Origin of the sequence: Rothia sp. HMSC069C10 (assembly GCF_001812205.1) — a bacterium.
Taxonomy (GTDB): domain Bacteria; phylum Actinomycetota; class Actinomycetes; order Actinomycetales; family Micrococcaceae; genus Rothia; species Rothia mucilaginosa.
This window is the reverse complement of sequence record NZ_KV808305.1, coordinates 27152-73513: the sequence shown is the minus strand read 5'-3', so window position 1 is coordinate 73513 and position 46362 is coordinate 27152. Positions and strand designations below refer to the sequence as shown.

Sequence of the window (46362 nt, the reverse complement as noted above, 5' to 3'; positions counted from 1 at the left end):
CCGCTTTTGTCTATAAAATCTCTGGTCCAGGGCTGCCCGCTATTGCAGCCGACTATCGTAGCACGACGGTCGCAACCATCTGCGCCGGACCAGCCAGAACAACATGCTCCAGGTCATCCGGGCCCAGCACGAAAGTCACCGCGAGGGTACCGCCGGGCACATGCACCAGCCACTCATCCGGTGCTTCCTCGCCGCCCCAGAAACGGGTCGCAGCAGCAGCCGCACACGCGCCGGTACCGCAGGACAGAGTCTCGCCCACGCCACGTTCGTGCACGCGCATACGGATAGCACCCACCTGCGCGCCGCTCTCAACGTCCAGGTCGACCGGCACCACAAACTCAACGTTCGTACCGTTGACCGGGGCGGGGTTCACCTGAGGCAGGCTGTGCAGGTCCAGGCCGTCCAGCTTACCGTCGGAGCCGAGCATCACCACGGTATGCGGGTTACCCATCGAAATGGACAGGCCAGCACGCGGAGTCTTCAGGCCGCGAGCAGACACCAGGCAGTCCTCGCCACCCTCGCGGGCAGCGTCACCGTGAATGAAGCTCCACGGACCCATGTCAATCGCGTAGCCTTCTTCGGTGCGTGCGACGGTCTTCACGCCGGCGCGGGTACCGATCTTGACGGTCTCGCCCACCTCAAGCTCAATCAGGCCCTCAGTGCGCAGGTACTCCACGAACGCACGCACGCCGTTGCCGCACATCTCTGCGATAGAGCCGTCACCATTGCGGTAGTCCATGAACCAGACAGCGTCCGGGTGCTCCTCGAGCAGCTTCTGGCCCGCGCGGGAGGCGGTGCTGCGGGCAGCACGAATGAAGCCGTCCGCGCCGATGCCGAAGTGGCGGTCGCAGGCACGGGCTACCAGCTCGGGGGTGAGGGCAATTTCTGCGTTCTCGTCCGTCAGAAAAATGAAGTCGTTACCGGTGCCGTGACCCTTGGTGAGGGTCAGGCCTGCCAGCTCGCCCCAGATGGAAGGGTTCTCGCTCATATGCTGTCCTTAAGGTTGGTGACCTGTCCGTTTATGATTTTACCGCGCCGACCGACTCGACGAGGTATCTGTTCGGCTGCGGCTCGTTATTGTGGCTTATCGGGTGCTTTCGCGGATGATGGCTTCCGCTTCGTCGGCAAGGGTGGGTGAGAGCGCGTCCAGCCAGTGCACGCGCGGGTCCGCGCGGAACCAGGTCAGCTGGCGGCGTGCAAACTGGCGGGTGGCAATCGTCGTATCCTCAATCGCCTGCTCCACGCTGTAATCCTCATCTTCAAGGGCGCGGGCAAACTGCGCGTAACCAATCGCGCGGGAGGCGGTCTTCCCCTCCTGCAGTCCCTGCTCGTTCAGGGTGCGCACCTCGTCCAGCAGGCCGCGCTCATGCATCAGCTCCACGCGGCGGTGCAGACGCTCGTGCAACAGGGTACGATCCATATCCAGGCCAATCTGCACGCTCTCAGTCACGTACTCGCGCACCGGCATGAACGCCGAGAACGGGCGGCCCGTCACCTCGAACACCTCCAGCGCACGAATGATGCGGCGCTCATCCTTCACGCGCGCAGCCGACTCCGGGTCGACCTCCGCCAGGCGGGCGTGCAGAACACCAATACCCTCGGTACGCGCTTGCTCCTCCAGGCGCTCACGCACCCGCGCATCCGTGCCGGGAAACTCCAACCTATCCAGGGCGGCACGCATATACAGACCGGAACCACCCACCAGAATCGGGTAGCGGCCACGGCCACGGATCTGCTCAATCAGCTCACGGCTACGCCCCTGAAACTCCGCCACGGACGCCTCATCCCGCACGTCCATAATGTCCAGCAGGTGATGCGGAACGCCGCGCATCTCCTCCGCGGTGACCTTCGCGGTACCAATATCCATACCCCGGTAGAACTGCATAGAATCAGCGTTAATGCACTCACCGTTCAGGCGCAGAGCCAGCTCAATGGCGAGCGCGCTCTTACCGGTGCCGGTCGGGCCCACAATAGCGATAACGGGCAGAGTTTCGGAGATAGTCATGCGCCCCATTCTACCGGTTCCCTCACCCCCACTTGCGGTGGTGGCAAGAGCCCGAGGAACAGGGCGCATGATTCGTTATAGGTTTTAGGGGCGCAGACCGATGGTCGGCATGCCCAGGCCCACCGGCGCACCGGGCACCTGGGTGGTGCCGGTACCGCAAGAGTCAGCTTGGGAACGGTCCCACGCGTCACCGGCGCGGGTGCGGCGCAGCTGGTACTGCTCGGCGGTCGGGTCAGAAATCAGGTGGAAGGAACCAGCCTCGGTAATAGGCACGGTGACCATATCGCCGGGGCGGGGAATCTCGCAGCCCTCGGGCACCGAGAAATGCACGAGGCGCTGGTCCGGGCCACGACCGGAGAGGCGGTGAGTCTGCTCAGCCTTACGACCTGCCTCCGCAACGACCATCAGCTCAACGGTCTTACCGAGCTGCTTGCGGTTCTCCTCACCGGCGATACGGTCCTGTAGGGCAATCAGACGCTCGTAGCGTTCCTGCACGACCTCCTTCGGAATCTGGTTCTCCATGGTCGCCGCCGGGGTGCCGGGGCGGATCGAGTACTGGAAGGTGAACGCGGAGGAGAAACGAGCCTGCTCCACAACCTTCAGAGTGTCCTGGAAGTCCTCTTCAGTCTCGCCGGGGAAGCCCACAATGATGTCGGTGGTAATCACGGCGTTCGGGATGCGCTCGCGCACCTTGTCCAGAATGTTCAGGAACTTCTTGGAACGGTAGGAGCGGCGCATGTCCTTGAGCACCTTGTCGGAGCCGGACTGCAGCGGCATGTGCAGCACGGGCATGACGTTCGGGGTCTCCGCCATCGCGTCAATCACGTCGTCGGTGAACATTGCCGGGTGCGGGGAGGTGAAGCGTACACGCTCCAGGCCCTCAATCTCACCGCAGGCACGCAGCAGCTTGGAGAACGCCTGGCGGTCGCCGAACTCCACACCGTAGGAGTTCACGTTCTGGCCGAGCAGGGTCACCTCAATAGCGCCATCATCGACCAGCGCCTGAACCTCAGCGAGAATGTCGCCGGGGCGGCGGTCCTTCTCCTTACCGCGCAGAGACGGCACGATGCAGAAGGTGCAGGTGTTGTTACAGCCAACCGAGATGGACACCCAGCCGGAGTACACGTGGTCGCGCTTAGTCGGCAGGGTGGAGGGGAAAACTTCGAGGGATTCGAGCAGTTCTGCCTGCGCCTCGTGGTTGTGGCGGGCACGCTCCAGCAGGGTGGGGAGGGCACCAATGTTGTGGGTACCGAACACGACGTCCACCCAGGGTGCCTTCTCAATGATGGCGTCCTGGTCCTTCTGCGCCAGGCAGCCGCCCACAGCGATCTGCATGCCCTTGTGGGCGCGCTTGACCGGTGCCAGCTGACCGAGGTTGCCGTACAGGCGGTTGGAAGCGTTTTCGCGGACCGCGCAGGTGTTGAAAACCACCAGGTCGGGCTGGGTGCCTTCCTCAGCGCGAACGTAGCCGTTAGCCTCCAGCAGGCCGGACATTCGTTCGGAGTCGTGCACGTTCATCTGGCAGCCGAAAGTGCGCACTTCGTAGGTGCGGGGGCTGGTTTCGGGGGTCTGGGCGGAATCGCTGAGGGTCGAAGTCATGCCCTATAGGGTATCCGATAGGGGATAATGGCTCTATGCAGGTTTCCCTTAGTAGTAACTTTCCGGCTCTGTCACCGAACGATTCTTCCGCCCCCGCCCCTGACGGGGAGCTTCTAAACACCCTCATCGAGGAGGCGATTGCCGCCTACTCCCCCGTGCCGCCTCAGGCGAGCGCCGATTCTGCCTCGATGCGTCAGAACCTGATGCAGCTGCTCTGCTGGGCGCATTCCCTGGAGCAGGTGGCTGGGCGCACGGTTGAGCGCGTGCAGATTCTGGGTACCGGTATGCGTTCCGTTGTGGTGCGTGTGGCGTATGAGCCTGCGGCCGAGTCTGCCCAGTCTTTCGAGTCTGCACAGTCTTTGCCGACCTCGATTATTGTGAAGCGTTACCGCCGTAAGGATTCGACGGTGAACGCGGGCGGTTTCGGGTACCTGCGTGAGCGCTACGGTTTGGAAGCGCTGAACCAGCAGGTTCCGGGTCTGTTCCCGCAGCTTTACGGTGCGGATGCTGAACTGCGCGTGCTGGCACTGGAGGATGTGAGCGACGGAACCGTGGAGGGCGAGCAGTATTCGGTCGCCCACGCCCTGCTGGAGGGCACCGAGGAGCAGGCGCTGGATGCGCTGAACTACTACATTGAGGCGTACCGTTCCCTTGCCGCCAGCGGCATTATGGGTGAGGCGGTCGAGGATTACCGCCTGAACCTGGCGCGTGCCGACCGCAAGGCGCAGTTCCCGGGTGCTATCGCCTCGCCGGGACTGGCTGAGCGCGGCTTGAAGAAGCTGTACGGTGTGGCTGATGAGGCGCGCGCACCCGAGCAGGGTGCTGACTCTAGCCCCGTCTCTGCCTCCGCTGAGCATGAGGATGCGCCCGTTCTTCCCGCCGCAGTTGAGGAGCTGTCCTTCCGCTTCCGCCGTGTTCTGCAGCCCTTCTTCACCAAGCGCCCGCCCGTGCCCGAGCAGTTCAAGCTCAACCGTGGACGTGTCTATATGCTCTCGTCGGGCGATTTTTCGCCGCAGAACGTGCTGATTGGTTCAGCGGACGGCGCGCAGGTGCGCATGGTCGATGCGGAAGGCACCTGCCTGCACCACCGCGGCTTCCCCTTCGTTGAGGCGATGCTGGGCTTCCCCTCCTCGCCGGAGTACCCGCGCTACCGAGTGGACCGCAAGAAGGCGCTACCGGCGCTGTACTCTGCACTCTTTGAGGACGCCCCGCTGGATGAGCACCTGGCGGAGGATTTGGCGGTGTGCACGGCGGTGACCGTGTGCGCCCTGTTGGAGCTGTACTTTTCTTCGGCACGTTCCGATCTGTTGCCTCGTATTCGCCGTGAGGGTGCGCAGCTGATGCGCTTGCTGTTGGAGATCGCCGGTTCTCAGGATGCAACCCTCGCCGAGTTCGCGAACCGTCTGGGGGCCGTTGAATAAGCAGCAGAGTAAACAGCGGATATAGCCTTCGACAAGGCTTTTTATAAGGATCAAAAACGTAAAGGGTGAGCCCGCCACAGAGTGTGTCTGTAGCGGGCTCACCCTTTATAGTGCCTATTTTCTCGGTCACCCCGGCATGGGTCTATCCGTGCGTGCGGAATGTATTACTTCGCTCTCTACCAGAGCTCGTCCTCTGCACCGTAGGCGGCGAGTTCCTCACGAATCACCGACATCGACACCGAGGAGGAGTACCCGCGGCGAGCCAGCATCCCCAGCAGTCGGCGAGTCACCCTATCCTTTTCAGCGCGGTCGCTCAGATCCATGCCGGGGCGCAGCTTCTTACGCACCAGATCGGCGGCGTCCTCACGTTCCTGCTCGTCGGTGCGCTGAGCCAGGGCATTCTCCGCCTCTTCACCGCGCACCCCGCGTTCAGCGAGCTCACGGCGCAGCGCGGCGCGGGAGAGCTTCTTGGTGCGGCTCTTCTGCGCCACAAAGCTTTGGGCGTATTCGGCGTCGTCAATGAGTTTTGCCGCCTCGAACTTATCGAGCAGCGGCTCAATGAGCTCCGCATCGAATCCTTCTGCCTGCAGCTTCTTACGCAGCTGACCTCGGGTTTTTGCCGAATACGCCAGCTGGTTGTACACGATGGTTTTAGCGCGCGTGTAGGGGTCGGTTTCTTCCGCGGCCCGGGCGGCACGCACCTTCTGCTTCCAGGAAGGCACGTTGCTTTCCGACGGTAAGGAAACCTGTCTCATCTGAGAGCCGCCCGGTTGGGAACCGCGTGCTCGAGAATCATCCTTTGGGGATCCAGCCGAAGCGGCACGGCGCTTTCCGGTACCGACACCCTGCGCCTCCTCCTCGGCAATACCGCGGATGAGTGCTTCTTCGGCGGGGGTGAGTTCTTCGTTCAAGCTACTTCCCTCCCTAAATAGGTTGCTCCCCGAGCCGCGGCCCGCAGGACTCTTGCGGGTTTCCTCGTCGTCACTTCGAGCCCCAAAGGCGGGCGCGTAGGGCGAACGGCTCCGCATTTTCTCTTGCTGCACCGCGCTCATGCGGCGGAACCCACGCTTGTAGTCGGTGTTCTTGGAGGCACGCGAAGATTTGCGTTTCTTCTGCTTATCCCGCTGAGCGGCTTGCCTCTCGATCTCTTCCTTCTCTTCGGCAGTGAGCCCCGATCCGATGGAGGCGGCACCCGCTCGACTCATGCGCCCCGCCGCCATAGGGCGCGGCTCGGCACCGCCGGGGGTGAAGGCACGAGCGGGCGCTTCGTCAATGGAGACGGCGGGCAGGTTCGGGTCAACGAGCAGGCTGCGGCGCGGGGATTCACTACCTTCCTCAGAACTGCCATCTTCAAAGTTGGCGGGCACAGCCTGCAGGGGCAGCTCGGGTACGCGGAACTCCCCGGCGTAGTCGCCGCCGTTATCGCGGGCGATGCTTTCTTCAACAAAGCCGTGCGCGGCGGGGTGCCAGTCCGGGAACTCCTCAGCGGCTACCGAATCCGCGGTCCTGTTCCGCACCCACTTTTTGGGTGCAGCCTTTTCGGTCTGCCGCGCTTTCTGCGCAGGCTTTTGGGGAGAGGCTTTTGCGGGCGCGGGCTTCTCCGCTTCTGCGGGTGCCGCTTCGTCTGAGGGCACCCACCCCGCGTACTCTGCTTCAGGGTAGGGAGGCTCGTCCAGATACGGGGGCTCTTCCGAATACGGTGGTTCGTCCTCGTACGGGGGCTCTTCAAGACTCGGAGGCATCTCCGGGTACGACGGTTCTACCGCCTGCGGCACAGCGGGCACGGGCTCCAGAACAGCAGAGGTAGACTGCGGCACCTCCCAGTTGAGGGTGGGCTCCGCCAGGGCGGCGGGCGCCTCAAAATTGAGCGCCTCGAAGCCGCCAACTTCAACCGGCGGGGCAGCGGGCTCAAACGAACCAGGAGTTTCAAAGGAAATAGACGCTGAGAATACAGCGTCACCAAGAGCCGAGGAACCGAAGTGCGGTTCGGTCGCATCCAGCGCCGCAAAACCGGCGTCGCCGTCACGCGCGCTGTTTTGCGCATGCTCTTCATGACCGTGCTGTTCCGTTATGCGCTGCTCCGTCATGTTCAGTTCCTCCTCTCCCCTGTGTTGGCTCGCTTGATGACCCGTGCGCCGGGCTATACGGCGCTCCCCCATTGTAACGAGGCGTTGTCCCGGCACCCGCTGGTACTTCATGTAACGCGCTTTCCGTTAACGACAGATTGCCGTGCACCGTGCGGAATGCACAGCACACGGCAATCAGTCGTGGCGTTAGCAAGAAGCTACGCGGGCCGGATTAGAACTCCTCAGCCAGCTCGTCCAGCGGGTCGTTGCCCTCGGACTCAGCGGCTGCCTGCTCGTCAGCTTCTTCCTCAATGATGCCCAGCTTCACCAGAACCTTGTACTGCAGTTCCTCGGTGAGCTCGGGGTTGTCCTTGAGCAGCTTACGAACGTTCTCGCGGCCCTGGCCCAGCTGCTCACCGTCGTAGGTGAACCATGCGCCGGACTTCTTGACGATGTCGTTCTCCACCGCCAGGTCAAGGATGCCGCCCTCAACGGAGATGCCCTCACCGTAGAGGATGTCGAACTCAGCCTGCTTGAAGGGCGGAGCCATCTTGTTCTTCACGACCTTGGCGCGGGTGCGGTTACCGATCGGGTTAGCGCCGTCCTTGAGGGTCTCAATGCGGCGGATGTCGATACGGACCGAAGCGTAGAACTTCAGCGCCTTACCACCGGTGGTGGTTTCGGGGGAGCCGAAGAAGACACCAATCTTCTCACGCAGCTGGTTGATGAAGATTGCGGTGGTGCCGGTTGCGGAGAGGCGACCGGTAATCTTACGCAGAGCCTGGCTCATGAGGCGAGCCTGCAGACCCACGTGGGAGTCACCCATGTCGCCTTCAATTTCGGCGCGGGGTACCAGCGCGGCAACGGAGTCGACGACCACGATATCAACGGCGCCGGAACCAACCAGCATGTCCATGATTTCCAGTGCCTGCTCACCGGTGTCGGGCTGAGAGACCAGCAGCTGGTCGATGTCCACGCCCAGCTTTGCCGCGTAGATCGGGTCCAGTGCGTGCTCGGCGTCGATGAACGCTGCCACGCCGCCTGCCTTCTGAACGTTCGCTACCGCGTGCAGTGCGACGGTAGTCTTACCGGAGGACTCGGGACCGTAAATCTCGATGACGCGACCGCGGGGCAGACCGCCAATGCCCAGAGCTGCATCCAGAGCGATAGCGCCGGTGGAGATAACCTCGGTCTTGGTGGTTTCCTTATCACCCAGGCGCATGACTGCACCCTTGCCGTAGTTCTTGTCGATCTGTGCCATCACGGCTTCAAGTGCCTTGGCGCGGCCCTCTTCGGGAACGCGAGCTACGCTCTGAGACTTGGTGTTCTTAGCCACGGTAGTACCTCGTTCTTTGTGTTGTCAGTGGTTGACGGGAGTAATGTTTCTTCGGAATCGGTGGGACTCGTAATCGAGACCTTGAAGGTTTTGGCCTACCGGTTCCTTCTGAGACTACTCTAGGGTCACAGCCTGACAGGATAAGGCCATTTTTTAAAATCTGTGGAAAACTTTGAAGATTTTTCCGAAAAATTCCTGATGTGGAAAAGTCTAGCACGAGTCGAACAAAATTACGACCCAGTTTCGAATGAATCGGATAGGGTTTCGGCATATATTTTCGAAAAACCCCGGAATCCCGGCTAATTATTCGAAAATACCGCCCGCACGAGCGCTCATACTCGAACAAACGGCAGGGCTCGAACAAACCCGACGCACGCGCCAGAAAACTCCAGCCCCGCTACTTAACGCAGCGGATCCTTATCCGGACCCAAACGGCGCTCCTGCGGAATCTCCTGCTCCTCGCAGATCGCAAGCCACACATCCTTCGGGTTAACCCCCTGGTCCAGCGCCTCCGCAGCGGTCACATGCCCCAGAGAGCCCAGCACCAAGTCCCGCGCCAGCACCGGCGCATACCCGGCACCGAACTCATACTCCATGCATGCCCAAAATTCGCTCAGCTTCACAAGCACTCCTTACGCTTCACCGCTAGTTCGCTTCATAATTCGTCACATCACCCCAGAACTAGTCCAGAGTAAACCCAAGAATAAGCGATGCCGCACATCCACCTTACGGGGATGCACGGCATCGCTTCACGTTTAGCGCGGCATGTGCCGCCTCGCATTACTTCGAGAGAACGTAGTAATCGCTCTTGTACTGCTCAGACATCTCAGCCGGAACAGTATCCGGAATCTGAACGCCCTCGAGAACCGCCATACGGTCGGCAACCTCACGCAGCATCTGGGACATCGGAATATCCAGAGCCTGGCAAATCCACGCCAGCAATTCGGAGGAAGCTTCCTTCTGACCGCGCTCAACTTCGCTCAGGTAACCGAGGGAAACACGGGCACGCTGGGAAACCTCACGCAGGGTGCGGCCCTGACGCTGACGAACATCGCGAAGAACCTCACCGATTGCCTGTCGCAGGGGAACAACCTTAGCTTCCTCAACGACCGGGGCGACCTGTCGGGGGGTCTCCTCGATTTCCTTCCACTTAGTAATGCCATTAATCGATACGCGCTGCTTAGCCATGAGCTTCTATATCACTTTCCTGAGTAGGTATTCCCGACCTGCGGGACTGTACAGAGTTAAGCCTAACTGATTTTTGGAGCGTGAGCTAGGGGCCCCGCCATTTTCGTCCTCTTCTTATGGCTTGTATCTATTCAAACAGGCGAACCTATGCCTTTATTCCTGCGGAGCTGAAAGAACCCTGTGAATATATTTGAACCGTATTTTTTTAGGTAGGCGCCGCACAGACGACGACACAGCCGTTCCAGGCACCGCACAGCCCAGCCCTAGCACGCTACGCCAGCTCGTCCTTCAGAACCCCACCGGCACCACCGCGCACCGCACGTGCCAGCAAAGCAATCGCATCCGCGCTCGCCGCCGCACGAATCTGCGCGCGATCCCCTGAATAGTGGCGCTCAAACACCTCAGAACCACCCGGGGAACACACACCGATATAGACCGTGCCCACCGGCTGACCATCCGCAGGATCAGGACCGGCAACACCCGTGGTCGACACCGCATAATCGGCACCGCACACACGCGCCGCACCGACCGCCATCTGCACCGCCACCGCAGGATGCACCGCACCCTCACGCGCCAGCAGCTGAGCGTCCACGCCCAGCACCTGAGCCTTCACTTCGTAGGCGTAGGAAATCACGCCGCCACGGTAATACGCGGATGCGCCCGGCACCGTACAAATCGTGCCGCCAACATCCCCGCCGGTCAGCGACTCAGCCGTCGCCACCTGCACCGGGCCTTCCTGGGAGGCACGCAACCGCACCGCATCGCGCAGCAGCAGCGCCGCCGCCTCCGGGGTGCCGGAGAAAACCTCAGCGGAGGAAAGCCCAGCGGACAGAGCATCTTCAAGTACGAGGGGAACCATCATTCTCTCCTTTCAGCGGCGCACCGCCGCCCGAACCTTACGCGGTACACACCGCACCGCAGGTACAGCGAAGGGGAGCAGCACACGCCACTCCCCTCGCCTCTAGTTACCGCCGCCCTGGGAGGCCTGAGCCTGCAACCAGTTACGACGCAAAATATACGCATCACGCACATACACCAGACCGGTCCACACGGTAATCGCGGTGACCGCGCCCATCAGAACCCAACCCGGAATCAGCCAACCGATACCCAGCTGCCCCAGCGGCAGAAGCATCAGCACCAGCGCCACCGTCTGCAGCACGGTCTTAATCTTGCCGCCCTTACTAGCGGCCATCACACCGTACTTAATAACGAACAGACGCATGATCGTAATGCCCCACTCGCGCAACAGAATCACAATCGTGACCCACCACCACAGCTCACCCAGCGCCGACAGCACAATGAACGCCGCGCCAGTGAGGAACTTATCGGCAATCGGGTCAGCAATCTTACCGAAGCTCGTAATCAAGTTACGCGAGCGCGCCAGGTAGCCGTCCGCCCAGTCCGTGAGCATGGCAAGAATGAAAATAATCCACGCGAGCCAGCGGTGCGTCGGATCAGCGGCACCAAAGGTACCGCCCGCGACTAGGGCAACGATGAAGAAAGGAACCGCAATAATACGCAGAACCGTCAACACATTCGGCACGTTCCAGTTCGAAGGCTTCGCTGTGCTGACCGCACCGGCGGGTGCGGAATTGCGAGCTTCACTCATATCGGCTCCTTACGGGTAGATGGCTTTCGACGGTGAGAGACCGCATACGCACCGACACCTAATCGTATCGGGGGTACGCAAACACCCCGTACCGTCCATTATACGTGTGCCGTAGCAGACATCACGGGGACGATACGGGGTGTATGTCGCGAGTTCACCCAGCCGAGTGGACTCAGCCGAATGGATAGGGCACTGAAGGGCTAACGGCCGGTCAGCTGCCAGGCGTCCTCCGAGCCATCATCATCGGGCTCATCGAAATAGTCGGTGACCGCCTCGCCCGGGTCCACCGCGTTCGCGTACGGGTCGGCAGCCGGAGGCTCCTCACCGCGAATACGCGCCAGGGTCGCCTGCAGGTCATCCGGGCGGATGAGCACCTCACGTGCCTTCGAGCCCTCCGAGGGGCCCACCACGCCCTGCGACTCCAGCAGGTCCATGATGCGGCCAGCCTTCGCGAAGCCCATGCGCAGCTTACGTTGCAACATCGAGGTCGAACCGAACTGGGTCGTAATCACAATCTCCGCCGCCTGTAGCAGATCATCGAGGTCATCGCCGATTTCCTCATCAATCTGCTTCTTCGCGGCAGAGACCATCACGTCCTCACGGTAGATGGTCGGCGCCTGCTTCTTCACGTGCTCAACCACGGCGTGAATCTCAGATTCAGACACCCACGCACCCTGAACACGCATCGGCTTCGAGGCACCCATCGGCAGGAAGAGCGCGTCACCCTGACCGATCAGCTTCTCAGCGCCGGGCTGATCCAGCACCACGCGAGAGTCAGTGACCGAGGAGGTCGCAAACGCCATACGAGACGGAACGTTCGCCTTAATCAGACCGGTCACCACATCCACCGACGGACGCTGGGTCGCCAGCACCAGGTGAATACCCGCCGCACGCGCCAGCTGCGTAATACGAACAATCGCCTCTTCCACGTCACGCGGAGCGACCATCATCAGGTCGGCGAGCTCGTCAACAATCACCAGCAGGTACGGGTACTCGTGCACCGTGCGCTTGCTACCGGGATCGGGCTGAACCTTACCCTCACGCACCGCTTTGTTGAAATCGTCCACGTGCTTGTAGCCGTAGTGGGCGAGGTCGTCGTAACGGGCGTCCATCTCACGAACTACCCACTGAAGAGCCTCAGCAGCCTTCTTCGGGTTCGTAATGATGGGCGTAATCAGGTGCGGAATACCCTCATAGGCGGTCAGCTCCACACGCTTCGGGTCAACCATCACCAGGCGCACCTGGTCGGGAGTTGCACGCATCAGAATCGAGGTGATCATCGAGTTCACGAACGAAGACTTACCGGCACCGGTCGCACCAGCGACCAGCATATGCGGCATCTTCGCGAGGTTCGCCAGCACGAAGCCGCCTTCAACGTCCTTACCCACACCCATGACCATCGGGTGCTGGTTCGCGTGAGCCTGCGGGGAACGCAGCACATCACCCAGGGCAACGGTCTCACGGTCCGTATTCGGAATCTCAATACCGATTGCGGACTTACCCGGAATCGGGGACAGAATACGAACATCCGGGCTCGCCACAGCGTACGCAATGTTCTTGCTCAGCGCCGTCACACGCTCCACCTTCGTGGCGGGACCCAGCTCAATCTCGTAACGGGTCACGGTCGGGCCACGCGAGAAGCCGGTGACCTGCGCATCCACCTTGAACTGCTCCAGCACGTTCGTCAGAGCCTCAACCACGTGCTCGTTAACTTCGGAGGATTCCTTAGCGGGCGGGCCGGAAACCAGCATTTCCTCCGAGGGCAGCACGTACGCGCCGCGGGAGGACTGCACAATCTGCTCACCGCGTGCCTGCTCGGTGGTCGCCACCTGAGTATTGTTCTGCAGCGGGCGGGATGCGCCAGCCTCGGGCGCTCGCGAAGCCGCGGGAGCCGCGTTCTTCGAGTGCGCGCCGGGCGAGTGCATGCGGGTCGGAATCGGAGGCTGAGCGGCAGGAGCCTGGGAAGCGGAAGCCGGGACGGCGGGCTGGTTCACTACCTGGTGAGGCTTGGTCTGCGGTGCAGCTTCCTCAGCGGCGCCGAAGCCGTCGTACGCCTCAACGTCAAAGAGGGGCTCTTCACCCGGGATACGGTTCACGCGACCGTTCGCCACGGCAGCGCGCTGCACCTGGTCCAGGCGGGCTGCAGGCGCATCCGACGCCTCAACGTCGAAGAGGTCAGGGCTGCTCGAATAAGCGCTGTTCTGCGCAGAAGCACCCTGGGCGGACGCACCCTGCGCAGCCGGTGCCTGGTTGAGGCGACCGGGCAGACGGGACAGGCGGTTCGGCTTAGCCGCCGGGCGCGTCTGCTGAGCGGATCCCTGCGCAGAATCCTGTGCAGAGTCCTCCGACTGTACCGGCATCTGCGTGGTCTCCGGGTGAGTCTCATCCACCACGGCGCTCACGAATGCTTCATCACCGGCGTACTCGTCCAGGGAAGAATCGGTCGACACAACGGGAGCAATGCCCAACCAGCCGCGCAGACGAGCGAACAGGCCGCCAGACTTCTGAGGCGTGCGTGCCGGCTTCTCATCGTCACCGTACAGGTAGCTGCGGTCATGCTCCTCAGCGTTCAGGTCCACGGTCTGAGTCGCATCCGAAGGGCTGTCCTTAACGGAGGTTCGAGTCGTGCCGTTCGGCTTCTCACCCAGAGCCAGACCGACCAGGTGCAAAGTACGCGGCACCACCTGACGAATCGGGGTATTCGTCAGAACCATCAGACCGGCAATACCCAGTAGCAGGTGAATCAGAATCTCAACGAACGCAATACCACTGCTCACACGCACAATGGGGGTGCCCAGCAGCACGCCAGCCACGCCACCACCAGCCCAGACGGCATCAAAACCATCCGCGAAGGTCGGGTGACCCGCATGGCGAGCAAAGAACAGGGAAGTCGCCACCAGGATGATGAAGGAGCCCAACGCCACGCGGTTATTACGTTTAATCAGGTCGGGCCCACGGAAAATGCACCACGCCATGATGAGGCAGAGCACCGGGATCAGCAGGGCGCCCTGACCGAAAATGCCGCCCAGCATGGTGTGCCAGGCGTCCAGGGGCGCACGCAACAAACCGAGGGAGGTGTGGGCACGCCAGTTGTACCACTCCACCCCGGCGCTAATCAGGCCGAACAGCAGGATGGTGAGCGCGCCGCCGTCACGGCGGTCTTCGGGCGCAAGGTCGGTGCGCACCGCGCCAATGGAGCGGAAGAGCCCACCGATAGCGTGAGCGATGCTCAGCCAGACGGAGGAGATAGCGCCCGCTACAGGGTTCGCCGCGTTGGCACCGCGCTGGGCACCGCCTCGGGAGGTGGTGCGCTTGCGGGTGGTCTTCTTAGTGTTTGCTTTAGTAGAGGTCGTATTACGACCCTTCGTGGTCCGTGGAGCCATACCTTTTAGGGTATCAACCTTCCCGTTAATGTACCGATTCTTTCGTTATCAGTGAGCTAAAAAGTGCGCCCCGCCCGGTGCCTATAGAGGTGTTGATAGGGCACTGATGAGGCACTTCTCCCCTACTGCGGTCGCGCTTACGCAGCTTTTCGCGTAGCTTTCGCGCATACATTCGGCAGATACACGGCAGGCGGGGCCGACACCAAGTATCGACCCCACCTTTTCGCTATGCCAGGCAGTTAGCCTCGCGCAGAGTATTAGTTCTTCGCAGCCTTCGAGGTGTTCTCAACGACCACGGGAACAATCATGGGCTTGCGGCGCAGACGGCGAGAAATCCAAGCACCGATGGTGCGGCGCACAATCTGCTGCAGCTGCTGCACGGTGTGCACCTTCTCGGGTGCGCGGTGCAGAGCATCTTCCAGAGCGGCGGTAATCTTCGGAACAATCTCGTCAAAGACCGAGTCGTCCTCAGCGATACCGCGAGCGTGAATATCCGGGCCGGTCACCACGCGCTTGGTGGCACGATCCACCACGGTCACGATGGACACGAAGCCCTCTTCACCCAGGATGCGGCGGTCCTTCAGATCGCTCTCGGTGACCTCACCGACAGAGCGGCCGTCAACGTACAGGTACTCGCAGGGAACCTCGCCCACCACGGACGCCACGCCATCGCGCAGATCCACGACGGTGCCGGACTCGCAGAGCAGCACGTTCTTCTTCGGAACGCCGGTCTCCATCGCCAGGTCACCGCTAGCAATCAGGTGGCGAACCTCACCGTGAACCGGCATAACGTTCTTCGGCTTGAGGATGTTGTAGCAGTACAGCAGCTCACCCGCGGCAGCGTGACCGGAAACGTGAACCTTCGCGTTGCCCTTGTGCACCACGTTAGCGCCCAGCTTCATGAGGGCGTTAATGATGCGGAAGACACTGGTCTCGTTACCGGGAATCAGCGAGGAGGCGAGCACCACGGTGTCGCCGGGCTCAATCTGAATCTTGTGGTCACCGTTCGCCATGCGCGACAGTGCCGCCATCGGCTCGCCCTGCGAACCGGTGCACATCATCACGATCTGGTCGGGGCGGTAGTCGTCAACCTTCTTCAGGTCCACCAGCACGTTAGCGGGGACCTTCAGGTAGCCCAGCTTCTCGGCAATGGTCATGTTACGCACCATGGAGCGGCCCACGAGCACGACCTTGCGGCCACGCTCAGCGGCTGCGTCCAGCACCTGCTGCACGCGGTGAACGTGCGAAGAGAAGGACGCCACAATGATGCGGCCGCTTGCGTCACGGAAAATGTTCGACAGCACCGGACCGATGTGCTTCTCGGTCGGGGTGAAGCCGGGAACCTCAGCGTTGGTGGAGTCCGGCAGGAACAGGTCCACACCCTCCTCGCCCAGGTGAGCAAAGTGGCGCAGGTCGGTGATGCGGCCGTCCAGCGGCAGCTGGTCCATCTTGAAGTCACCGGTGTGCAGAACCTTGCCTGCCTTGGTGCGGATGTAGACAGCCAGCGCATCCGGAATCGAGTGGTTCACAGCAACGAACTCACACTCGAACGGACCGAAACGCTCCACCTGGTGCTCCTTCACCGCGAGGGTGTAGGGCTTGATGCGGTGCTCGGCGAGCTTTGCCTCAACCAGCGCCAGGGTCAGTTCGGAACCGACCAGGGGGATGTCGGGGCGGCGGCGCAGCAGGTAAGGAACCGCGCCGATGTGGTCCTCGTGGCCGTGGGTCAGCACCATGGCGACCACGTCGTCCAGACGGTCGACAATGTAGCTAAAGTCGGGCAGGATCAGGTCCACGCCGGGCTGGGACTCTTCGGGGAAGAGCACGCCGCAGTCAACAATCAGCAGCTTGCCGTTGATTTCGTACACGGTCATGTTACGACCGACTTCGCCCAGGCCGCCCAGGGGCACCACGCGCAGGGTGTCCTTCTTCAGGCGGGGAGGGAGGGGAAGATTCGCTTCAAAGACGCTCATCGTGTGTCTCCTCTTTCTTCTATGTTTTCTTGTGATGTCTGTGATTCGTAGGCGACGCTTCGTACCGCATGCGCTCCCGCCGGTTCGGCTCTCATATGCCGAGGAGGTGGGGTGCTGCCGGTGCGTCCAAATCACCGAAAGTATTCAAAAGTATTGGGGGCGTACTGCGCGGGTGCCTCTACCTAAGCTGGGCCCCTGTCTGAGTGGTGGGCCGAATCATCGACGGTAAACCGCGGCAATACGCCAGAGCGGACCCCTCACCCATTGCTAGGTGTGGAGTCCGCATCCGTTGGCTACATCATGTGCCCCAAAAATGGGGTGTGACGGTAGCCGAAGTCCTCTATATATACGCTCCCCGCACTATTGCGTGCGTCGGGTAGGCGTCAAAGTTTAGGAGTTCTTCAGGGTGTGAGCGATGCTCGAGGAGAGCAGGTCAACTCGCATAGCCTGGGCAACCTCCGGTTCGGAGAGTACGTGCGGCAAGCGAACGACGGGCTCATCCAGCACACCCTGCCAGGAGAGAATTTCCTTGGCGGCAACGCAACCGGGGGCACGGCCCATGGTTGCTCGGACAATCGGAGTCAGTTCCAGGTGAAGACGCTGCGCCTCCACCAGGTCCTGTGCAACGACAGCATCAATCAGGGCACGGAAGAGTGCGGGTGCCACATGTGCGGTCACCGAAACGAGGCCGACGGCACCCATTGCCATCCAGGGAAGGGTCAGTCCGTCGTCGCCGCTGTAGTAGTGCAGGTCGGTGGTTGCCATGACCTCGGTTGCGGCACCGAAGTCTGCCTTGGCGTCTTTCACCGCTACAATACTATCAATTTCTGCAAGGCGACGGTAGGTTTCGGGTGCGATGGGGATGCCCGCACGACCCGGAATATCGTAAAGCATGACGGGGGTCTCAGTTGCTTGAGCAACGGTCGCAAAATGGGCGTAGACACCCGGCTGAGTCGGCTTGTTGTAGTACGGGGTCACGACCAGCAGGCCGTCCACACCAATCTTTTCGGCACGGTGCGCCAGCTCAATGGTGTGCGCGGTGTCGTTCGAACCAACACCGGCAATAATCTTCGCGCGAGAACCGACGGTATCCTTCACAATCTGGAAGACGCGCTCGTTCTCGTCATCGGTCATGGTGGAGTATTCACCGGTGGTACCGCAGACCACCAGACCATCGTGGCCGTTCTCCACAAGGTAGTTCGCCAGGTCTGCGACCTGCTTTTCATCAACGGAGCCGTCCTTCGCGAAGGGGGTCACCATTGCGGTCAGGAGGCGACCGAAGACGGGTTCAACAAAAGTACCGGGGTTCGAAAGGTTCTCAGACATATGTCCAGAGTACGCCCGAAATGCAGATTTTTCCGTTAGAACGCATAAGTTTTCATGCGTGTTCTACTATTCGGACTCTTTCAAACCCGCGGTACTTCCACGAGAGCCTATGAAACCGGGCACATAGCCTCGGCGTTATCAGTCTCATACCGAAAATAAATGTGGCATTGACTAGGGATCGCAGGGTCAGAGCCTAACGCATGCCCTTCGCCTGACCGCCCGAACGCAACGCCCACGCGTTGCGCATCGCCGCACGGGCACGCTTGCGTTCACCACCGGCATCGTACATGCACGCCAGGTTGAACCACGCCTTCCAGTTCTCGGGGTCCTGCTCAACCGCCGCCGCAAAGCCTTCAAACTCCACCGCCGCCGCCTCACGGTCCACACGACCGGAGGGGGTGCGCGGCAGGGTATCCTCCGCCAGCTCACCCGAAGCAGCCAACTCCTGAGCCATACGCTGAATACGAGCACCGAAAAGCACCTCACGCACCAGCGCCCACGCACCCAGAATCGGCAGCAAAATCATACCCGCGCCAAGCACAATGCCAGCCACCGAACCGGAGGTGAGCATCACGAACCCCTGCTGCGCAATGTGTACCAGGTACAGGGTCAGCAGCGCGCAAGTCAGTGCCGCGAAGGTCTTACCCCAGCCGCCGGCATCCACCGTCACAAAGACGGCACTAAAAATCAGCACGCCCAGGATAGAGGCACGCGCCGCCAGAGGCAGCGGCAGAATCAGCACGGTCAGCACCATCAGCACGCAGGCGCAGACAGTCCACAAACGTAGCGAAGTCCACCAGGGGCTACGAGCCTCGGAAGATACCGGCGAGGTGTCGGGTGAAGTCTGTTCAGACAATATTCTCTCCTAGGACAAATCCATGTAGGCGTCCAAGCCCACGCTCAAACCCGGATGCGCCGCCACCTCACGCACACCCAACAGCACGCCGGGCATGAAGGAGACACGGTCAAAGGAATCGTGACGAATCACGAGCTGCTGACCGGGATCGCCCAGCAGAATCTCCTGATGCGCCACCATGCCGCGCAGACGCACCGCGTGTACGTGAATATCGTCGACCACGGCACCGCGCGAGCCCAAAGGATCGGAGGTGGTGGCGTCCGGGCTTGCACCCACACCAGCCTCCGCGCGGGCGGCAGCCACCTTGCGGGCGGTGTGCACAGCGGTACCGGAGGGGGCATCTACCTTATTCGGGTGGTGAATTTCAATAATCTCTACAGACTCGAAGTAGCGTGCCGCCTTCGCCGCGAACTCGGTGGCGAGAATCGAACCAATCGCGAAGTTCGGGGCGATGAGCACACCCACCTCGGGGTGCTCTACCAGCAGCTCGCGCAGGGAGTCCAGGCGTTCGGGGGTCCAACCGGTCGTACCAACCACCGCGTGCATACCGTGCTCCACCGCGAAACGCACATTCGCCTCGCTGGATTCGGGAACTGTCAGGTCAATAACAATCTCTGCGCCGGCATCGACCAGCTCCTGCAGGTCATCGCCACGGCCCAGTGCCGCCACCAGGTCCATGTCTGCGGAGGTGTTGACGGCGCGCACCGCCTCAGAGCCCATGCGGCCTGCGGCACCGAGTACCGCTACCTTCCAGATTTTTTCGTCGCCCTCGTGGGCCATCTTCTCTCCTCCGTAGCTTTTGTGCACCCCGACTATGGGGCAGACGCTGTGACGTACAGCCTCTATTATCCCCCGTGTGGGCGCGGTGCACGCCATCGCACACGCTGGGTGAGATACCCCGCGGAACCTCAGCGGTCTAAAAAGCGAAGTAATCTAACCGTCATACAAGCCGTTTAATACGCTATCTAAAGTTAGCAACCATATAATTAGGAAGTATTTCTATAATTTCCATCCTACGGAGTGCTTTGACAGTATGAAGTCCCTCTTTACCTCCTCCGTGCGTCCAGATGAGGCTAACCGGCGTTATATTCTGCCGGGTCTGGACGGTCTGCGAGCAATCGCTGTGCTCCTCGTGATGGTGTACCATTTCTGGCCCACCGTACTACCCGGCGGCATGATTGGCGTGGATATTTTCTTCGTCATCTCCGGCTTCCTGATTACTTCCCTGCTTCTGCGGGAGGGTGCGCTCACCGGCAAAATTGCCCTGGGCAGCTTCTGGATTCGCCGTGCCCGCCGTCTGCTTCCCGCCATTACCCTGCTGATCCTGGTCATGGGACCGGTCAGCCTGCTCATTGGCGGCGATATTCAGGTGAACCTGGGCCGTCAGCTTGCCGGTGCGGCGACCTTCTCGTCCAACTGGATTTCCATTTTTGCCGGTAACGACTACTTCGCACAGACCTCCCCGGAGCTCTTCACGAACTTCTGGTCGCTGGCGGTGGAAGAACAGTTCTATGTGGTCTGGCCGCTGCTGATTGTTGCGGCTGGCCTGCTGCTGCGCCGCCACTGGCGTCGTTTTAGCGTGGTCATGGTGCTGGGCATTCTTGCGTCACTGAGCGTTGCTACCGCTCTTCTGATGTCCGGCGCACCCATCAGCCGCGTCTACTACGGCACCGACACCCACCTCTACGGCCTGCTCCTCGGTGCCCTGTTGGCGTTCGCGCGCCCCTGGTCGCTGTACCCGCCGCTGCAGCAGTCCGTGCTGTACCGCGTGGCTCAGCCCTTCGGCCTGGTCGCGTTCGCCCGCGTCATGATCAGCTGGCTGTCCCTGTTCGCGCTGATTCCCTACGCAATTCTGGTTCCCGAGTCGGCACCCGGTGCGATTCCCTGGGGCCTGTTCGGCGCCTCCCTGCTGGCACTGGGCGTGGTTCAGGGCATGCTGCCTGACATGCTCGCTGGCGCCTCCGAGATGCTGCGCCGCCTGCTGAACTTCGCTCCCCTGCGCTGGGTGGGCGAACGTTCCTACGGCCTGTACCTGTGGCACTGGCCGCTCGCCGTGGTCATGCACTACCTGATGGGTGCAGACCGCTCCCCGCTGGTGAACGTGGGCGTTCTGGTGGCGACCTTCGCTATTGCGGAGATGTCGTACCGCTGGGTTGAGACCCCGATTCGCCGTTACGGTTTCCGCGGTAGCGCGAACCGTTTCATGGCGTTGTTCCAGTCTTCACGCACTAGGCTCCTGCCGATTTCAGTGATTCTAGCTGTTGTGGTGACTGCCGCTTCGACCGGTCTGGCGGTGCACACCGCTCCAGCAATGACTACCGCCCAGCAGTCCGTTGAGGACGGCAAGCGTGCCGCCGCTGAGCGTCTGAAGGCTCGTCAGGAGGCGCAGGCTGCGAGCGCCTCTGCAAACCCGAGTGCTTCTGCTGCCGGTAAGGACGCGAAGGCTTCTGCAAGCCCCTCGGCATCGAAGAGTGCAACCGGTTCGGTGGATTCTTCGAAGGTGACCATTGTGGGTGACTCCATTGTGGTGGCTGTGTCCCCCGAGCTGTACGACAAGATGCCCGAGGCATCTATCGATGCGGCTGAGGGACGAACCATTGCTAAGGCCCTGCCGATTATTAAGTCTATGGGTTCCAACGGCCAGATTCGTAAAACCTTCGTGCTGTCGGTGACCGCGAACTCGACCATTCTGGATGGTCAGCTCGACGAGGTTCTGGCGGCTATGCCCGCCGATTCTAAGCTGGTGCTGGTCACCGGTTACGGCCCGCGCAACCTGACCTGGATTGACTACTCGAACGGTAAGATTCGTGAGTTTGCGGCTCAGCATTCTGATCGTGTGATCATTGCGGATTGGAACTCTACGATCCGCCAGGCTCTGCAGACTCAGAGCGGTCTGCTGGCCTCTGACGGTGTTCACCCTGAGGTTGCTGGTCAGGAGCTCTACGCCCAGGTGCTGATGGAGGCTATTGCCAAGGCGCAGAAATAGTAGCTCTCAGCAGTAGCTTTTCGGGTTCTGCCGCTCATGCTGAGCGTCAAGAGCATGGGCAGCAGAGCGCCCGGAAGCACTTCTTGGAGGCATCTCTTTGACTTGGAGGCATCTCTTTGATAGGTGCCGATACATACAAAATACCCGTTCCCTCCCCCGATTTAGTGGGGTGTGGGAACGGGCATTCTATGCCTTATCAGCGTTGAGGGTTAGCGCACGATGGTGGTAATCATCTGCTGCTCACCCAGGTACGCCGCCAGGTCGCGGACCTCTTCCAGGGAGACCGCGCGAATCTTCTCCAGCAGCTCGTCGGTGCTGGTGAACAGACCGGAATCCAGCTCGGCACGGCCCAGGCGGGACATGCGCGAACCCGAATCCTCGCTACCGAGCACGGTGGAGCCAGCCAGCTGGCCGCGGACCTTCGTCAGCTCTTCCTCGGTAATACCGGCGGTGGCGAGCTTATCGAACTCGTAGCCCATGACCTCGCGCACCTGCTCGGTCTTAGCGGGCAGGCAGCCCGCGTACATGCCGAAGTAGCCGGCGTCCGAGTACGCACCGGAGAACGCAAACGTGCTGTACGCCAGACCGCGCTTCTCACGAATCTCCTGGAACAGACGCGAGGACATGCCCGCACCGAACGCGCTGGTCAGCACGCTCATCGCGTAGCGGCGGTCGTCGCCCGCGATAATGCTCGGGCAGCCCATCACAATGTTGGTCTGTTCGAAGCCCTTCTCCACCTCACGCAGCTCGCTCAGCGGAACAATGCCGCTGTCGGTGCGTACGCGACGCGGTGCCGGTGCCACGCCCTCCTGCAGGTTCCAGCCGTAGCGGGTCAGCGCCTCCAGCACGAGGCGGACCATGGTGCTGTGCTCCAGCGAACCGGCCGCAGAAATCACCAGGCGGTCCAGGGTGTAGTAGCGCTTGTAGTGCTCCCACACGGCGTCACGCGGCACCTCGGTAATCTCCTGCGGGGTACCGCCGATGGGGCGGCCCAGCGGGTTATCCCCCATGAGCTGCTCCACGAAGTTCTCGAAGGCAACATCGGTCGGGTCGTCCTGGTCCATGGCGATCTCTTCGAGAATCACGCCGCGTTCCTGCTCCAGGTGAGCCGGGTCCAGCAGGGCGTTGGTGACCATGTCGGTGATAACGTCCACCGCCATGGGTGCGTCATCGTCGAGCACGCGCGCGTAGTAGCAGGTGTGCTCCTTAGCGGTCAGGGCGTTAGATTCGCCGCCTACCGCGTCGAAGGAGGATGCAATGTCCAGGGCGGTGCGGGTGCCGGTGCCCTTGAACAGCAGGTGCTCCAGGAAGTGGGTGGAGCCAAGCATGCCGGGGGCCTCGTCGCGGGAGCCGACTCCCACCCAGAAGCCGATGGATACGCCGCGGGTACCGGGCATTTTTTCGGTAATCACGCGTACGCCACCGGGCAGGATGGAGCGGCGCACCTCGTTACCGCCTACACCCTCGTAGATGAGGCGGCCGTGCTCGTAGTTGAGCTCTTCGGCGATGGCCTCAAGCTCGACGGGCAGGGAAATAGACATAGAGAGAAGAACCTTTCAACAGGTACGTCTGAAGGTAAGCATTCCCGCCCCACTACCTGTAGGCAGTCCCACAGTTGGTGGGGCGGGTGAGCATCAAAAGATGCAGGGCAAGCACAGCGAAGGGGCGCCCGGTGCATCCGGCGGGGAGTGAACCGCACCGGGTGCGCCGAACGCCCCTCATCACTTAGCGGGGGTTACGACTACTCGTCGTCGCCACCCTCAACGACCGGTGCCAGCGAGAGCTTGCCGCGGTCATCAATCTTGGTGATCTCCACCTGGACCTTCTGGCCCACGGAGACAACATCCTCAGCGTCAACAACGCGCTTGCCGCCGTTGAGCTTACGCATCTCGGAGATGTGCAGCAGGCCGTCCTTACCGGGGGTCAGGGAGATGAACGCGCCGAAGTCGGTCACCTTCACCACGGTACCCAGGTAGCGTTCGCCCACCTCGGGAACCTGCGGGTTAGCGATAGCGTTCACTGCCGCACGGGCAGCCTCGGCGGAGGGGCCGTCAGCTGCGCCAATGTACACGGTGCCGTCGTCCTCAATGGAGATGTCTGCGCCGGTGTCTTCCTGGATCTGGTTAATCATCTTACCCTTGGGGCCGATGACCTCACCGATCTTGGCAACCGGGATCTTCACGGAAATAATGCGCGGTGCGAACTCGCTCATCTCATCCGGTGCGTCAATCGCGTTGACGAGCACCTCGAGGATGTGCAGGCGAGCCTCACGTGCCTGGGTCAGTGCGCCAGCGAGCACGGATGCGGGGATACCGTCGAGCTTGGTGTCCAGCTGGATAGCGGTCACGAACTCGGAGGTACCTGCAACCTTGAAGTCCATATCGCCCAGTGCGTCTTCCGCGCCAAGGATGTCGGTCAGGGCTGCGTAGCGGGTCTCGCCGTCAACCTCGTCAGAGACCAGGCCCATTGCGATACCTGCAACGGGTGCGCGCAGCGGCACACCGGCGTTCAGCAGGGACAGGGTCGATGCGCAGACCGAACCCATGGAGGTCGAGCCGTTGGAGCCCAGAGCCTCAGAGACCTGACGGATTGCGTAGGGGAACTCTTCGCGAGAGGGCAGCACCGGGGTGATTGCGCGCTCTGCGAGTGCACCGTGGCCGATTTCGCGGCGCTTGGGCGAACCCACGCGGCCGGTCTCACCGGTGGAGTACGGCGGGAAGTTGTAGTGGTGGATGTAGCGCTTGGACTTGACCGGGTGCAGGGAGTCCAGCTGCTGCTCCATCTTGAGCATGTTCAGGGTGGTGATACCCATGATCTGGGTTTCGCCGCGCTCGAAGAGAGCGGAACCGTGAACGCGGGGCAGGATTTCAACCTCAGCGGTGAGCTGGCGGATGTCGGTCAGGCCGCGGCCGTCGATACGGACCTGCTCGGTGAGGATGCGCTGGCGAACCACGTGCTTGGTCAGGGCAGCGAATGCTACAGAGACCTCGTTGGAGCGCTCTTCGAATTCCTTACCTTCGCCGGTGAGAGCTTCCATGAGCTCTTCCTGCAGCTCGGATGCTGCTGCTTCGCGTTCCTGCTTGCCAGCGATGGAGTACACCTCTGCCAGGCGGTCTGCTGCGAATGCCTCAACCGCTGCGTCGACGTCCTCGCCGTGGCCGCCGAAGAAGGGCAGTTCCAGGGCGGGCTTGCCTGCGCGAGCCACCAGGTCAGCCTGTGCCTTGCACAGTGCTGCGATGAAGGGCTTAGCTGCTTCCAGGCCCTCTGCGACGATCTCTTCGGTGGGGGCGGTCTGGCCGTCTTCCTTGATGAGCTTCCAGGAGTTGTCGGTTGCTTCTGCCTCAACCATCATGATGGCGACGTCTTCGGTACCGTCAGCCTTGGTGACGATACGACCTGCAACAGCCATGTCGAACACAGCGTTTTCCAGCTGGGAGTACTTGGGGAAGCAGACCCACTGGCCGTCGATCAGTGCCATGCGCACGCCACCGATGGGGCCGTTGAACGGCGCACCGGACAGGGAGGTCGATGCGGATGCAGCGTTGATCGCGAAGGTGTTGTAGATTTCGTCCGGCTCGTAGGTCAGGACGGTCACAACGACCTGAACCTCGTTGCGGATGCCCTTGGTGAAGGCGGGGCGCAGCGGGCGGTCAATCAGGCGTGCAGCCAGGATTGCTTCGGTGCTGGGGCGGCCTTCGCGGCGGAAGTACGATGCGGGAATCTTGCCGCCTGCGTACATGCGCTCTTCCACGTCCACGGTCAGCGGGAAGAAGTCGAAGCCCTCACGGGGAGACTTGCCGATTGCGGTTGCGGAGAGCAGGGTGGTCTCGTCATCGATGGTGACGAGGACGGAGCCAGCAGCCTGCTTTGCGAGGCGGCCGGTTTCAAAGCGCACGTGGCGCTTTCCGTGAATGCCGTTGTCGATTTCGACTTCAGCAAACTTGATTTCGGGACCTTCCACGGTTCCTTCTTTCTTCTTGGTAGGCCGTACGGCGCACGAGTCGGCCTTCGATAGGAAACCACGGCACCGCTCCCCTACATATGCCGATTTTTATCAGCAAGGTTGTGGGGTGGTGTTGTTCCGTAATTCGCTACCGAGGACCGCGGCGTGTGTGCCGGCACGGCCTTCTGTTCTTTCTTTCAGGTGAGGCGGCATCTTCTCACGCAACTTTGGAATCTAGCCAAACATCTAGCTAGGAATTTAGCCAGCGGAAGATGCGCCCCTCAACGCGGCAGTACGGACGCGCTGGCGCTACCCGCCTCCGAAATGGAGGGCTGGTAGTGCTGACAGCACGTCCGCACACACCGCCTAAAGGCGATTAATCACCACAAAAGCGTCAAGACGCTCCTGTTTTATCGGCGCAGACCCAGGCGCTCGATCAGCGAACGGTAACGCTCGATGTCGACGCTCTTCAGGTAGCCGAGCATGTTGCGGCGACGACCAACGAGGATCATCAGGCCACGACGGGAGTGGTGATCGTGCTTGTGGAACTTCAGGTGCTCGGTCAGGTCGGCGATACGACGAGACAGAACTGCAATCTGAACCTCGGGCGAACCGGTGTCGCCCTCGTGGGTTGCGTATTCCTTGATGATTGCCTGCTTGACAGCGGGATCCAGTGCCACTTTTAACTCCTAGAGTTAGTACCGCATACGTCCCGTACGGACGGTTGCCGCCGGGTGGTGGGCTTACGCCCTGTAATACACGTCGTCTGCTGCGGACTGCAGACGCGTTCTTCCCATTCTACGCTACCGAGGCGCTTTCGTGGAAGGGTGCGCAGAAGCCCGGCAACAGGTAGCTCATCACACTACCGGTCGCCGGGCTTCACAGCCGGGTTCTCACACCGGGTTATCACACAGGGCTCTCGCACCGGGCTTTACGTTAAGAATTCAGCGTTGATGCTTCTGCTCTCTGTGCTTCTGTTCTCTACGCTTCAGCGCGAGCGCGGACCACCACGAGGCGGTAGTAGCCCAGCAGGAACAGGCACCAGATTGCGCCCATCACCAGCGCCAGCTGGGTATCGGCGAAGCAACCGAAGAGCACCACGATAAAGATCATGAACGCCAACGCCAGGTAGCTCAGCCACAGGGGCTGGCGTACCGGCTGCGCTTCGGTATCGGCGCCGCTGCGCTTGAACGCGATGTGCGCCAGCAGAATCATGACCCACACGAATACGGTCGCGAAGGTTGCCAGGGAGGCGACCACCTCAAACGCGTTCTCGAAGAGCACGTTCACAATCACGCCAACCGCCATAACCAGCACCATAATGAGGGTGGTCATCCAGGGCGCACCGTTCTTCGTGACCTTCGCAAAGGATGCGGGGGCGAGGTTCTGCTTCGCCAGGCCGTACATCATGCGGCCGGCACCGTACACGTCCGCATTCAGCGCAGAGATTGCGGCGGTAATGATGACCACGTTCAGAATCGAAGCGGCAGCCGGAATGCCCAGACCTTCAAAAATCTGCACGAACGGCGAGTTCGCCTTCGTCACCGAGTACCAGGGGTACAGGGACATGATGACCGACAGGGTCAGAATGTAGAAGATGAGGATGCGGAACGGCACCGTGCGAATCGCCTTGGGGATCGAGGTGCGCGGGTCCTTCGCCTCACCGGCGGCAATACCGATGTTCTCAATACCACCGAAGGCAAACATCACCACGGTAAAGCAAGCGAGGAAGCCGGTAAATCCGTTCGCGAAGAAGCCGCCTTCAAGAGCCCAGAGGTTCGTGACGGAGGGCGCCACGGAGTCGTGCGCCTGCACACCCACGAAGAGCAGAACCACGCCGCCAACGATCATGGCGATAATGGCGCTGACCTTCACGAGGGTGAACCAGAATTCGGTTTCGCCGAACGCCTTGACCTTCGCCAGGTTAATGGCGAGCAGAATCAGCAGAACCGAGACAATCCAAATCCAGGAGGGGCTGTTCGGGAACCAGAACTTCATGTACACCGCGAAAGCGGTCACGTCCGCGATGGCGACCAGCGCCATTTCCAGGGCGTAGGTCCAGCCGGTCACAAAACCCGCCCAGCGTCCGAGGTAGCGGGTCGCGTATTCGGAGAACGCTCCGGAGACCGGGTGCGCCAGGGCGAGTTCGCCCATTGCGCGCATCACCATGAACACTGCCGCGCCGCCAATAACGTAGGCAAGCAGCACGGAGGGGCCCGCCAGCTGAATGGCGGATGCCGAACCGTAGAACAGGCCGGTGCCGATGGCGGAGCCGAGGGCGATGAACATAATGTGACGCAGGGAGAGTCCACGCGCTAGCTGCGGGCTCTCGGAAGCTACTGCTCCCTGCTGTACCGGGGATGAGTCCGGAGTGGTATTCATCTTCTTCTTTTCCTTTACCTCGTGGGGTGTACCCGCCGGTGGCGGGGAAACTTATCGAGCGGTGCCGCAGCTCAGCAGGTGACTGAGAGCGGTACCGGTTGATTCACTCCCCATCGAGTGATGGGGCGTTGCGCAGAAAGTGTTGCCTTCGCGCGTCGCCCCATCGCATCCCCACCCAACCGGTACGGTGGGAGGGAACGCAAAAGACGGCGGGAAGGCAACGTTGCCTTTCCGCCGTCTTTTCGTCAAAGACTACTTCTGTCGCTTACGTCCAATGACGATAGAGCACAGAGCGGTTGCAGCAGTCACGGTGTAGACTGCAGGCCACGCGCCAAGCTTCTTGGCGAGCGGATGAGCGGCGCCGAACGCGCCGAGGTAGACAGCGGTGAGGAAGGTGGCACGGCCTGCGCCAGCCTTACGCTTCCAATTCTTGTAAGCCACGGCACCGCACAGTGCCAGGATAGCGCCACCGAGCGGGCGGATGCCGGTGCTAGATGCAACCTTGTAGCCACCGAGCAGACCGGTGACGGAGGCGAGAGTCGGGCAGAACTTCACGACGTACTCCTCTGTGAGATCGGACAGTTTCCTCATTCATAGTACTCCACGACACACAGAATGTATATTCACCACGGTTAATATTTCTGCGTTTCTTACGGACCGGGTACATCAAAGTGCCTGATCATAAAAAGACTGGGGTACGAAAACCAGTACAAAAGAACCGGTACAAAAATACCGGCACAAAAGAACCGGGACGCAAACCCGTCAGGTTCACGCCCCGGCACTTGCCGCATGCGAGCTCATATCGTGCCGCATGCTCTAGAGCTTTAGTTCTAGAGCTTTAGAGAGCCAGCTCCAGCGCCTCCAGCTCGGCCTCGGTCCACAGCTCTGCGGCCAGCTGCAGAGCGTAACGCGCCGAGCGGGGGGCCACAACATCCACGGAGAGGTGGAAGTCCTGATCGGCCTCCGGGCCGCACAAATCAGACACGCAACGCACCCCGATAAACGGAATCTCGTAGTTGTGGCAGACCTGTGCAATCGCGGTGGTCTCCATGTCGGTGCTGATGGCGCCCTCGAACGCCTCGCGGGTGTCCTTTACGTTGTGGGCGGTTACGAAGGAGTTACCCGCCAGCATCTGGCCGCGGCGCACCTCCCACACGCTCTCAGCCTGCTCACGCACCGGCTCCAGTGCGGCGAGCGCATGCTCCAGAGCGTCCTGCCACTCGTCCGCCTGGCCGTCGTAGCTTTCGGGCATGCCCGGAACCTGACCGCGTGCGTAACCGAACGCGGTCGCGTCGGCGTCAGTGTAGGTGTAGTTCTCGCCAATCAGCACGTCGCCCACGTTAATGCCGCGAGCCAAACCGCCGGCGGTGCCTGCGCTAATGACGCCCAGGCAGTTCGAGGAGTAGCTGATCGCCTCGGTGACGGCGCTCGCCGCGTTCACCAGACCAATCTTGGAGCGAACCAGCAGCAGCGGAACCTGGTCCTCGCCCACCTGCAGGTAACGCGGGTGGAATACTGCGGCACCCTCGGTGAAGGACGGCTGCAGCTCCTCGGTCACCTTCAGGAAGGGTGCAAGCTCCTCATCCATAGCCACCTGAATGATGATGGCGTTGGACATACCGTCCATCAGCTCAAACATGCTGTTGAACGCCTCAGCCGGGTCGAAAGCGTTCGGGTCAAAGTCCACCGGGTTGAAGGCGGATGCGAAAGCGTCAGGAATCTGTGCGCTCATTATGCCATCACCTGCGCCCACTCATCGCGTGCCGCGAGGAACTCGCGAGCCGCAGCCTGCGCACCTTCGAGGGTGTGGTTGGCGCCCCAACCGCACTGCACCTCGTTCGCTGCCGGAACCTCGGTCGCGTTGAGGATATCGTTGAGGGTTGCTTCCAGGATGGGGAAGAACTCCTCGGGCTCCAGGCCCAGGGTCAGCGCGTAGAAACCGGTCTGGCAGCCCATCGGGGAGAAGTCAATCAGACGGTCGGTGTGGTTGCGCATGTGCTCGGCGCTCAGGTGCTCGATGGAGTGCACGGTCGGCATTTCCAGGTGCGCGGTGTTCGGCTGGGTGAAGCGGATATCGTACTTGATGAGGGTGTCGCCACCGGGCAGGACCTTGCGGTCTGCGATACGCACGTAGGGTGCTGCTACGGCGCGGTGGTCGAGGTTGAAGGATTCGACGTTCATTTTTTCCATGACTCTATCTTCTCTTAAAACGAGGACGACTAAAACAGGGGTGCCTCACGGGAGGCGCAGGACATCAAGGCGTGCGGCGCGGGTTGTTTCTTCGGAGGCGCAGGCGGTCAGGCGCGAAGAAGGTGCCCGCTTTTGCCCGTCCGGTCGGGTACGCAAAAGCCCCGGCGGCAGATCCGAAAATCTTACCGCCGGGGCATCACACGTCATCACCGCAGAAAATGCAGGCTGCGGCGCCCTGTGGCTGGGTTACCCGTGGTGGGGTTAGAGCTGGGGATGCTTCACTTCCGCCTGCACCGGGCACTCCGGCGGGCAGTAGTTCTTCGCGTCCTCAGCCAGCACCTCGCGGGTCTGCGCCACGTCATCGTTAATCTGCTCAATCAGCGCCTCAACACCGGTGTACGCCACCATGGGACGCAGACGCTTCACGAACTCAATCAGCACACGCTGACCGTACAGGTTGAAATCCTCCACGCGCTCTTTCGGACGGTCAATCACGTGCGCCTCAACCTGGCGGTGCTCAATACCGTCAAAGGTCGGGTTCGTACCCACCGAAATAGCGGAGGGGTGACGGTTACCGGATTCGTCCACCAGCCAGCCGGCGTACACACCGTCGGCGGGAATCAGGCCGCGCGCCTCAAGCTCAAGGTTCGCGGTCGGGAAGCCCAACTCGCGGCCGCGCGCCAGACCGTGCACGACCTCACCAGCCATCATGTGGTGGCGGCCCAGCAGCTCGGTTGCGGCGGGCATATCACCCTCCAGCAGCAGCTGGCGGATGCGGGTCGAGGAGCAGCGGGTGTTCTCATCCACCATCAGATCCTCAACGACCACGACCTCAAAGCCGTACTTCTCCCCCAGCTCACGCATAGTGTTCAGGTCGCCGGAATTGTTCTTACCAAAGCGCACGTCGTCACCAATGACCACGAAACGCGCGTTCAGCGCATCCACAAAGGTGGACTTCACGAACTCCTCGGGGGTCTGCGCAGCGAACTCCAGGTTGTAGTTCAGTAGCAGGTAGTCGTTCAGACCCAGCAGGCACATGAAGTAGCGGCGCGAGCCCTGACCCATAATGTCGTGGTGGGCCGCCTCGGGACGGTGCACCTGCATCGGGTGCGGGTCAAAAGAGACCGCGATAGAGCTCAAACCGTGCTCTTCAGCAAGGGAGACCACGCGCGAAATCACGCGGGCATGTCCACGGTGCACGCCGTCAAAATTGCCGATGGTCACGACCGAGGGGCCGTAGCCGGCGGGGACCTCGCTCAAAGCGGTGTAGAGGGTCACGGGCTCTCCTGAAAAAGATAAATGTACCTATCCATCCTAGACCACAGGCGGCAGGATGCAGAATTCAAAACGGGAATCAACAGGGAATGGAACGGCGCCCCTCGCAGGCGGTGCCTTCTCCCCCACTTTTGCGGATGCGGCGGGGTATCTAACACGCAACTGTGCAGCCTCAGCACCTGGAAAATCCATGCGCAGCACCCACCCATAAGAAAGCCCGGGCAGGCACCCCACCGTGCGGCAGGAACCTTCCCGGGCGTTACGACTACTTACGAGCCTGGTTACGAGAAGCCTTCAGCATCTCCTCGCGAATCTTATTGGACTTGTTAATCCAGCCGTACCACACCAGCAGGCACGGAGGAATCACAAGCTCAGTCACCATCAGCACGATCAGCGACCAGTGCGGGGTGCCGAAGAACGCCCACGACAGGATACGACCCACGCCGCCCAAGAAAACCACCAGGCAGGAGAACACGAGCATGTTCACCCACTTGAACTTCAGGGCAATGAACACGAAGGACAGGCCCACACCCACATAGGCTGCCGCGAAGAACACGTAGTTCGACTGCACCGAGGCGTTCGCAAAGTCCTGAGGCGCATCCGGAATGACGCGGACACCGCCCAGAACCTGCCACACACCGTACGCAATCATGAACAGACCGTACAGCGCCACCGCCGCGCGGAACGCCGCACGGTTCTGAGGCTTAGCCGCCTCCTCAAGGCTCTTGGGGCGGGCAAACGCCTCGCGGGTTGCCTTCTTCTCAGCCTTCTTATCGGCCTTCTGCGACGCCTTATCGCCGGACGCCGGTGCGGCTACGCGAACACCCTCGGGTGCCTTCGCCGCAGAAATAGGCTCAGCGTTCTTAGCACCGGCAGCCTTCGCGGCACCGCTCTGAGTAGCAGCCCCGGTTACGGTAGCTTCAGCCTGTGCAGACTCCACTCGGGGTACCGGCGCGGTACGAGGCTCACTCGCCTTCTTAGCAGAGCTCTGGTTCTCGCTCATCTTCTCTCCTTCAGCAGGGCCGGGCGGCACCCGCACGAGTAGTCATGTGTGTTCAGGGGTTGTTTACGTTAGCGTGTTGAATGAATAGGGGGCGCACATTCGGTAGGGCGCATATTCAATAGGCACTGGATCAATCAGGCTTGAGGAATCAGGCTTGAAGGAATCAGGTGTGGGCAGGCGCAAACGCCGAACCCTCTTCGCCCATCATAAGCCCTCAACGCCTAGTTGAAGGAACGATTCGCCTCAAAAACCAGCACCGGAGCGGCCTGCACCTTCCCGCGCTGCTTCTTATTCTCCAGAAGGGCAACCAGGGTACCGTCCGGGGCGAAGCCCGCCACAATACCCTCAACGCTGGCATGCTGCACCGCGCCGGACTCATCCGCGCTCGCGTGCACGGAACGCTTCACCACGGAACCGTCACCGCTGGGGCTAATACGACGACCGTAAGAAATGTCGCTCGCCTCCGCGGCAGAGAGCTCACGCGCACCAAAGATGCGGCGTGCCGCCTCCTCCAGGGGAAGCAGCGGCAAATCTTCCAGCGGTGCCTCCGACTCTTCACGGCGCTGCTTCAACTGCGCCAAATCGGCGGCATCCTCAAGCACCACCGCGCCCACACGGGTACGGCGAAGAGCCGTCAGGTGGCCACCGGTGCCCAGAATCTTGCCCAAATCACGCGCCAGGGCACGAATATAGGTGCCCGAAGAGCACGAAACCGTCACCTTGCAGTCAATCACGGGAACCGAGGTTGCCGCGTGTTCGCCCTCATTCTCGGGGTCCTCAATCACGTACTCGGCAAAACCAGGGTTGATGGAATGTACCGTGAACTCGCTAATCGTCACCGGACGCGCCGCCAACTCAACCTGCTCACCGCTACGCACACGCGCATACGAACGAACACCGTTGATCTTAATAGCGGACACCGCAGAAGGAACCTGCAGAATATCGCCGCTCAGCTGCGCCACAGCCTCCAGGATGCGCGCACGCATCTGCTCAGCGTCCAGACCGGTCAGCGCCTCGACGGCATCAGGATGCGCGGCGGTGTGCTCACCCTCGGCATCCTCAGTCAGCGTCTCAATGCCCAGGCGAATCGTCGCGTCATAGGTTTTATCCTGACCGACCAGGTAGGTCAGCAGCTTCGTTGCCTTATTGATGCCCAAAATCAGCACGCCGGTCGCGGCGGGATCCAGTGTACCGGCGTGACCGACCCGCCGGGTGCCAGCAATACGACGCATCTGAGAGACTGCGTCGTGGCTACTCATCCCGGCGGGCTTATCAATGACCATCAGGCCGGACGGGCCCTGAGGTTGCTTCTTCGCCACTTAGGCGTCCTCACCCTCGGCAGGCTCATCCTTCTTGTAGGGGTCAGCCTCACCAGCGTACTCGGCACCCTCAGCTGCAGCAGCCAGGGCGGCGTCGCGCTCGCGAGTCTCACGCAGAAGCGCCTCAATGTGGAAGGCGTTCTCGGGAACCTCATCAGCGACGAAAGTCAGGGTGGGGGTCAGGCGGGCTGTGATGTTCTTACCCACCTCGGCGCGCAGAATACCCTTAGCGGATTCCAGCGCCTTCTTGGTGTTTGCGGCGTCCTCTTCGGAGCCGAACACGGTGTAGTACAGGGTTGCGTGCTGCAGGTCGTTGGTCACGCGGGCATCGGTAATGGTCACAAAACCGAGGCGGGGATCCTTAACACGACGCTCCAGCGCCTTCGCCACAATTACCTTGATGCGGTCGGCAAGTCGTGCCGCGCGGGCTGCATCAGCCATGTGTTTCTCCTTGAAATATCGTGGCGCCTTCCGCGAACACTCGGGGTGTTACGGAGGCGTTCCAGGTAATGCGGAAGCGCCCGCCCCGCCAGCATCCGCCCCGCAGGCTCTAAGTTTTAGAAGCCTGCGGGTGCGGGAACACTAGCGGGTGACGGGCGCATCAGCGTGTGAGTCTTAGACACGCGGCTTTTCGCGCATCTCCCAAGTCTCGATAATGTCGCCTTCCTTGATGTCGTTGAAGGAGCCGAGGCCAATACCACACTCGAAACCTTCGCGAACCTCGGTAGCGTCGTCCTTGAAACGACGCAGCGACTCGATGGTGAGGTTGTCTGCCACCACGGAACCGTCGCGCACCAGGCGTGCCTTGGCGTTGCGCTTGATGATGCCGTTCTTGACGATCGAACCTGCGATGTTGCCCCACTTGGAGGAGCGGAAGACCTCGCGGATCTCTGCGGAGCCGAGCTCCACTTCCTCGTACTCGGGCTTGAGCATACCCTTGACGGCCTGCTCAATTTCCTCAATCGCACGGTAGATGACCGAGTAGAACTTCATCTCGACACCTTCGCGGTCGGCAAGTTCTGCAACGCGCTCTGCCGGGCGGACGTTGAAGCCGATGATGACCGCGTTGTCCACGGTAGCCAGGTTCACGTCGTTCTGGGTAATAGCACCCACACCGCGGTGGATGACGCGCAGCTGAACCTCGTCGCCACCGACGTCGATCTTCATCAGGGACTCTTCCAGCGCTTCGACAGCACCGGAGACGTCACCCTTAATGATCAGGTTCAGGGTGTCCATCTTGCCCTCAGCCACAGCGGCATCGAAGGACTCGAGGGTCACGCGCTTACGACGCTTAGCCAGCTGAGCGTTACGATCAGCAGCCTCACGCTTCTCAGCGATCTGACGAGCGGTACGCTCTTCCTCGGTGGAGAGGAAGGTGTCGCCTGCACGAGGAACGGTGGACAGACCCAGCACCTGAACGGGGCGGGACGGGCCAGCTTCCTTCACAGCCTGACCGTTCTCATCGAACATTGCACGAACGCGACCGTGAGCAACACCGGCAACGATAGCGTCACCGACGCGCAGGGTACCGGACTGAACCAGGACGGTGGAAACCGCACCGCGGCCCTTGTCCAGGTTTGCTTCAATAGCAACGCCGCGTGCTTCCTTGTTCGGGTTAGCGGTCAGTTCGAGCACGTCAGCGGTCAGGGTGACAGCCTCAAGCAGCTCGTCGATGTTGGTGCCGTTGCGAGCGGAGACGTCCACGAACATGGTGTCGCCACCGTACTCTTCGGGGATCAGACCGTACTCGGTGAGCTGGCCACGGATCTTGTCCGGGGACGCGCCTTCCTTATCGATCTTGTTCACAGCAACCACAATCGGCACGTTAGCTGCCTGTGCGTGGTTCAGTGCCTCAACGGTCTGGGGCATAACGCCGTCATCCGCTGCGACCACGAGGATTGCCACGTCGGTGACCTTCGCACCACGGGCACGCATAGCGGTGAACGCCTCGTGACCGGGGGTATCGATGAAGGTAATCGCGCGGTCTTCACCCTCAACGGTGGTGTGGACCTGGTATGCACCAATGTGCTGGGTAATGCCGCCGGCCTCACCATCAATGACGTTGGTGTTACGGATAGCGTCCAGCAGGCGGGTCTTACCGTGGTCAACGTGACCCATGACGGTAACGACCGGGGGACGAACCTCCAGAACGTCCTCGCCCTCAGCTTCTGCTTCGGCTTCGAGGTCGATGTCGAAGGATTCGAGCAGCTCGCGCTCCTCATCCTCCGGGGAAACAATCTTGATCGAGTAACCCAGTTCGGCACCCAGCAGCTCGAAGGTCTCCTCGTCCAGGGACTGAGTCTGGGTAGCCATCTCACCCAGGTGGAAGAGAACCGTAATCAGCGATGCCGGGTTTGCGCCAATCTTCTCAGCGAAGTCCATGATGGACGCGCCACGGCGCAGACGAATCTCGGTCGAGCCGTCGCCGCGAGGAACAACCACGCCACCGGGTGCCGGTGCGTTCAGCTGCTCCTGCTCATGGCGGCGAGCTGCCTTGGACTTGCGGCCCTTACGCTTGGAACCGCCGCGACCGAATGCACCCTGTGCGTTGCCGCGACCGCCGGGGCCGGGACGACCCGGACCGCGGTTGAAGCCGCCGCCGGAACCGCCGCCGCGACGTGCGCCGCCGCCACCGTTACCGCCGCCGTTGTTGGAACCGGACGCGCCGCCACCAACGTTGGATACCTTGGGCATCATCGAGGGGTTCGGGCGTGCACCGCCGCCACCAGCCGGACGGGATGCACCGGGACGTGCACCAGCTGCCGGACGGGGGCCACCGTTACCACCGGGACGTGCGCCACCTGCGGGGCGGGGACCGCCGTTACCGCCGGGGCGTGCGCCACCGTTGCCGCCGTTGCCACCGGGACGACCGTTACGTGCCGGACGGGGACCGCCGGAACGCTGCGAGTCGCCGCCGCCACGCTTCATACCCTGCTGGGATGCGAAGGGGTTGTTACCGGGGCGAGGACCGGGCTTGGGGCCGGGCTTCGGAGCGGCAGGCTTGGGTGCTGCCGGCTTCGGTGCTGCCTCGGGGCGTGCCATGCCCTGCTGGGATGCGAAGGGGTTGTTACCCGGGCGGGGGCCGCCGGGCTTGGGTGCTGCTGCCGGCTTTGCGGCGGGCTTAGCTGCTGCAGGCTTGGGAGCTGCGCTCTCAGCTGCGGGCCTGGGTGCCGGCTTAGCTGCAGGCTTTGCCGCTGCGGGCTTGGGTGCCGGCTTAGCTGCAGGCTTTGCCGCTGCGGGCTTGGGTGCCGGCTTAGCTGCAGGCTTAGCCGCTGCAGGCTTGGGAGCCGGCTTAGCTGCCGACTCTGCGGGTGCGGCCTTTGCGGGTGCTGCCTTTGCGGCAGGCTTAGCGGCTGCGGCGGGGAATTCCGCGCGCAGCTTCTTCAGAACCATGGGGTTCAGGGTGGAAGAGGAGCTCTTAACGAACTCGCCCATATCCTTAAGCTTGGCAATAACTTCCTTGGAAGGTACGCCTACTTCTTTAGCAAACTCGTGTACTCGAGGCTGAGCCAAATTTTCTCCATTCCCGGTCCGCACCGGGAATGGTGCGGACACTAATGTTTACGGGGTGCACGCCCGAAGGCGCGCCAATTCGTGAAATTGCCGGTGGGTGAGCACGAAAGGGTACTCATTTCGCGGCACTCATTAGATATCCATCAGTTTTCTGACTCGCTTTCAGATAAGAAGTCGTCAAACTCGTTGACTTACAGAGGACATATACCCGAAAAGCGTCTATGAGGGGGTCGAGTCCGCAATAACGGCTCGAATCTGCTCACAGCACGCCTGCAGCTGGGCTGCAGGGACCGCTTTTTTGAAGGCGCGCGCCAGACCGTTCTTTTTCTGCAGAGCGGCTACGCACTTTTCGCTCGGATGGATCCAAGCGCCTCGTCCGGGCATAGTTCCCGCCGTATCGGGCTGATAGGGCGGGGTGTCCGCCTGCTCGGTAGCAGACGTGACGGGTGTGCGGGCGATGCGCAGCAGGTTGCGCTGTTCATCGCGGGCACGGCATCCGATGCAGGTGCGGACCGGTCCTTCAAACGCTTCGGAGGTTGCGGTGAGGTCGTGATTGCTCATGGTCCTCTCCCCTCTCTAGCGTGTGTAGAACCGCGTTCGCAGTACATTCGTGATGCTCTATCCGGTGCGCGTGAGGGCACGATAAAGCGCCCGGTTACGCACCGGCACATCTTAATAGTGTATCCCGTTTTTAAGAATCATGGGCAAAACTGTGACGCAGGCGCAAGAACACCGGGCACGTTGCTGCCCGATCTCTTGCGCCTGCATCAAAAGGATATGCCGCGGGATACGCCCCTCACCGGGGCTAATGCTTATTCAGCGTCCTGTGCGGACTCTTCTGCTGCTTCTTCAATTGCCTTCTCAGCGGAAGCTTCTTCAGCCAGGCTACGAGCCACGCGAGCTGCAACCTCTTCCTCGGCACGAACCTGAGCGTACTTTGACTCGGAGAGAATATCGATACGCCAGCCGGTCAGCTTCGCTGCCAGACGCGCATTCTGACCCTCACGGCCGATAGCCAGGGACAGCTGGTCATCCGGAACCACGGCACGAGCGGAATACTCACGCGGGTTCGCGATAATGACCTCGGTGACCTTCGCCGGGGACAGTGCCGCAGCGATGAAGGTTGCCGGATCGGTCGAGTAGTCGACAATGTCAATCTTCTCGTCGTTCAGCTCGGCAGCAACCGCACGCACGCGGGCACCCATATCGCCGATGCACGCACCCTTAGCGTTAATGGTCGGGTTCTTCGCGGACACAGCAATCTTGGAGCGGTGACCAGCTTCACGTGCGATGGAGTTAATGGAAACCAGGCCCTCAGAGATTTCGGGAACCTCGTGCTCGAACAGGCGCAGAACCAGGTTCGGGTGCGAACGAGAAACCACAATCGAGGGGCCCTTGGGGCCGCGGCGAGCCTCAACCAGGTAGGCGCGCAGGCGGGAGCCGTGCGGGTACTTCTCGCCCGGAACCTGCTCATTGCTGGGCAGAACAGCTTCAACGGTGCCCAGGTCAACCTGAACCATACGCGGGTTGTTGCCCTGCTGAATCACGCCGGACACCAGGGTGCCCTCACGGTCCTTGAACTCACCCAGAACGGATGCGTCCTCAGCGTCACGCAGACGCTGCGAAAGCACCTGACGGACGGTTGCGGCAGCGATACGGCCAAAGTTGTTCGGGGTATCGTCGAACTCGTCAATCTTCTGGTTGTCCTCATCAAGCTCAGGAGCCAGAATGACGAACTCGCCGGTGGTGTGGTCGATGACGGCACGAGAACCCTTAATGGCGCCGGGCTGCTTCATGTACGCGAGCAGCAGGGCGTTCTCAACCAGGGTGAAGAGCTCCTCCATGACGAGAGAGCGCTGCTTCGCCAATGCGCGCAGTGCGCCCAGGTCAATAGTTTTAATATCCTCCACGCTTTTCAGCCTTTCCCAGTTAGCACGGCGCCGGGACGCTCAATGCGCCCCGGCTCCCGAACGGTATATACCTGACACGGAACACCCCGTGCCTGAAGCTTTAATAACTCTATTCTACCGGCTCAGCGGGCGAATTGAAGTCAATCTCGACGTGAGCAGAAGCAATATTTTCCCACGGAAGCAAGCTCGGCTCGTGGTACGACTCCTTCTGGCCCTTCTTCGTGTTCTTCTTACGAGCCAGCACCGGACCTTCATCCTGCACCTCGTGCAGACGCGCCAGGTACTCGGTGCCGTCGGGTGCGGTGACCGCAATCAGGCGGGTACGGGCACGTTCCCAGTGGCGGCGCTCGGTCAGGGCACGGGTAGCACCCGGCGAGGACACCTCCAGCTCGTAGGGGAAGAACTCGTCGTTCTCATCCGCACGGTCCAGGGCGCTCGAAATCGCACCGGAAATCTCCGCGAGGGAATCCAGCGACAGCGAATCGGTACGCTCAGCGGTGTAGTCCACCGTAATCTTCACGGTGCGGTTCGCCGCCGGGCCCGAAATCTTCAGGCCCTCCAGCACCAGCGAGAACTCGGAGATGACCGGGGCAATCGCCTCGGCAACCTCTTCCTCACGAATCGCGCGGGTACCCACGCGCACCGGTGCCTCCACCACGGGCTCACTCTCAACGCGAGTGCGGGGAGTGTTCACACCATTCGCCACGCGGGATGCGGCACGGCGAGCGCGCGCATTCGGGGCGCTCTTCTTAGAGCCAGAACGCTTCGGCTTGTATGCCATAGTTCTCTTCTTTCATTCTTCCGCCGCTACCCTGCCCCACCTCCTGGGAGGTAGGGCAGGTGGCGACGGTTTTACGTCTTAGCGGGCTAGTGGCGTGCCTTAGGCGCGCGCACCTCAGCGATGACCTCAGCCACCGCGTTCTCGACGGACACCTCGCGAGCCTCACCGCTGCGGCGGTCCTTCAGCTCCAGCACGCCGTCCTTGAAGCCGCGACCAATCACCAGGATGGTGGGCACGCCCAGCAGCTCGGCGTCGCCGAACTTCACGCCGGGGCTGGTCTTCGGGCGGTCGTCCAGCATGACCTGCAGGCCAGCGGATTCCAGGGATGCGCTGAGCTCTTCAGCGTACTCGTGGGATGCTGCATCCTTGCCGGTGATGACGATGTGCACGTCTGCCGGTGCCAGGTTACGCGGCCAGATCAGGCCCTTCTCGTCGTGGTTGCCCTCGGCGATAGCGGCCAGTGCGCGGGTCACGCCCACGCCGTAGGAGCCCATGGTCACGGTCTGCAGCTTGCCGTTCTGGTCCAGGACCTTCAGGCCCAGTGCCTCAGCGTACTTGCGGCCCAGGGCGAAGATGTGACCCATCTCGATGCCGCGGGCTGCCACCAGTTCGCCGGAGCCGTCCGGTGCCGGGTCGCCTTCGCGCACCTCGCACGCCTCAATGACGCCGTCGGCGGTGAAGTCGCGGCCGAAGACCAGGTTCGCCACGTGCTTGCCCTCTTCGTTTGCGCCGGTCACCCAGCGGGTACCGCGCACCACGCGGGGGTCAACGAAGAAGGGAATGCCGGTTGCGGAAGCTACCGCATCCTCGTCCTCGGTGTGCGCACCGAACAGGGGCGCATCCAGGCTCAGGCCGGGGCCAATGTAGCCCTTGACCAGCTGGGGGTATGCCTTCAGGTCCTCTTCGCTGGCTGCCTCAACCTCAACCTCGCCGCCGATGCCTAGCAGGGCGCCGATGTTGACCTCAACGCGGCCCAGGTCCACGGCCCGGTCACCGGGAACGCCCACGGCGAAGACCTTACGCTCACCGGAGGGGGTGATGACGGTGCCGAGGAAGCACTTGAGGGTCTGCGAAGCTTCCAGGGTGCCGCCGGTCACCTCGGAGTGCAGTTCGTTCATGCGCTCCACCAGGGTCTCAATGGTGGCGGAGTCGGGGGTGTCCACGACGATTGCCGCCGGGGTGTCCTCGGTGATTTCGATTTCCTCGGGAACCACGGTGGTCACGGCCTCAACGTTTGCCGCGTAGCCGCCCGCGGAACGCACGAAGGTGTCCTCACCGATGGGGGTCGGGTGCAGGAACTCTTCACTGCGGGAGCCGCCCATTGCGCCGGACTGTGCGGTCACAATGACAATCTCCAGGCCCAGGCGCTCGAAGATGCGCTGGTATGCGGCGCGGTGCGCCATGTACGCCTCGTTCAGGCCCTCATCGTCAATGTTGAAGGAGTAGGAGTCCTTCATGACGAACTCGCGGCCGCGCAGCAGACCCGCGCGGGGGCGCGCCTCATCGCGGTACTTGGTCTGAATCTGGTACAGGTAAACCGGAAGGTCCTTGTAGGAGGAGTACAGGTCCTTGACCAGCAGGGTGAACATTTCCTCGTGGGTGGGTGCCAGCAGCATGTCGGCACCCTTGCGGTCCTTGAGGCGGAAGAGGTTATCGCCGTATTCGTCCCAGCGGTTGGTTGCCTCGTAGGGCTCGCGGGGCAGCAGTGCGGGGAAGTGAACTTCCTGCGCGCCGATGGCGTCCATCTCTTCGCGGATGATGTTCTCGACCTTGCGCAGTACCTTCAGGCCCAGGGGCAGCCAGGTGTACACGCCCGGGGCTGCGCGGCGGATGTAACCGGCGCGGACCAGCAGCTTGTGGCTGGCGACCTCAGCGTCTACGGGGTCCTCGCGCAGAGTGCGCACGAAGAGGTTGGAAAGGCGAAGTACCACGATTCTCCTTGAAAGGTCGATAGGTTTAGGTAGGGTGCCCACGGCTCACCGGGTAAGCCACGAAAAAGGCACAGTCGTCTTTAATTTTATAGCGTTTTAGGGTTCGGCGTGTTTAGCGCTCAAAAATGATGGTCGAGAACTGCCCAATCTGCTCCCAACCGGTCCCCCGGTACATGGCAAGAGCGCGGGCGTTGTAGTCGTTCACGTACAGGCTCAAATGCGGGTAGCGGCGCTGCAGAATCTGCGCGGCGGCGGCAAAGAACGGCTTAGCCAGCCCGTAGCCGCGGTAGTCCGGGTGCAGCCACACGCCCTGCACCTGCGCGGCATCCAGGTTCACGATGCCCGCATCCGCCTTGAAGATAACGCGACCGTTCACATCGGTGACAATGGCGCAACGCTGACCGGCAATCAGCGTGCGCAGGCGCGCCGCGTAGCCCTCCCCGTAGCGGGCAACCGGGTCGAAGCCGACCTCCTCGGTGAACATGGCGGCTGCAGCGGGCAGAAGCTCCCCCAGGTCCGCGGAGGTGGCGAGGCGCGCATACCCGGCAGGCTCACCGCTGAGTTGGACAGCACCGGCGGGGCTCTGCCCCGGCTTGAGGGGCTCGGGTTTGATGGGCACGGGTTTGAGAGGCGCGGGCAGGTGCGCCGGCAGCTCAGGAAGCTCCGCCTCGTAGAAGCGGGCGAGGTCCTTCTCCGGCGGCAGATACAGCAGCGGCTGATTGGGACGCTCCGACAGAACCCGCGCACGGTGATCGCAACCGTCACCCAGGCTCGGCTGCAGCATCTGCAGTAGCGGGCTCTTAGCAGCGCCGCGAGTCTGCTCGCATAGCTCCTGCATGCGCGTCCACAGGGGCATCACGAAGACGCTCTCACCGAACATGGAATCCAGGCGAGAACCCACCTGCAGAAGTAGCTGAGCCAGCGCGTCACGATGCGCGAGCGCCGTAGCATCCAGGGTGGTGGCGTCAGAGGTTTCTACATGTTCGGCAACATCATGTTCGACCGCGGCACCACACAGCCGCACCGGCACCACATTCGAACCCAACAACAGCACACAGCACAACTGCCCGTCACGCTCACACCCGACAAAACCCTGATAGTAGTGCAGCGGAATACGCGGGGACCTCACCGGAAGAGGGCACGCCAAATAATGCTCAATGGAGTACAGATTCGGGACCGGGTCACTAAACAGGACCTCCTCCAGCTCATCGCACCACCGAGCATCCAGAGCAAAAACGTGTTCCTTCACGCGATCAGGCATAGAGGAAGAATCCATCGACGAAACAGCAGCAGACGAAACAGCAGCACGCCGGGCACGATTAGCCTTACGGCGGCGAGAAAAAAGAGTGAACATGACCTGTTGAGTGATAGAGAATGAGCGACAAAAAAATAAGTGAAAACACGGGGACACGCACCCCCGAAAAAGTAGCCGAATCAGGCGGCCACAACCGGCAGCGGCAAGCACTAAGCCCGCCACCACCATAACCGGACATAACCGGAAAAGCGCGGAGGCGCCCTCACCAGGGCGCCTCCGCGCACAAAAGCTAACTAGCTCACCGAAACAGCCGGGGAACCCTCGGGAACATACTCGCCCGAAGCCTCCATCTCAGCAGCAATACGGGTCGCCTCTTCAATCAGAGTCTCAACGATCTGATCCTCAGGCACAGTCTTAATGACCTCACCCTTCACAAAAATCTGGCCCTTACCGTTACCGGACGCAACACCCAGGTCAGCCTCACGAGCCTCACCCGGACCGTTCACCACGCAACCCATCACGGCAACACGCAGCGGAACCTTCATGTGCTCCAGGCCCTTAGTCACGTTCTCAGCAAGCTCCCACACGTTCACCTGCGCACGACCACACGACGGGCAAGACACGATATCCAGCTTGCGGGGGCGAAGGTTCAGCGACTCCAGAATCTTGGTGCCCACCTTCACCTCCTCAACCGGAGGAGCAGACAGCGACACGCGAATAGTATCGCCAATACCCTGAGACAGCAGAGTACCGAACGCCACCGAGCTCTTAATAGTGCCCTGGAACGCCGGACCAGCCTCAGTCACACCCAAGTGCAGGGGCCAGTCACCGCGCTCAGCCAGCTGACGGTACGCCTCCACCATCACCACAGGGTCATTATGCTTCACAGAAATCTTGAAATCGCGGAAACCGTGCTCCTCAAAGAGCGACGCCTCCCACACAGCAGACTCAACCAGAGCCTCCGGAGTAGCCTTACCGTACTTCTCCAACAGACGCTTATCCAGCGAACCAGCATTCACACCAATACGCAGAGAAACGCCGTGGTCCGAAGCCATCTGAGCGATTTCCTTCACCTGGTCATCGAACTTACGGATATTACCCGGGTTCACACGCACAGCACCGCAACCAGCCTGAATAGCCGCATACACGTACTTCGGCTGGAAGTGAATATCAGCAATCACCGGAATACGGGACTGCTTCGCAATAATGGGCAGAGCCTCCGCATCCTTATCAGTCGGGCACGCCACACGCACAATATCGCAACCGGCAGCGGTCAACTCAGCAATCTGCTGCAGAGTCGCACCAATGTCGTGGGTCTTAGTGGTCGTCATCGACTGCACCGAAATCGGAGATTCAGAACCAACACCGACAGAACCCACCTTAAACTGGCGAGTCTTACGACGCGGGGACAGAACCGCGGGAGCGGGCTTCGGCATACCAAGGCTGACCGACAAGGTTTTCCTCCATACATGGGTTATGAAGGACGTACGACGCATCCTTCGTTCAACTTTTTATTGTGCCACTGACGCGAAAGAAAGCACTAATACGGGTACCCTTACCGCGCGCAACAACACACTAAAACAGGGTGATGGGCTTAACAATATCCGCCACAATCAGAATGACAGACATCACAATAAACGCGCCTGCCACCACATACGTCAACGGCAACAACTTCACCGGATCAAACGGACCCGGATCCTTACGCCCAGTCAAACGTGCAAAGAAACGACGCACCCCCTCCCAGAGCGCACCCAACACGTGGCCACCATCCAGAGGCAGAAGCGGAATCAGATTAAACGCAAAAAGCATCAAATTCATATTCGCCACCAGCGAGACCAACATCGCAGCCTTCGCCTTCACATCAATACGGTCAGTAGCCGTCACCTCACCGGCAATACGACTCACACCAACCACAGACACCGGCGACTCAACACTACGCTCACCACCAGTCACCAAAGTCACCGTCAACTCCCACACACGCTGCGGCAACGACAACATCGACGAACCCACACGAGAGAGCGTATCGCCCACCATCGCAGGCACCTCAGTAATAGAACCAGGCACCAACTCACTCGACGGCGACACACCCACAAAACCGCCGCGAGTCGTCGCAATCGAACCATCCGCAGCACGCGCATACTGGCCCTTACCATCAGAAACCGGGCGGATCATCTCAACCGGAGTCACCAACAAATCCAGACGCTGACCATCACGCTCCACCGTCAAAGTGCTCGGGTGAGAACCCGCCGCACGAATCGCCGAAGACACCGCCTCCCACGAACCCGTCGACGCACCATTCACAGCAACCACACGGTCACCCACCCGCACACCAGCAGCCTTCGCAGGCGACGGAGTGGACTTATCCGTACACTCGCCATAGCTAATCGAATCATGAGTGACATTCACGCTCGGCACGCACTCAGACACCGCTGACACCTTATTCGTCACCTGCGCCGTACCAAAACCACAAATCAGCACAGCAGTACACACCACACCAATCAGCAGGTTCATCGTCGGGCCACCCAGCATAATCACCATGCGCTTGAGCACCGGCAACTTATAGAACAGGCGGTCCTCATCACCGGGCTTCAGACGCTCAGCATCCGCCGCACGCGCTTCCTCAGCCAAGGACGCAAACGGGCTGGTACTGCCCGAATGGCCCTCCTCATGGTGCTCCTTCACCTCAGCAGGGCTCGGCGGGTACATGCCAATCATCGAAATGTAGCCGCCCAACGGGATCGCCTTGAAACCGTACTCAGTCTCGCCGCGGCGGAAAGAGAACACGGTCTTACCGAAGCCAATCATGTACTGCGGAACGCGCACATTGAACAGCTTCGCGGGCACCAGATGCCCCACCTCGTGCAGGGCAATCGAGACGGCAATAGCGATTGCCATGAGGATAATGCCCACAGCGTACAGCAGGATTTCCACGCTTTTTCTCGTTTCGGTTCGGGGATACGAAGCTTCTAGGATACTCGCTTAGCCTGTGAAGGCGCCCTCCCCCGCCTCATATGACTATGCAGGACGGTGTGGGTGGGTACGCTATACCCTTCCTCCGGTGAGGTGCGGGCATGTGGAGGGGTGGTGTTCGTCCTCGTTCCTACAGGGGCAC

Annotated in this window: 35 protein-coding genes; 2 read left to right on the top strand and 33 right to left on the bottom strand. The window is 61.3% G+C overall.

The annotated features are described in order from the left end of the window. Positions 1 to 52: 52 nt before the first annotated feature. The 3 genes from dapF to miaB all read right to left on the bottom strand — a co-directional run bounded on the left by dapF (position 53) and on the right by miaB (position 3604). The gene (dapF, locus tag HMPREF2842_RS07595; protein ID WP_070643906.1) at positions 53 to 988 is read right to left on the bottom strand and encodes a diaminopimelate epimerase; all 936 of its coding nucleotides are present in this window, start codon (positions 986 to 988) and stop codon (positions 53 to 55) included. A 96-nt stretch (positions 989 to 1084) separates the two neighbouring features. Next, on the bottom strand, positions 1085 to 2005 hold the full coding sequence (gene miaA, locus HMPREF2842_RS07590) for a tRNA (adenosine(37)-N6)-dimethylallyltransferase MiaA (protein ID WP_070643903.1): 921 nt from the start codon (positions 2003 to 2005) through the stop codon (positions 1085 to 1087). 84 nt (positions 2006 to 2089) lie between these two features. Further along, positions 2090 to 3604, bottom strand: coding sequence for a tRNA (N6-isopentenyl adenosine(37)-C2)-methylthiotransferase MiaB (miaB, locus tag HMPREF2842_RS07585; protein ID WP_070616874.1), 1515 nt, complete (start codon positions 3602 to 3604; stop codon positions 2090 to 2092). Between the two features lie 35 nt (positions 3605 to 3639). Here miaB and HMPREF2842_RS07580 point away from each other — a divergent pair, with 35 nt between their 5' ends. Next, complete coding sequence (locus tag HMPREF2842_RS07580; RefSeq protein WP_070643900.1) at positions 3640 to 5025, top strand: hemin ABC transporter substrate-binding protein; 1386 nt, start codon at positions 3640 to 3642, stop codon at positions 5023 to 5025. 176 nt (positions 5026 to 5201) lie between these two features. Here the strand turns inward: HMPREF2842_RS07580 and HMPREF2842_RS07575 are convergent, their stop codons facing one another. The 11 genes from HMPREF2842_RS07575 to dapB all read right to left on the bottom strand — a co-directional run bounded on the left by HMPREF2842_RS07575 (position 5202) and on the right by dapB (position 19542). After that, the gene (locus HMPREF2842_RS07575; RefSeq protein WP_070643897.1) at positions 5202 to 7112 is read right to left on the bottom strand and encodes a regulatory protein RecX; all 1911 of its coding nucleotides are present in this window, start codon (positions 7110 to 7112) and stop codon (positions 5202 to 5204) included. Positions 7113 to 7323: 211 nt separating this feature from the next. Further along, the gene (gene recA, locus HMPREF2842_RS07570) at positions 7324 to 8427 is read right to left on the bottom strand and encodes a recombinase RecA (RefSeq protein WP_070643892.1); all 1104 of its coding nucleotides are present in this window, start codon (positions 8425 to 8427) and stop codon (positions 7324 to 7326) included. Between the two features lie 401 nt (positions 8428 to 8828). Then, positions 8829 to 9050: a DUF3046 domain-containing protein gene (locus tag HMPREF2842_RS07565; protein ID WP_070643888.1), complete on the bottom strand. Its 222-nt coding sequence runs from the start codon at positions 9048 to 9050 to the stop codon at positions 8829 to 8831. 157 nt (positions 9051 to 9207) lie between these two features. Continuing rightward, a complete protein-coding gene (locus HMPREF2842_RS07560; RefSeq protein ID WP_070633927.1) occupies positions 9208 to 9615 on the bottom strand; it encodes a helix-turn-helix domain-containing protein in 408 nt (135 codons plus the stop codon). A gap of 271 nt (positions 9616 to 9886) precedes the next feature. Further along, positions 9887 to 10477 carry a CinA family protein gene (locus HMPREF2842_RS07555; protein ID WP_070633926.1) on the bottom strand — a complete coding sequence of 197 codons (591 nt, stop codon included), beginning with the start codon at positions 10475 to 10477 and terminating at the stop codon, positions 9887 to 9889. Positions 10478 to 10576: 99 nt separating this feature from the next. After that, a complete protein-coding gene (pgsA, locus tag HMPREF2842_RS07550; RefSeq protein ID WP_049356045.1) occupies positions 10577 to 11224 on the bottom strand; it encodes a CDP-diacylglycerol--glycerol-3-phosphate 3-phosphatidyltransferase in 648 nt (215 codons plus the stop codon). 200 nt (positions 11225 to 11424) lie between these two features. Beyond that, a complete protein-coding gene (locus HMPREF2842_RS07545; RefSeq protein WP_070643884.1) occupies positions 11425 to 14607 on the bottom strand; it encodes an FtsK/SpoIIIE family DNA translocase in 3183 nt (1060 codons plus the stop codon). Between the two features lie 257 nt (positions 14608 to 14864). Next, positions 14865 to 16580 carry a ribonuclease J gene (locus tag HMPREF2842_RS07540; RefSeq protein WP_070643880.1) on the bottom strand — a complete coding sequence of 572 codons (1716 nt, stop codon included), beginning with the start codon at positions 16578 to 16580 and terminating at the stop codon, positions 14865 to 14867. 390 nt (positions 16581 to 16970) lie between these two features. Further along, entirely contained in the window at positions 16971 to 17906 is a 936-nt protein-coding gene (gene dapA / locus HMPREF2842_RS07535; RefSeq protein ID WP_012903916.1) for a 4-hydroxy-tetrahydrodipicolinate synthase, read from the bottom strand. Positions 17907 to 18099: 193 nt separating this feature from the next. Further along, positions 18100 to 18762 (bottom strand): tetratricopeptide repeat protein, encoded by a 663-nt coding sequence (locus HMPREF2842_RS07530; protein ID WP_049348889.1) that lies wholly within the window; start codon positions 18760 to 18762, stop codon positions 18100 to 18102. Between the two features lie 9 nt (positions 18763 to 18771). Continuing rightward, on the bottom strand, positions 18772 to 19542 hold the full coding sequence (gene dapB, locus HMPREF2842_RS07525) for a 4-hydroxy-tetrahydrodipicolinate reductase (protein ID WP_070507712.1): 771 nt from the start codon (positions 19540 to 19542) through the stop codon (positions 18772 to 18774). A gap of 253 nt (positions 19543 to 19795) precedes the next feature. Between dapB and HMPREF2842_RS07520 the strand changes: the two genes are divergently transcribed. Continuing rightward, entirely contained in the window at positions 19796 to 21748 is a 1953-nt protein-coding gene (locus HMPREF2842_RS07520; RefSeq protein WP_070643876.1) for an acyltransferase family protein, read from the top strand. A 209-nt stretch (positions 21749 to 21957) separates the two neighbouring features. Here HMPREF2842_RS07520 and HMPREF2842_RS07515 read toward each other — a convergent pair whose 3' ends face one another. The 19 genes from HMPREF2842_RS07515 to HMPREF2842_RS07425 all read right to left on the bottom strand — a co-directional run bounded on the left by HMPREF2842_RS07515 (position 21958) and on the right by HMPREF2842_RS07425 (position 46181). After that, positions 21958 to 23289: a M16 family metallopeptidase gene (locus HMPREF2842_RS07515; protein ID WP_070643872.1), complete on the bottom strand. Its 1332-nt coding sequence runs from the start codon at positions 23287 to 23289 to the stop codon at positions 21958 to 21960. 200 nt (positions 23290 to 23489) lie between these two features. Further along, the gene (locus HMPREF2842_RS07510) at positions 23490 to 25709 is read right to left on the bottom strand and encodes a polyribonucleotide nucleotidyltransferase (RefSeq protein WP_070643868.1); all 2220 of its coding nucleotides are present in this window, start codon (positions 25707 to 25709) and stop codon (positions 23490 to 23492) included. Between the two features lie 392 nt (positions 25710 to 26101). Beyond that, positions 26102 to 26371: a 30S ribosomal protein S15 gene (rpsO, locus tag HMPREF2842_RS07505; RefSeq protein ID WP_005507098.1), complete on the bottom strand. Its 270-nt coding sequence runs from the start codon at positions 26369 to 26371 to the stop codon at positions 26102 to 26104. 301 nt (positions 26372 to 26672) lie between these two features. Then, positions 26673 to 28073 (bottom strand): amino acid permease, encoded by a 1401-nt coding sequence (locus HMPREF2842_RS07500; protein WP_070643865.1) that lies wholly within the window; start codon positions 28071 to 28073, stop codon positions 26673 to 26675. Between the two features lie 252 nt (positions 28074 to 28325). Then, entirely contained in the window at positions 28326 to 28664 is a 339-nt protein-coding gene (locus HMPREF2842_RS07495; protein WP_049344379.1) for a hypothetical protein, read from the bottom strand. Positions 28665 to 28911: 247 nt separating this feature from the next. Further along, entirely contained in the window at positions 28912 to 29805 is an 894-nt protein-coding gene (gene mtnN, locus HMPREF2842_RS07490) for a 5'-methylthioadenosine/S-adenosylhomocysteine nucleosidase (RefSeq protein ID WP_070643862.1), read from the bottom strand. Next, positions 29805 to 30263, bottom strand: a complete 459-nt coding sequence (locus HMPREF2842_RS07485; protein ID WP_005507094.1) for an S-ribosylhomocysteine lyase — start codon at positions 30261 to 30263, stop codon at positions 29805 to 29807. Before HMPREF2842_RS07485 ends, mtnN begins: the two co-directional genes overlap by 1 nt. A gap of 261 nt (positions 30264 to 30524) precedes the next feature. Further along, on the bottom strand, positions 30525 to 31541 hold the full coding sequence (locus HMPREF2842_RS07480) for a bifunctional riboflavin kinase/FAD synthetase (RefSeq protein WP_049341697.1): 1017 nt from the start codon (positions 31539 to 31541) through the stop codon (positions 30525 to 30527). 262 nt (positions 31542 to 31803) lie between these two features. Next, positions 31804 to 32541 (bottom strand): DUF4345 domain-containing protein, encoded by a 738-nt coding sequence (locus tag HMPREF2842_RS07475; protein WP_049338490.1) that lies wholly within the window; start codon positions 32539 to 32541, stop codon positions 31804 to 31806. A 221-nt stretch (positions 32542 to 32762) separates the two neighbouring features. Further along, positions 32763 to 33860 carry a tRNA pseudouridine(55) synthase TruB gene (truB, locus tag HMPREF2842_RS07470; protein ID WP_049338489.1) on the bottom strand — a complete coding sequence of 366 codons (1098 nt, stop codon included), beginning with the start codon at positions 33858 to 33860 and terminating at the stop codon, positions 32763 to 32765. Next, on the bottom strand, positions 33861 to 34301 hold the full coding sequence (gene rbfA, locus HMPREF2842_RS07465; protein ID WP_005507090.1) for a 30S ribosome-binding factor RbfA: 441 nt from the start codon (positions 34299 to 34301) through the stop codon (positions 33861 to 33863). A gap of 174 nt (positions 34302 to 34475) precedes the next feature. After that, positions 34476 to 37373, bottom strand: coding sequence for a translation initiation factor IF-2 (gene infB / locus HMPREF2842_RS07460; protein ID WP_049341696.1), 2898 nt, complete (start codon positions 37371 to 37373; stop codon positions 34476 to 34478). Positions 37374 to 37592: 219 nt separating this feature from the next. Then, a complete protein-coding gene (locus HMPREF2842_RS07455) occupies positions 37593 to 37934 on the bottom strand; it encodes a YlxR family protein (RefSeq protein WP_049341695.1) in 342 nt (113 codons plus the stop codon). A 251-nt stretch (positions 37935 to 38185) separates the two neighbouring features. Then, positions 38186 to 39283, bottom strand: coding sequence for a transcription termination factor NusA (gene nusA / locus HMPREF2842_RS07450; protein ID WP_049328007.1), 1098 nt, complete (start codon positions 39281 to 39283; stop codon positions 38186 to 38188). A 109-nt stretch (positions 39284 to 39392) separates the two neighbouring features. Beyond that, positions 39393 to 40064 carry a ribosome maturation factor RimP gene (rimP, locus tag HMPREF2842_RS07445; protein WP_049341694.1) on the bottom strand — a complete coding sequence of 224 codons (672 nt, stop codon included), beginning with the start codon at positions 40062 to 40064 and terminating at the stop codon, positions 39393 to 39395. Between the two features lie 86 nt (positions 40065 to 40150). Next, the gene (locus HMPREF2842_RS07440; protein WP_070643857.1) at positions 40151 to 41995 is read right to left on the bottom strand and encodes a proline--tRNA ligase; all 1845 of its coding nucleotides are present in this window, start codon (positions 41993 to 41995) and stop codon (positions 40151 to 40153) included. A gap of 112 nt (positions 41996 to 42107) precedes the next feature. Further along, on the bottom strand, positions 42108 to 43349 hold the full coding sequence (locus tag HMPREF2842_RS07435; RefSeq protein ID WP_246823235.1) for a GNAT family N-acetyltransferase: 1242 nt from the start codon (positions 43347 to 43349) through the stop codon (positions 42108 to 42110). Between the two features lie 194 nt (positions 43350 to 43543). Continuing rightward, entirely contained in the window at positions 43544 to 44686 is a 1143-nt protein-coding gene (ispG, locus tag HMPREF2842_RS07430) for a flavodoxin-dependent (E)-4-hydroxy-3-methylbut-2-enyl-diphosphate synthase (protein WP_044142245.1), read from the bottom strand. A gap of 139 nt (positions 44687 to 44825) precedes the next feature. Then, on the bottom strand, positions 44826 to 46181 hold the full coding sequence (locus HMPREF2842_RS07425) for a M50 family metallopeptidase (RefSeq protein WP_049356017.1): 1356 nt from the start codon (positions 46179 to 46181) through the stop codon (positions 44826 to 44828). Between the last annotated feature and the right edge of the window lie 181 nt (positions 46182 to 46362).

What these genes read in the sequence shown, in the direction of transcription:
- dapF (WP_070643906.1), bottom strand. Translation starts at nt 988, where the DNA reads ATGAGCGAGAACCCTTCCATCTGGGGCGAGCTGGCAGGCCTGACCCTC.
- miaA (WP_070643903.1), bottom strand. Translation starts at nt 2,005, where the DNA reads ATGACTATCTCCGAAACTCTGCCCGTTATCGCTATTGTGGGCCCGACC.
- miaB (WP_070616874.1), bottom strand. Translation starts at nt 3,604, where the DNA reads ATGACTTCGACCCTCAGCGATTCCGCCCAGACCCCCGAAACCAGCCCC.
- HMPREF2842_RS07580 (WP_070643900.1), top strand. Translation starts at nt 3,640, where the DNA reads ATGCAGGTTTCCCTTAGTAGTAACTTTCCGGCTCTGTCACCGAACGAT.
- HMPREF2842_RS07575 (WP_070643897.1), bottom strand. Translation starts at nt 7,112, where the DNA reads ATGACGGAGCAGCGCATAACGGAACAGCACGGTCATGAAGAGCATGCG.
- HMPREF2842_RS07560 (WP_070633927.1), bottom strand. Translation starts at nt 9,615, where the DNA reads ATGGCTAAGCAGCGCGTATCGATTAATGGCATTACTAAGTGGAAGGAA.
- HMPREF2842_RS07555 (WP_070633926.1), bottom strand. Translation starts at nt 10,477, where the DNA reads ATGATGGTTCCCCTCGTACTTGAAGATGCTCTGTCCGCTGGGCTTTCC.
- pgsA (WP_049356045.1), bottom strand. Translation starts at nt 11,224, where the DNA reads ATGAGTGAAGCTCGCAATTCCGCACCCGCCGGTGCGGTCAGCACAGCG.
- HMPREF2842_RS07545 (WP_070643884.1), bottom strand. Translation starts at nt 14,607, where the DNA reads ATGGCTCCACGGACCACGAAGGGTCGTAATACGACCTCTACTAAAGCA.
- HMPREF2842_RS07540 (WP_070643880.1), bottom strand. Translation starts at nt 16,580, where the DNA reads ATGAGCGTCTTTGAAGCGAATCTTCCCCTCCCTCCCCGCCTGAAGAAG.
- dapA (WP_012903916.1), bottom strand. Translation starts at nt 17,906, where the DNA reads ATGTCTGAGAACCTTTCGAACCCCGGTACTTTTGTTGAACCCGTCTTC.
- dapB (WP_070507712.1), bottom strand. Translation starts at nt 19,542, where the DNA reads ATGGCCCACGAGGGCGACGAAAAAATCTGGAAGGTAGCGGTACTCGGT.
- HMPREF2842_RS07520 (WP_070643876.1), top strand. Translation starts at nt 19,796, where the DNA reads ATGAAGTCCCTCTTTACCTCCTCCGTGCGTCCAGATGAGGCTAACCGG.
- HMPREF2842_RS07515 (WP_070643872.1), bottom strand. Translation starts at nt 23,289, where the DNA reads ATGTCTATTTCCCTGCCCGTCGAGCTTGAGGCCATCGCCGAAGAGCTC.
- HMPREF2842_RS07500 (WP_070643865.1), bottom strand. Translation starts at nt 28,073, where the DNA reads ATGAATACCACTCCGGACTCATCCCCGGTACAGCAGGGAGCAGTAGCT.
- HMPREF2842_RS07495 (WP_049344379.1), bottom strand. Translation starts at nt 28,664, where the DNA reads ATGAGGAAACTGTCCGATCTCACAGAGGAGTACGTCGTGAAGTTCTGC.
- mtnN (WP_070643862.1), bottom strand. Translation starts at nt 29,805, where the DNA reads ATGAGCGCACAGATTCCTGACGCTTTCGCATCCGCCTTCAACCCGGTG.
- HMPREF2842_RS07485 (WP_005507094.1), bottom strand. Translation starts at nt 30,263, where the DNA reads ATGGAAAAAATGAACGTCGAATCCTTCAACCTCGACCACCGCGCCGTA.
- HMPREF2842_RS07475 (WP_049338490.1), bottom strand. Translation starts at nt 32,541, where the DNA reads ATGAGCGAGAACCAGAGCTCTGCTAAGAAGGCGAGTGAGCCTCGTACC.
- rbfA (WP_005507090.1), bottom strand. Translation starts at nt 34,301, where the DNA reads ATGGCTGATGCAGCCCGCGCGGCACGACTTGCCGACCGCATCAAGGTA.
- HMPREF2842_RS07455 (WP_049341695.1), bottom strand. Translation starts at nt 37,934, where the DNA reads ATGAGCAATCACGACCTCACCGCAACCTCCGAAGCGTTTGAAGGACCG.
- rimP (WP_049341694.1), bottom strand. Translation starts at nt 40,064, where the DNA reads ATGGCATACAAGCCGAAGCGTTCTGGCTCTAAGAAGAGCGCCCCGAAT.
- HMPREF2842_RS07435 (WP_246823235.1), bottom strand. Translation starts at nt 43,349, where the DNA reads ATGTTCACTCTTTTTTCTCGCCGCCGTAAGGCTAATCGTGCCCGGCGT.
- ispG (WP_044142245.1), bottom strand. Translation starts at nt 44,686, where the DNA reads ATGCCGAAGCCCGCTCCCGCGGTTCTGTCCCCGCGTCGTAAGACTCGC.